Below are 57,671 nucleotides of genomic sequence, written 5' to 3'. Positions count from 1 at the left end.
CAGGACTGGGTCACCCGCCCCGACGACACCGAAATCCTCAAGACCACGATCACCGAATTCGACCGGCGCGGCTGGGGGCCGGGCGGTGAGGACCTGAACTGGTACTGCACCGGCGACCCGGCAGCCCACGTCGGCGCCCGGCAGGTCTGGCAGAGTCTGGCGCCCGAACTGACCGAGCTGCTGGGCGCCAAGGCCTATGCGGAATTGGCGGCGATCTGCGAGCGGCGCAACGAACTCGGCCTGGTGGCCATTCACCCCGCCACCCGGGAGGCGCGGCGCACCTGACCGGAGCATCGTGCACTTGGGTGGCCGCAAATTCATGACTCCGATAGCCGCAGGTCAGCCGGCACTTTGCCGCCGGCGCGGCGCAACGGCCACCGCGGGCTGACAGCGGGATCGGCCGGGTAACGCGACGGCTTCCGGTGGTCGGGGTCACGGCCGAACGATTTTCGGCAGGCGACCGGCGCCGGTATGATCGGCCCATAGCGCCGCGTAGCGCACCAACTTCGCGGAGTGCGTACTGAATTGAGAAACGCGCCCAACGCGGGCATGATCGCCTATATTACGACGCCCGCCGGAGATTCATGATCAGGACCGAGATGCATACCGTGGATATGGAGCTCAACCGGAACGGACACACGCCGCCGGTCGTTCTGAGACCTCCTGTGGTCCTTGAAGCGCGCAAACTCAACAAACAGTTCGGTGAGGGTGATACCGCCACGCCGATTTTGCGCAACATCGATATCCAGATAACCCGCGGCGAATTCGTCGCGATGGTCGGCCCCTCCGGTTCGGGCAAGTCCACCCTGCTGAGCATTCTCGGCTTGTTGGACATGCCGACCAGTGGCGATGTCCTCATCAACGGCCAGAGTGTCTCGCAGCTCTCACGCAAGCAGTTGGCTACCGTGCGATGCCAGACGCTCGGTTACGTCTTCCAAGCCTTCAACCTTCTGGCGGGCCTCTCGGTGGTCGAGAATGTGATGCTCCCGGGCCTGCTGGCCGGCAAATCCGGCCGCGCCCAGCACGCCCACGCGATGAGCCTGCTCGACCAGGTCGGGCTGGCCGCCAAGTCCAAGCGTGTTCCCTCGGAATTGTCCGGCGGCGAACAGCAGCGCGTGGCCGTGGCCCGGGCGCTTTTCATGAAGCCCGACGTGATTCTCGCCGATGAGCCGACCGGAAACCTGGACACCGTAAATGGCCAGCGAGTTATCGATGCGCTGTATAACTTGAATGCCGCGGGCCAGACAATTGTTTTGGTGACCCACGACCGGAAAATAGCTGACGACGCTCCTCGTCTGATTTCATTGCTCGACGGTGAAGTTGAGACAGACAGCGGAATGGCTCACGCGGCAAATAATGTGACATGGCTCGCGGAACATTAGCCGCGACATTCGGCCTGCTGCGGATAATCAACTTCCGAGCCGTCCGTAAACACGCATTCCGGGCCGCACTGGCCGCATTCTCGCTCGGCGGCGGTGTCGCAGTCGTCGTAGCCGTCATGATCGAGGTCACCAGCGTCTCCAAAGCCGTCGAAGACGTCGGCTACCAGATCGCCGGTCCCGCACCACTGCGCGTGGTCGGGGCGGCCACCCGTGGCGGCATCAGCCCCGCCGTCGTCGACGACTCCCGGGCGGTGCCCGGGGTGGCAGCCGTGGTACCGGTCATCCGCGGGGTGACCATGATCCACAACGACGGCAAGGAGAGCTTCGCGCTGGGTCTGGGCGTGGACTGTTCCGCACAGTGGATCGTCGACCCGAAGGTCTGCCAGGCCGGGCAGGCCGAACCCCCACCGGCGACCTCGAAGTCGCTGGGCGACTCCCTGGACTCCTCGGCGACCCTGGTCACCGATGTCGGGCAGCTGTCGGTGGAGAAATTCCAGCGGGTGGCTGACCTCGACGACGTCAACAACGGCCTGGTCGCGGTGCTGCCGCTGAGCATGGCCAAAGTGCAGTTCGCCCGCGGCGACCGGGTGGACATGCTGTACGTGACCCTGGACCCGGGCGCCGACGCCAATGAGGTCCAGCAGCGGTTGAAGACCACGCTCGGTCCCACCTACAGCGTGCAGCCCCGCAGCGAGCCGGCGAAGGGCTACAACGTCAACGACGTGCTGCTGCCCCTGCTGGGCATCTTCGCCCTGATCTCGATCGGTGTCGGGGTCATCCTGATCACCCAGATCACCCGACTTTCGGTGGAGGAGCGTCGACGCGAGATCGCGATCGCCTCCGCATTGGGAGCCTCGCCCGCGTCGATCATGACCGGATTCCTCAGCGAGGCCGCGCTGTTGGGTGCGGTGGGCTCGGCGATGGGTGTGCTGACCGGCATTGTGATCTCCGAACCCATCGTGGCCAGCGCCAGCGAGCTGACCGAACGCTTCGTCGGTGTCACCGTCCCGGTGATCCTCAAGCCGGCGATCCTGGTGGTCGGCATCCTCGCCGGCATCGTGCTGGCGGTGGGGGCCGCGATCGGCCCCGCCCTCTCGGCATCCAACACGCCCATCGCGGCCGAGCTGTCGGGGCGAGCGGCGCAGGAACAGACCACCCAGCGCAAGATCTGGTTCAGGGCCCTGCTGCTGCTGGCGATCGGACTGACCGGGGTGGTCGCGGCACGGCTGGCCACGCTGTCCGGCGCGCTGGTAGCCTGGCAGGCCATCATCGCCGACGCCGGGGCGGTCGTCGCCCTCATCGGCCTCCTGCTGGCCACGGCGTACCTCAGCGCGCAGGCGATAACCAGCCTGCGCCCGCGGCCGGACAAGTCGAGCGGGGCGACGCTGACCATCGCGCTCAACGCGCTGCGCTCGGACCGATCACGCACCGCCGCCATCTCGGGCGCCATCGCGGTGCCCGTCGTGGTCGCCATCCTGCTGTCCGGATTCCTGGTGGCGATCCACATCGGCGCCACCAAGGTCGCCGAATCCCAGGCGGACGGTCGCATTGCCATCACCACGACACAGTTCGCCGATTACGGACCGATTGATGCCCGATTCGCCCCGCAGACGGTCAACAAACTGAACTCGGTGGCCGGGGTGGAAAAGACCGAGCGGATGGCTGAAATCGAGATCAGCCTCAAAGACGGGTCGTTAGCGCATATTCAGGCGCAGGACCGGCCGACATTTCCGTTCGGATTACTCGCGGGGCAATCCCCGGAGGCAAGCCAGAATGCCAATCAGGTCGTCATCGGCAGCGTCCTGGCGCGCGAGAAGAATCTCCACATCGGTGACACTCTTGTATTTGGAAGTGGACTCGACGCGCAGGCGATGAGCATCGGCACCATTGTCGCCACGCCCGAATACGGCGGCCGTCGGATCTACATGCCCTACGCGGTCGCCGAGCAGATCTACGGCCCCCAGCCCGCCGGCCTGATCTTCGCCACCCCGGAGTCCGGCTCCACCGCCGGTCAGGTCATCGAGAACATCAAGGCCGCGCAGTTCGACCAGCCGGTGACCGCGGTGGACACCGACGGCTACGCCGCTGACATCGCGACCTCCATCGGCCGTTATCTCACGCCGCTGAACACCCTGAAGTACGGCCTGCTCGCGATCGCCTTCATCTCGGTGCTGTCGACGCTGCTGCTGGTCGGTATCCGCCGCCGGCGCGAGGTGGCCCTGATCCAGGCGCTGGGCGCCACCCGGGTCCGGGTATTCAGCATCACCACCATCGAGGCGGTCGTCGCTGGCGCCGCCGGCGGACTGTTCGGCGCGGTGCTCTCGATCGCCATCTCAGAGGCCGTGCGGCGGGCAGCCGTCGTCAACGTCGGCCTGATCACCCCACTGGTGTTCCCCTGGACCGACGCGGTGGTCTACGCCGTACTGGCCACCGTCGCCGCGGTCTTCGCGGCCATCATTCCCGCCTGGAAGAGCACTCGGTCCACTCCGGCGACCGAACTGCGCGACGAGTGAGCTCGCCGCGCTGACCCGTTAAGGATGCGATGACAGCCACCACCCCTACCGTTCCGGGCTTTACCGGCGACGCAGTCTCCCCGGGCGATGCCCGCTACGACGAGGTGCGCCAGGTCTTCAACGGTCTGATCGACAAGCGGCCGCGGGTGGTCCTGCAGTGCCGCTCGCAGGACGACATCGTCGCCGCTGTGCGCTATGCCGTGGACTCCGGTGCCCAGATCGCGGTGCGCAGCGGCGGTCACAGTGTCGCCGGCCATTCGGCCACCGAGGGCGGCATCGTCATCGACCTGACGCAGATGCGCGGGGTGCGGGTCGACGCGCAGGAGCGGATCGCCTACGTCGAGGCCGGCGCCACCTGGGGCGATGTTGACCCGGTCACCAGCAAGCACGGCCTGGCCTGCCCGGGCGGGGTGGTCTCGACGACCGGCGTCGGCGGATTCTCGCTCGGCGGCGGCATCGGATGGCTCTCCCGCGCCCACGGCATGACCTGCGACAACCTGATCGGCGCAACGCTGGTGACCGCATCCGGTGAGGTGCTGACGGTCAGCGAGACCGAGAACGCCGACGTGCTGTGGGGCCTGCGCGGCGGGGGCGGCAACTTCGGCGTGGTGGCCCAGTTCGTGCTGCGCCTACACCCGATCTCCGGGGTGGTGGCCGGCGTGCAGTCCTATCCCGACGTCGACGCCGAGGCAGCCCTGCGGCACTTCCGCGCCCAGATGGACAACGCACCGGATCACCTGGCATCCATCCTGGACTTCTCTTCCGACTTCACCACGGGCCAGTCGCTGGTCAACGTGCTGGCCTGTTCGACGCGCACCGATGCGATCAGCAGCGACGACGTCAGCGCGCTGCTCAACGTTCGCGGCGTGGCGGCCAAGCCGGTGGTGGCGGTGCAGCACAAGCTGGACTACTCGACCTGGCAGCAGGCACTGGACTACACGGCGCCGTATGGCTGGCTGAACTACTGGAAGTCGCTGTTCGTCACCGAACTCACCGACGAGGCGATCCGGCGCATCGCCCTGCTGGGGCGGTCGCGGCCCTCGGCGCAGACCCGGCTGCACCTGATCCGGCTCGGCGGGTACGCCAGCCGGGTTCCGGCGGAGTCGACGGCCATCGTCGCCCGCGATCACCCGTACATCATCCATTTGATGGCGACGTGGACCGACCCCGCCGAGAGCGCACGCTGCACGGCGTGGGCCCGGCAGGCCTTCGAGATACTGCGGCCACTGGGCCCGGACAGCGCCTACCTGAACTTCGTCGGCGACGAAGGGCAAGACCGCATTCGCGCGACATTCGGTGACGCCGGATATCAACGCCTCGCCGACCTCAAAGCACGCCTGGATCCGGGCAACCGATTCACCCTCAACCACAACATCGAGCCTGCGACGGGGAGCTGAGCGCTCTGCAGTTCTCAGTGTGTCGCCAACGCCGACACACTTTTACGCCAATGCACGGTGGGTATTGTTGTCCGCGGGGGAAAGGACGCAATGATGTCTGCCGCGCACGACGATGAGTTGGCCTTCGCCGGCGTCGCGCGCTTAGCGCAGTTGGTGCGCGCGCGTGAGGTGTCGCCGCGCGAACTGGTGACCCTGTATCTGGATCGGATCGCCCGCCTTGACCCGGTTTTGAACGTCTTTCGCACCGTGATGGGCGACCGGGCGATGGCCGAGGCGGCACATGTCGAACAGCGACTGGCCGCCGGAGAAGCACTGCCGTTAGCCGGTGTGCCGATCGCGGTCAAGGACGACACCGACGTTGCCGGCGTTTCCTCGATGTGTGGCACCGGAATTGACGCCGGCCCCGCAAGCGCCGACAGCGCCGCCGTGCGACGGCTCCGGGCTGCCGGCGCGGTGATCATCGGCAAGACCCATCTTTCAGAGTTCGGCGCCTACCCGGTGAGCGAATCGGCGACCTGGGGCGTGACCCGCAACCCGTGGGATCTCTACCGAACCCCGGGCGGTTCCAGCGGCGGGTCGGCCGCTGCCGTCGCCGCCGCAATGGTGCCCGGTGCCACCGGTAGTGACAGCGGTGGCTCGGTCCGCATTCCGGCCGCCTGCTGCGGACTGGTCGGGCTGAAGGGCCAGCGTGGCCGGATCAGCACCAAGGAGTCGCCGGAACGGGCCTACCGGTTCCACGGGCTCAACCACATCGGGCCGTTGGCTCGCAGCGTCATCGATGCGGCGCTGCTGCACGACGCGATGACCGGGCCCGAACCCGACGACGAGATTCCCTCGCCCCCGCCGGCACCGCCGCTGATGGAGGCACTGCTGGCGCATCCAAGGCGGCTGCGGATCGCGATGTCGTTCAAGCCCGTTGTGCCGGTACACGTCAGCGATGACGTGCGCCGCCCGGTGCTGGAGACCGCCGAGTTGCTGCGCTCGATGGGCCACGAGGTGGTCGAGCGCAACCCGGTCTATCCGGTGATGGGTATCGCCGCGGTGCTCGCACTGTTCATGAACGGATTCGCCCACGAGATCGAGCGGCTCCCGAAAACCGAACTGTTGGAACGGCGTATGCAGGCCGAGGCCCGAACCAGCCGGCTGGTCCCGGACTGGCTGGCCAGCCGGGCGGTCGCCGCCGAGCCGCGGATCACCGCACGCTCGCAGCGCAGGATCGCCGACTTCGACATTCTGATGACCCCGGTGCTGGCCATTCCGCCGGTACGGGTGGGCTACTTCGAGGGACTCGGGCCGACCCGGGCGATGCTGAAGATGCTCAAGTTCATCCCGTTCACCTTCCCCCAGTGCTACAGCGGTCAGCCGGCCATCTCGGTCCCGACCGGGATCGCCGCCGACGGCGTGCCCGAGGCGGTACACCTGGTGGCGCGGGCCAACGACGAGGCCACCCTGGTCTCACTGGCGGCGCAGATCGAGTCGGTGCAGCCCTGGACGCAGCGTCGTCCGCCGACCGAAGCTCTGCTTTCGCAGGTGGGTTAGCCGTCAGCCATCCGGCACCGGCTGGGGCCGACACTGACAGACCCGCCGTGATGACGTGAAAAGCCCTGTGCTGCAGTTGGTTACGTAAACCAGCTATGGCGTGTACCCCTTACCCGTCGGCCCCGGGAGTCCCGCGAGTGCCATCCCTGCCGCCATTGCTGCCGTTGCCGCCGGAGGTGCCGTCGCTACCGCCTGAGCCGCCGTCGCCGCCTTCGCCGTAACCATTGGGTCCCTGATTGCCACCGGTACCGCCGTCGCCGCCCCGGCCGTCACCCTTCGGTCCGACGGTGCCGCCATTGCCGCCTCGACCACCGATACCGCCCGAGCGGTCCTCGCCGATTCCCTGGCCGCCGTCGCCGCCGGAACCGCCGTCGCCGCCGGAACCGTCCTCCGAGCCCGCGCCGCCACGACCGCCAATTCCGCCGGAGGCGCCAACCGCACCATCGACAGAATTCGCCCCGCCATTACCGCCGTCACCTCCCGTGCCGCCATTGTTGCCGGTCGAACCGCTACCGCCGGATCCTCCGTCCCCGCCGAGGCCGCTGTTGCCATTGGCACCGTTACCGGGGCCGCCTCCGCCGCCGTACAGACCGTCGCCGCCGTCGCCACCGTTGCCGCCGTTGCCGCCGGGCACACCCCAGGCCGATGGCCCGCCCCCTCCACCGGCACCGCCGTAGCCGCCGGTCCCGTTCACGGCGTCGCCCCCGTCGCCACCGTTACCCCCGGCGCCGCCAATTCCCTTGTAGCCGGTGCCACCGCCGCCCGCGTGGCCACCGTCGCCTGCGTACAACCCCGAACTGCCCGCGTCGCCGCCCCTACCGCCGTTGCCACCGACATACCCGTCGGCCGTCCCGGCCGCTCCGTAGCCACCGTTGCCGCCGCGGCCACCATTTCCGGCCGGTCCGGCAGATTGCCCGGCGTCGCCGCTGGCTGCATTGGTGCGGTCACCGTTGTTGCCGCCGAGGCCGCCGGCACCCGCGGCGCCGTTCTCGCCACCGTCGCCGCCGTTGCCGCCGTCGCCGCCGGCGCGGTCACCGAGTTCTGCGGGACCGCCGCTACCCCAGGCCCCGTCACCGCCACGGCCTCCGTCGGCGGCCGACCCGGCCGCGCCGCCGTTGCCACCGACTCCGCCGGTCCCGTTGACACCGCTCCAGAAGTTCTGTGCCAGACCGGCGTCACCGCCCCGGCCGCCGGCGCCACCGTTTCCTCCGGAACCGCCATTACCCGCGGCGCCACCGATGCCGTTGCCGCCCTCGGCAAACGTGCCCGCCGCGCCGTTGGCGCCAGATCCACCGGACCCGCCGTCGCCTCCGACGCCCCCGGCCCCACCGCTGCCGCCGTTGCCGATCAGGAATGCCCCACGGCCACCGCTACCGCCGTTGCCGCCGCCGGCACCAGCAGATCCGGTTTCACCGGTGCCATCGGATCCAGTCAGTCCGACACCACCGTTGCCCCCCACACCGCCATTGCCGCCGTTGCCGGTGTGAACGCCGGCATTGCCACCGTCCCCGCCGTTGCCGCCGAGGGTGGCCTGCTGATCATCGGTGGCATCAAGACCCTGACCACCGGCACCGCCGTTGCCGCCGTTGCCGATGCCGAACCAGGTCCGCGCGTCACCGCCGTTGCCACCGGAACCCGCGGCGAACACGGTGCCTTCGGTATCGATCCGGGCGGCCGCACCGGCGCCACCGGCACCGCCGTGGCCCATCAGCAATCCGCCGATGCCGCCCTCACCACCGTTGCCGCTACCGGCCTCGCCGTCGATCAATGCGGTGCTGCCGGCCCCGCCGGCGCCGCCGTCTCCGAAGATCCCGGCTGCGCCACCGTCGGAGCCGTCAATGCCGTTGCCGCCGTTGCCAAACAGCCAGCCACCGTCCTGCGCCCCGACCAAATCGCCGCTGTCGGTATCGATGTAGGCGTCGGCGCCGTTGCACGCGATGCCGCAAGAATCACCAACGGCGAACAGTCCGTTCAACGGATCCAGCCACCAGGAATTGGACTGGTTGTCGATGATTGCCTGAACCGGGTCATAGATGGCGCTGTACAGCTGCTCATCGAATGCCGTCCAGGCAGACGTCAACCAGTTGCCCGCCTCGGCACTGCCCATCGCCAGCAGCTCGGACACGCCGTCGGTTTCCTGGCCAAAAGACAATCCCGCGTCGCCGCTGTCCGCACCGAACCAGGACAACGGATCCCACAGATCGAAGTCCGCCTGCGCGGGACTCACCACGACCGGCGTCATCCCGAACGCCAGAAACGCCCCCACCGACGCCGCGGCACCCACCACCCGGCGACCACGACGCACTCCTCCGTTGCAGCGACGCTCCGACACTCCGGCCTCCTCTAGCTGAGATACGGCACACCGAACATCCAAACGCCCACCTGAGCCGCAACTTGGAATTGAGCAACACGGAGGTTAGCACTGCTGCCATCGACCACTGTCCGCATTCGACGATTATTCGCCGGATTTCTACAAAGCCGGGTTGCCAACGGGCCCACCCGAATTGAGGCGATCAAGTGAACGCCGGTTCGGCAAACCCCCGCTCCGGCCGGCCGGCTAATCCAGGTAGCCGTTGTCGCGATACCACTCGTAGCCGGAACGCAGCGCGGTCGCGAACGGCGTGAACGGCACACCCAACTCCGCGCGAGACTTGCTGGCATCGGCGAAGATCTCGGCCGTCGACAGCCGCATCTGGCGGGCGTCGATCGGTAGCCGCGGTCCCACCACGACACGTGCCACGCTCACCCCAGCTGCGGCTACCGGAATGAACCAGCGCGGCAACATAACAGAGGGTGGGCGCCGACCGAAGAGTCCGTTGGCGACTGCGAATGCCTCACGGAAAAGCAGATTCTCGCCACCCAGGATGTAGCGCTCCCCGATCCGACCCCGCTCGGCAGCGGCGATGTGGCCGGCCACCACGTCGTCGACCGAGACGAAGTTGGTGCCGCCGGGGGCGGCGAACCACAGCCGGCCCTGCTTGGCTTCGACCAGCATCGCGCTGGCAATGCGGTTGACGTCGCGAGGCCCGATGACCGCCGACGGGTTGACGATCACCACCGGCAGACCGGCCGCGGCGGCTTTCTGCAGTTCAGCCTCGGCGAGGTGTTTGCTGTGCGCGTAGGGGAACTGCCGAGGCCGGATGTTGAAGTCATCGGTCTCGACCAACTCATGTCCGCGCTCTGGAACACCCAGGGCGGCAAGCGAACTGGTGTAGACGAACCGCTTGACCCCGGCCCGCTGGGCGGCGGCGGCCATATCACGGGTGCCGTCCACGTTGGTGCGGTAGAGCCGGGTCTGCGTCCGGTAGCGCCAGTAGTCCGAGATCGCCGCGGTGTGAAACACCCAGTCGCAGTCGGCCATTGCTTCTGCCAGTGCGTCGACGCCATCGTTGACGTCGCCGATCCGGGTCTCGCAGTCCAAACCTTCCAGTGCGGCCATCGGCGAGGTCGAGCGGCGCAGGACCCGCACCTGTATTCCTCGCTCGAGCAGTGCGGCGACCAGGTTCGAGCCGACGAATCCGGTTCCCCCGGTGACGAATGCGCGCATGCCGATCAGAACCGGTAGGTAGTGCAGCCGACCTCGACACCCGAGCCGACCGCCATGATCAGCGCGACGTCGCCCGGTTTGACCAGGCCGCGCCGGCGGGCGTCGGCGATCTGGTAGGGCAGCGTCGAGGTGAACGGGTCACTGGTCTGGCCCTGCGCCTCGAGGTCGACGAACCGCGACCGGTCCACACCGATGTGCGCGGCCAGCTCATCGAGAGCGGCACCGGGCAGGTACGGCGGGAACACCAGCGCGATGTCCTCGGGCGCCAGCTGCTCCAGCGTCAGCAACTCCTTGACCGACGACGGCAAACAGCTCACGTAGATCGCGGCCAGGTTCGGGTCGCGGTCGATCCGCAGCCACATCCGGCCGTCGCGCTCCTGGGTGTAGGTGGCCAACGCGCCCCGGTACTCCGGGTGGTGACCGAAGACGAACCGGCCGAAGCCTTCTGGCCCATGGCTGGGGCTCAGCATGATCGCCGACCCGGTCTCGAAAATACCGTTGCGCGGGTAGCCGCTCTCCGGGGTGTTGTTCTCCACTTCGGAGGCCAGCACCATGGCATGTCCGGTCCGTCCGGCACCGATCATGCCGGCGGCGACATGGCAGCCGTTGAGGAAACCGACCGCCCCGTTGAGAACGTCGAACGCGAAGGTCTTGGGGGCGTCCGCGGACTCCGGCTCGGCGTTGATCCCGACCTCGCCGGCCACCAAGGTGGCGACCGCCGGCTCGCTCAGGAAATCGTCGCGGTAGATGCCGGCGTGAATCACCAGCCCGACGTCGGTCCTCTCGACTGCACTGTCGGCCAGGCAGGCAGTGGCGGCGTCGACGGCGAACTGGATGGAGCTGGGCGGCGTCTGACCCTCTGGCATGGCCATGCCGATGCCCTCGATGCGCACCCGCGGTGTCGCCGGGAGTTCCCGACGGACCCCGCCGGAGCGGACACCGCGCGTGCCGTGGCCGGCCTGGCCGCCCTCGGCTCGGCGCATCCGATCAGGCAGGTCGTCGAACGTATAGAGACCGGTGCCGATGGTCTGCCCGGAGCCGGTGATGGACAGCACCACGTTGTCGCCGGAATTGATCCGACCCGCGTTGATGTAGTCATACAACGCGACGAAATGCGTTGTGGTGGCGGTGTTCCCGCGCTCGGCGAGGTTGCAGATGGTGTTGGCCCGGCTCGCGGCACCGGCACCGAAGACCCGGTTGATGGTCAAGATGGCATCGTTGATGGACGCTTCTGAGGTCTGGTGCATCAGCAGCTGATCGGCCGTCTCGGGCCGCCAGCCGTGCCGCTGCATGACCGCTGCCACATAGGGAACCGAGTGCTTCACCGCGATCGCGGTCTGGGTGACCGAGTCGGTGACCATGATGGCGCCGCCGTGCGGGCCTTCGGTCGCCTTGGCGATGCACAGCTTGGCGAATTCGCTGAACGTGGCCAGATCCAGGTCGTGGAAGCCGACCCGGTCGTTAGGCCCGAGCTCGAGCACTGCCGCCGCGCCGGCGTCGCCGACGGTCAGGCAGGCCAGCCGCGGGTCCATCGCACTTTCGATCTCCTGCTGCGCGGTTTCGGTGATGTGGCTGATGTATTCGCCACTGACCACCAGCGCGTTACGCACCAGGCCGGTCTTGAGGAAGTCCTGGGCCACGCTGACGCCGGTGAACATGCCCGCGCAGGCGTTGTTGATGTCGAAGCAGACGGCGCCCGTCAGCCCCAGCTGATCACGGAACTGCGAGGCGGTGCTCGGCTCGAAGGTGAACATGTGCTCCGGGCCGTCGCAGCGCGAGATGTTGCACGCGATCACCAGATCGATCTCTTCGGGGGCGTAGCTCGACCGCGACAAGCAGTCCGCGATCGCCTTGCGGCCCAAGTCGATCGAGAACTCGTCTTGGCCGGCCATCCGCCGGTTCTTGATACCGGTGAGACGCTCCAGCGGGATCTTCACCTCGTTGACGCAGTCGGCCAGCACTTGCTCGGTGGAGACCGCCCGCGGTGGCAGGTACACGCCGAGGCTCTCGATTACGACGTTGCGCGCCGGACCGCTCTGCACGGGTTTGATCACCGACGCCGGGGCAGGCGTGGCCGCGCGAACCGGCTGCGGCGCGACCACCACGGGCTCGGGCTGCGCCGCAGGCTTGTCCGCTGCCGGCTCGGCCGCGGCGGCCCCGCCGATCGGGCCGAATTCGGCGGCCAGCTCGGCGATGGTGCCGTAGACGAACAGCGACTCCGGTCGCAGTTCCAGTCCCAGCTCTCCCACGCGCACTGCAACTTCCAGCGCCTGGGTGGAGGCGCCGCCGAGGGCGAAGAAGTCGTCGGTGACGCCGACCCGGTCCACGTCGAGCACCTCGCGCCAGATCTCGGCCAGCACCTCTTCGGTGTGGTCGCGGGGCGCGACGAACTCCGCCGGTGCGGCGTCGAGGTCCTTGCCGAGGGCGAGCAACGCCCGGCGATCCACCTTGCCGCTGGCCGACAAAGGCAGCAGGTCGGTGGTGTGGAACACCGCGGGAATCATCGCCGCCGGCACCAGGTCCAGCAGGAAGCGGCGCAGCTCGGCCGTGCCGGGCATTGCCGCGACGGGGACTACATGTGCGATCAGCTGGGTGTTACCCGAGGCGTCTTTGCGTGCCACGACGGCGTTCTCGGCGATACCGGGATGCTGGGCCAGCGCGGCCTCCACCTCACCGAGCTCAATGCGGAAACCGTTGATCTTCACCTGGTCGTCGCGGCGGCCCAGGTATTCGATGTTGCCGTCGGGTCGGTAACGGGCCAGGTCGCCGGTGCGGTACAGCAGGGCACCTGGAACGGAACTGAACGGGTCGTCGAGGAACGCTGCCGCGGTGGCCTCGGGTCGGTTCAGGTAGCCGCGGCCCACGCCAACGCCGCCGATGTGCAGCTCGCCGGGCACCCCGATCGGCACCGGGTTGCCCGTCGCGTCCAGCAAGTGGATCGCGATGTTGGCGATCGGCCGTCCGATCGGGATGATGGGATCGGTTGTCCCACGCTCACAATGGAAATGGGTGACGTCGATAGCGGCTTCGGTCGGGCCGTACAGGTTGTACAGCTCGGCGGGCAGCGCGGCGAAGAAGCTATCGCGCAGGTCCGCCGTGAGCGCTTCACCGCTGCAGAACACCTTGCGCAAGCCGGTACACGAGGCCGCCTGAGACTCCGCAAGGAAGCGGCGCAGCATCGACGGAACGAAATGCATTGTGGTGACGCGCTGTTCGACAATGGTACGCGCCAGGTACGCGGCGTCTTTGTGTCCCTCGGGCTTGGCGATCACCACCCGGGCACCAACCGTCAACGGCCAGAAGATCTCCCAGACGAACGGGTCGAAGTTGATCGGGGTCTTGTGCAGCACCCGGTCATCGGCGGTCAGCTGGTAGGCGTCCTGCATCCACAACAGCCGGTTGCGAATGCCGGCGTGGCTGTTCAGCGCGCCCTTCGGAGCCCCGGTGGAACCCGAGGTGTACATCAGATAGGCCAGATCCGCTGGCGTAGTGCCCGTCTCGGGGGCTGCGGCTTCCTCGACGGGCGCCGTGGAGGGCTGGTCCAGGCACAGCCGGGCTCCGGTGAAACCTGTTGGAACGCAGCCCAAATGCTCACGATGCGTGACACAGACTGGAGCCTCGGGGACGTCGGCGAGCATCGCCTCCATCCGGCCGGTGGGCTGCGCGGGATCCAGCGGCAGGAACACGCCGCCGGCCTTGAGCACGCCGAGCAGCGCGATCACCAGGTCCTCGGAGCGCTCGAGCAGCACCGGAACCACGGCGGGTCCCGGGCCGGTGCCAACACCGAACTGGCGCAACCGGTGTGCCAGGCCGTTGGCCCGCCGGTCCAGTTCGCCGTAGCTGATGTCGCGGCCGTCGTAGCTGACCGCGACGGCGTCCGGTGTGCGCGCGGCGCTGGCGGCGACCATCTCGTGCAAGGTCCCAGGGGCCGCCGAAGAAACCGGGTAGTCGACCGCGGTGTCGTTCCAGGCGGCTAGCGCGGCGCGCTCGGCGTCGGTGAGCAGGGTCAGCTGCGAGACCGGGGCGTCGGCCGCCCCGGGCTGGGCCAGCCCGGTCAGCAGCAACGTGAAGTGCTGCGCAAGGGCCTCGATGGTCGCGGCATCGAACAGGTCGGTGTTGTACTGCAGGGCGAGCTGAAGCTCGTCATCCTGCTCGCCGACCTGCATGGTGATGTCGAAGGGTGAGCCGCCCTGGCCGATGTAGAGGGTTTCCAGGTGCAGGATGCCGTCCCCACCCGACGCGTTGTCCTCGAATAGCCGGACCTGCTGCCAGGCGAACGACACCTGGAACAGCGGGGTGCGCGCGGCGTCACGCACCGGCCGCAGCCGCTCGACGAGCAGCGGCAGCGGGTATTCCTGGTGGCCGATCGCGCCCAGCACGGTGTCTTTGACCTGACCGAGCAGCGCAGCAAAGCTCGGGTCGTCACTCACATCGACGCGTAGCGGCAACGGGTTGGTGACGTAACCGACCATGCCCATCAGCCCGGCCCGGTCGCGGCAGGCGAACGGCGAACCGATGACCAGGTCGTCCTGCCCGCTGTAGCGGTGCAGCAGCACCGCATAGGCCGCCAGCAGGGTCATGTAAGGCGTCGCCCCGACGGTCCGCGCGACCTGCTTGATCCCGGCCGTGACCTGGGCGTCGACGCTGAACCGGTGCAGCGCACCGTCGTAGGTCTGGATCGCCGGCCGCGGCCGATCGGTGGGCAGCGCCAGGGTCGGCAGTTCGCCGCCCAGTGTCTGGTGCCAAAACTCCCAAAGCCGCTCGCCCTCGGGCCCGGCCAGCATCCGGGACTGCTGCGCGGCGTAGTCGACGTAGCGGTCGGCGGGTGGCCCCGGTGGGGCGGAAGGATCAGCGCCGTGTTCGGCGGCGTAGAGCGCCCGCAGCTCGTCGAGGATGATGTCGATGGACCAGAAGTCGACGGCGATGTGGTGCACCGTCAGCAGCAGCACGTGGTCGTCGGGCCGCGCCAGCAATGTCAGCCGCAGCACCGGGCCGGTGCGCAGGTCGAAGGGCCGGTCGATCTCGGCCTGGACCCATTGATCGAGTTCAGCTGCGTCCGCACTGATGCGCTGCGTGGCGATACGCAGCGGCCAGTGCGCGTGGACCAGCGCGACGGGCTGGCCGTCCCGTTCGGTGTAGGTGGTTCGCAGCATCGGGTGCCGGTTCACCAACGCCTGCGCGGCCCGCTCCAGGGCCGGCACATCCAGGCCGCCGTCGATGCGTCCGGCGTAGGCGACGGTGTAGGCCGCACTGTCGGGCGCGAGCCGGTGCATGAACCACATCGAGCGCTGCCCGTAGGACAGCTCGTGTTCGGATGCCGCGTCCTGCGCCTTGGCCCTCAGTAGCTGGGCAAGAAGCTCACGCTTTTTCTCCGGCGACAGGCTGGAGATGTCAGTGGGCACGTCCGGACGATCCGTCACGCGCTGCCCCCATCTTCGGCCATCATCTTCGCCAGCAGCGCATCCACCGCTTCGTCCGACAGCTCGGTGACCTGTGCCAACAGCTCCATCTCCTGCGAGGGGGCCGCCTCCGCGACATCCGGCGCCGCCGACCCTTCGTCAGCCACAACCCGGTCCGTCCCGGCGGCCAGCTGCTCACCAAGCCAGCTGCAAAGGCTGACAACGCTCGGCCCGTCCAGCAGCCGGGCAACGGGAACCACGATACCGAGTTCGCGCTCGACCTGGATGCGAAGTTCCAGGGTGATCAGCGAATCCACCCCTAGGCTGCTCAGCGGTGCGTGCACGTCCAGGCTGGCCGGAGCCAGGCCCAGCTTGCCGGCAACCAAGTCACGCAGGTAGGTCTCCAGCAGCCGCTGGCTCTCCTGGGCATCGGCGGCCTGCACCGCCTCGAACAGACCGCTGCCCGATGCCCCGCCGCCCTGGCCGTCGGTGGCCGTGACCTGCAGGTCGCGCAACAGCGGGGACTGTGCACTCGGGCGCCAGCGCGCCCAGTCGATGTCGAGCACCATCGCTTCGGTCGCGCCATCGGCCATCAGCACCGCCAGCGCCGCCAAGTAGTCCTCGGCCGGCAACCCTTCGACGCCGTAGTGCGAGAAATGCCGGTGCAGCTCGGAGTTGGTGAACATACCCAGTCCGGCCCAGGGCCCGAAGTTGACGCTCAGCGCCGGCCGGCCCGCCGCCCGGCGATGCCAGGCCAGCGCGTCCAGGAAAGCGTTCGCGGCGCCGTAGTTGGCGGCGCCGGGTGAACCCAGCACCGAGGCCGCCGAGGAGAACAGCACGAAGAAGTCCAGCTCCGCGTCGGCGGTCAGGGTGTGCAGGTTCCAGGCACCTTGCACCTTGGGCGCCATCACCGCACGCAGCTGCGCCGCGTCCAGGCGCGCCAGAATCGCGTCGTCGACGGTGCCGGCCGCGTGCACCACGCCGCGCAGCGGCGGCATGGACGCATCGATGGTGGCCAGTGCCGCAGCAACGTCGGCGGATTTGGTGACATCGCCTTGTGCGACGGTCACCTGCGCGCCGGCGGCGCGCAGCTGATCCAGCGTCGCCTGCGCCGCGTCCGAGGGCGCGCTGCGGCCCATCAGGACCAGGTGGCGGGCACCGCGCTCGACCAGCCAGCCGGCCACCTTGCCGCCGACCGCCCCCAGGCCGCCGGTGACCAGGTAAGTGGCTTGCTCGTGGATGTCACTGCCGCGCAGCTCGCCCGCCGCCTCCGACGGAGCCGTATAGGGCTCCAGCCGGGCGACATAGCGGCGATGGCCGCGCAGGGCCACGTCCGTCTCGGGGTTGTCCGACCAGATCTCGCTGAACAGGCCGCGCAGTTCTTCGGGCCCGCCGTCGGCGGCCAGGTCGACGCCGGTGGCGTGCAGCTCGGGGTATTCGTGATCGAGGGAACGGCCCAGCCCCCAGACCGGAGCCTGGCCGACCGACAGGGCCCCGAGGCCGGCTTCGTCCCCGGCCGGCTGCGCCCCGCGCGTCACCAGCCACAGCCGCGGCGATTCCGGCCAACCGGCCAGGGTCAGCGCCTGGATCAGGTGGACCACGCTCAGCGATCCGACGTCGGCGGCCGTCGCCAGCGACTCTTCGGTGGTGTCGGCCGGCGCGGCGGCCAGCAGGTTCCACAGGTGCACCACTCCGCGGCAGGGCGGCCGGTCGCCGCCGAACGCTGCGCGCAGCAACTCGGCGAAGTGTTCCGGACGGGCTGGATCGACCCGGTAGCTGTCGGCGCTCACCCGCTCGATCTCGGCAAGCCCAACGACCGGTTCCACCAGCACGCAGGACTGCGACTGCGCCTCGAGGTGATCCCGCAGCGTGTCGGCGACCGGGCCGTCGGACAGGATCAGCCAGCTGCCGGGGTCGGCGGGCCGGCCCTCGCTGTCGGTCGCCAAAGAGGCCGGCTGCCAACGCATCCGGTAGCTCCGGTCCCGCGGGTCCACGGCCGCGGTGACGACGGTCGGCGCGTGCGACTGCTCGGCAGACAGGGTGCCGGTGGCCAGCAGCGACCAGTTGGCACCGGCGCTGCCATAGCAATCGAATGCGTCGCCGGTCAGGGCGAACTGCACGGTGCGTGCCTGGTCCAGACCGTCACGCAGGCTCAGCTCGGCGACCGACCGAGTGCCGGGCCCGAACGCGACCTCGGCCGCGGCCAGAGCCAACTCGGCCAGCTGCTCGGCCGACAGCGACGCAGTGGTCACGTCGATCTCGGCCAGCACCGTTGCAGGCTGCGCGGCCGACCGGATCGGCCCGCGCCAGCCACCGCCGTTGCCGCCGACGCCGCCTCGCCGCGGCGCCGCGATCGATCCGGCGTTGAGCCAGGAGTGCACCCGCTGCCAGGGGTAGGTCGGAGCCGGAACGCAGCGGCTGCCTTGGGGGTAGATCTGCTCCCAGGCCACCCGGTGCCCCAGGGTGTAGAGGGTGCCCAGCGAGCCCAGCATGGTCGCGCGGCCACTGAAAACCCCGTCGTCGCGGCGCATCGAGGGCAGCAGGGTGGCGCTGCGGTGCACATGCTCGGCGTCCTCGCGGGCTCCGGTCAGCAGGATGGGATGCGGGCTGAGTTCGACGAAGGTGTTGTGCCCGGTCTCGAGCAGCCGACGCAGCGCCGGCGAGAACCGCACCGGCGAGCACAGGTTCGCCACCCAGTAGTCGGCGTCCAGCAGCTTGTTGCCCACCAGTTCCCCGGTGACCGTCGAATACATCGGCACTGTCGGCACGGTCGGCTTCAGCTTCACCAGGCTGCCGCGCAGGCCGGCGCCGAGCGCCTCCATCTGCGGGCTGTGCGAGGCGACGTCGACGTCGATCCAGCGGCAGAACCGGTCCCGCTGCTGCAGTTTGGCCATCAGCGCTTCGAGCACCTTGCGCTCGCCGGCGAGCACCGTCGATCGGTAACTGTTGCTCGCGGCGACGGCCACCTCGCGCTCGTGGCCGGCGATGAGCTCCTGCGCTTCGGCCATGGTGGTCTCGGTGACCATCATCGCCCCACGGCCACGGACGCCACGCAGCATCCGGGCGCGGGCGCAGATCACCCGGGCGGCGTCATCGAGACTCAGCGCGCCCGCGACGTGGGCGGCCGCGGCCTCACCGAGGCTGTGCCCGACGACGGCGGCCGGCTCGACACCCCAGGACCGCCACAGTGCCGCCAGCGCCACCTGAATCGCGAAGATCGTCGGCTGCAGGATTCCGATGTCTTTGAGCTTGGAGCGCTCCTCGGGACCGTCCTGCGCGGCCAGCTCCTTGAGGATCGAGTGCCCCAGATGCGGGAACAGCGCGTTGTCGCAGGCGGCCAGGGCGTCGGCGAACACCGGCTCGTCGGCCTGCAGTCCTTGCGCCATGCCGTGCCACTGCGAGCCCTGGCCGGAGAACACGAACGTGACACCCGGGCCGGGCCGGCTCGGCGCACAGTGGCCCACCGACAATCCGGGCCGTGACTCGCCCTGCCGGTACGCCGAGAGCGACTCGAACATCGCCGCCGGGGTGTCACCGACCACCGAGAGCCGGTAGTCGTGGTGGCCGCGGCGGGCACCGGCGGTGTAGCACAGGTCGGTCAGCGCGGCGCCGCCCATCAAACCGCCCGAGAACAAAGCCATCTCGTACTCGCCGACCAACGCGGTCAGCGCCTCCGGCGATCGTGCGGACAGCGCGAGCAGTTCGGCGCGCGGTGCCGCGGTGTCGTCGTAGTAGCTGCTGCGGGCCTGTGGAGCCTCGGTGAGCACGACGTGGGCGTTGGTGCCGCCGAAGCCGAACGAGCTGACCCCGGCGATCGCCCGGCTGCCCGACGGCCACGGGGTCAGCTTCTGGACCACCTCCAGCGGCAGGCGGTCGAATCCGATGTGCGGGTTGGGCTCGGTGTAGTTCAGGCTGGCCGGGATCTCCCGGTGCTGCAACGACAGCGCCACCTTGATCAGGCCGGCGATACCGGCCGCCGCCTCCAGGTGGCCGATGTTGGTCTTGACCGAGCCGACCAGGCAGCGACTGCCCTCCGGTCGGCCTTCGGCCAGTGCGGCGCCCAAGGCGTTGGCCTCGATGGCGTCGCCGATCGATGTGCCGGTGCCGTGCGCCTCGACGTACTGGACCGCGCCAACGGGCAGGCCCGCCCGTCGGAACGACTCGGCGACCACGCCCTCCTGCGCCCGACCACTGGGAGCGATCAGGCCGTTGGTCCGGCCGTCGGAGTTGGTGGCACTGCCGCGGATCACCGCGTACACCGGGTCGTTGTCCTCCAGCGCCTTGCGCAGCGGCTTGAGCACGACCACGCCGGCGCCCTCACCGCGGACATAGCCGTCGGCGTCGGCGTCGAACGTCTTGCAACGGCCGTCGGGCGCCATCACCCGGGCCTTGCTGAAATTGATCGCCAGCGCCGGCGACAAGATCACGTTCACCCCGGCGGCCAGCGCCATGTTGCATTCGCCGTCGCGCAGGCTGCGGCACGCCAAGTCGACGGCGACCAGCGACGACGAGCAGGCGGTGTCGATCGACATGCTCGGCCCGTGGAAGTCGAACGTGTACGACAGCCGGTTGGCGGCGATGCTCAGCGCGTTGCCGGTGCCGGTGTAGGCGTCGACGAGCTGCGGCTGACCCAGCCGCAGGAAGCCGTAGTCATTGGTGGAGATGCCGACGAAGACGCCGGTGCGACTGCCGGCCAGCTCGCCTGGCACCTGGCCGGCGTCTTCCAGCGCCTCCCACGCCACCTCGAGCAACAATCGCTGCTGCGGGTCCATCTGCGCCGACTCGCGCGGCGAGATCCCGAAGAACTGGAAATCGAACTGGTCGACCTGGCCCAGGAAGCCGCCGCGGCGGGTGACCGCGGTGCCCGGAACCGACGGGTCGGGGTTGTAGAAGGCGTCGACGTCCCACCGGTCGGCCGGGACGTCACTGGTGGCGTCCATCCCGCCGGACAGCAGCCGCCAGAAACCCTCGGGCCCATCAGCGCCCGGGAAGCGGCAGCCGATACCGACGATCGCGATGGGCTCGTCGGCGGCGGGCCGCTCGGTGCGCTCGGCAGCAGCGCCGGCGCTCGGAGCCGCCGGCGTCTTCGCAGCGACCCGGGCCAGATGCGCCGACAGGATGTCGATCGACGGGTATTCGTAGGCGATCGTGGGGGCCAGTTCGAAGCCCAGCCACGTCTCGAGGGCGCTGGAGAGCCGGACCGCGTGGATGGAGTCCAGTCCGTAGAACGCGAACGGCTTGGCCGGATCGATCTCGGCCAGCGGCAGCTCGAGGTCTTGCGACAGCCGCTCGATGAGCCAAGTACTGATCTCGGACGCACTGTGGGCGCCTGATTCGGTCCGCTCCGCCACCGGGGCCGGCTCGGCCTGGGCTTGCGGCTGCGCGGTGGCGGCCGCCGACGGCCACTGGGCCACCACCGGCAGCTCGCCGTCGAGGTACTGCTGCTTGCACGCGCTGCGCTGGATCTTGCCGCTGGAGGTGGTGGGCAGCTGCAACGGCTGGACCAGCACGACGGCGTGCGTGCGGACCGAATGGTTCTGCGTGACCTCGGTGCGGATGACCTGCATGGCCTCGTCAGCCTGCTCGCCTGCCAGGCGGCTCGGGTCCACTTCTTGGACCACGACCAGTTGCTCGGCCGCGCCCGGTTCCGGGGCGATCGAGAACACCGCACCGCGGCCGCGCAGCAGCGCCGGATTGGTGTTCTGAACGGTCAGCTCGATGTCGTTGGGGTAGTGGTTGGTGCCCCGGATGATGATCAGGTCTTTGCGACGACCGGTGACGAACAATTCCCCGGAATGCAGGAATCCCAGGTCGCCGGTGCGCAGGAACGGGCCCTCACCGGTGTCGGCCAACGTCGCGGCGAACGTCTCCGCGGACAGTTCCGGGGCGCCCCAGTAGCCGTGCGCGACGCTGCCGCCGGACACCCAGATCTCGCCGACCTGGTCTCCGGCGCACTCCAACCGGGTCTCGGGGTCGACGATGATCACCCGCTGGCCGCCGCGGGGCTTGCCACAGCCGACCATGGTCGCCACGTTCGGATCGTCGGCGGCGACATCGATCACCCGGTTGTCGCCCAGTGCGACCCGGTCTACGTGCTGCACCATCGGCACCGGCAGGTCCGACCCGCCGGATACCAGCAAGGTGCCCTCAGCCAGTCCGTAGACCGGGTAGAACGACTGGGGCCGGAAGCCCGACGGTGCGAACAACTCGACGAACCCGTCCAGGGTGGCCGTGCGCACCGGTTCGGCACCACACAGCGCCACCGACCAGTTGGACAGGTCCAGCGCAGCGCGCTCCTGCGGAGTGCTCAGCTCGACGCACAGGTCGAAGGCGAAGTTCGGTGCGGCGGTGATCATCGCGCGGTGCCGCGAGATGGCCTCCAGCCACCGCATCGGGCGCTTGATGAACGCCGTCGGCGGCATCAGGATCGAATGCCCGCCGACGTACATGGTGCCCAACAACCCGCCGATCAGACCCATGTCGTGGTACGGCGGCAGCCAGAACACGCCGGTCACGTACGGCATGTTGGGATTCGCGCCCCAGGCCTCGGCGATGGTCGCCATGTTGTGCACCAGGTTGCCGTGAGTCAGCACGACTCCCTTGGGTGCGCTGGTCGACCCGGAGGTGTACTGCAGCATTGCGATGCTGTCGCCGTCGATCTGCGGCGCCGCCCAGGCCGCCGCACTGCCCGTGACGTCGACGTCGGTGATGGTCCAACGCAGCGCCTGGCCGCCGGGCAGGGCGTCGATCGCAGGCTTGATCTTGGGTTCGATCTCGCTGGTGGTCAGCGCGAAGCCGGGCTGGACGTCGGCGATGATCGATTCGACGCGCGGCAGCAGGTGTTCGCGCATCGGCGGATGCACCGGGATCGCGATGGCTCCGGCGTACAGACAGCCGAAGAAGCTGGCGATGAAGTCCAGCCCCGGGGGACACAACACCAGCACCCGTTGCCCGGACGCTCCCTGCCCCTGCAGGTCAGCGGCGATCTGGCGGGCGCGCCGGTCCAGCTCGCCGTAGGTCGCCTGGCTGATTTCGTGCTCATCACCGTCACGCGAGAAGGTGAAAGCCAAGTTCTCGCCGTACTGCGCCGCACGCTGCGTCAGCAGATCAACCAGCGTGCGCAAGGTGTGCGCCGTGTCGTCCGGCCCGCTCATCGATCGCGTCTCCCGTGTAACTGACGAAGTGTGGATTGGGCCCAAGGATTCCCACAGGCAACCTTGATTAAGGTTACCTTAAGAAGTCGGACGTCCAATTCGCGTAATTTTCGGCGACGACGACCCCGCCGAGCAAGTTAGGAGACCCCACCAAGGGGCTACCGGGGGGCGCAGAGGGCGCAAGAAGGTTTAGCCCTCCAGCTTGTACCCGAGTCCACGCACGGTAACCAGGTGCACCGGATTGGCAGGATCGGACTCGATCTTGGACCGAAGTCGTTTGACGTGGACATCCAATGTCTTGGTGTCGCCGACGTAATCCGCACCCCAGACCCGGTCGATCAACTGGCCGCGGGTCAGCACGCGGCCGGTGTTGCGCATCAGGTACTCGAGCAGGTCGAACTCCTTGAGCGGCAAGGTAATCTGCTCGCCGTTCACCATGACGACGTGCCGTTCGACGTCCATGCGCACCGGGCCGGACTCCAGCACACCCTCACCGACGCCGCCTTCGTCGTCACCGCCGCGGCGCAGCACCGCCCGAATCCGGGCGATCAGCTCGCGGGCCGAATACGGCTTGGTCACGTAGTCGTCGGCACCCAATTCCAGGCCGACGACCTTGTCGATCTCGCTGTCGCGGGCAGTGACCATAATCACCGGAACGCTGGAACGCGCACGCAGTTGCTTACAGACGTCGGTGCCCGACATCCCCGGCAGCATCAGATCCAGCAGCACGATGTCGGCGCCGGCCCGGTCGAATTCGGCCAGGGCGGCGGTTCCATCGCCCACCACGGTGGCCTCGAAACCCTCTTTACGCAGCAGAAATGCCAACGGGTCGGCCAGTGATTCCTCGTCCTCAACGATCAAGACATGTGTCATCGACGCTGTCCCTCCGCGTAGCCACCCTCTGCGTCATCGACAGTGGGTCTCATCACTGCTCCTCCTTCTCTGGGTCCACACTGCCTTGGTATGCGGGAATCGCCAAGGTAAACGTCGAACCGGTGCCCGGCTGGCTCCACAACGTGATGGTGCCGTTGTGGTTGGCCGCCACGTGCTTGACGATCGCCAACCCCAGCCCGGTGCCCCCGGTGGCCCGCGAGCGGGCCTTGTCGCTGCGGAAGAACCGTTCGAACACGCGCTGCTGATCCTTGGGCGCGATGCCGATGCCACGGTCGGTCACGGCGATCTCGATGACCCCCTCCCGGCGACGCCGGCTGATCGACACCGGCGAACCGTGCGGCGAGTAGGCGATCGCATTGGACACCAGGTTGGCCAGCGCGGTGACCAGCAGTGGTTCGTCGCCGAGCACGCGCAACCCGCTCGGGGCATCGGTGGTGATCGTGATCTCGGCGTTGTCGGCGGCCACCTTGTGCCGGGAGATCGCCTCGTTGACCACCGCGTCGACGTCGACGACGCCCAGGTCCGGCAGCGGGTCGGCGCCCTGCAGCCGGGACAGTTCGATCAACTCGCCGATCATGCTGGCGAGCCGGTTGGCCTCCACCAGCACTCGCTCGGCGAACGGCCGCACCGCCTCGGGGTCATCGGCCGACGCCAGCAGTGCCTCGGCGAGCAGCCCCATCGCCCCCACCGGGGTTTTGAGTTCATGGCTGACGTTGGCCACGAAGTCGCGGCGGCTGGCCTCCATGCGGGCCTGCTCGGACTGATCGTCGACGATCACCACCGCGAACCGGCGATCCTCTTCCGACAGCATGCTGGCATAGCCGCGCACCGCGGACAGATCCGACCGGGTGGCCCCGGGAGCGCGCTTGGCCACCGTCAGGTCGAAGACGACTTCCTCGTCGCCGGCCAGTGCGCGTTGTGCGGCCGCCCACGCCTCGTCGTCGAGCAACCGGCCGTGCACCAGCCCCAACTCGGTTGCGCGCTCATTGAGGTAGACGACGTCGCGGTGGGAGTCGACGACCGCGATCCCCAGCGAGGCGTGCGAAACGATCTGCTGCAGCATCTCCGCGACGGTGATCCCGGACCGTTCGGTGGCCGCCTTGCGGCGCCGCTCGGCCAGTCGCGGCGACAGCCAAACGCCGGCCGCCACGCCCGCCGCCAGGGCAGGAATCGCCGACGCTGCAGCAAGCGTCAGCGCCGAGGTCGCAGCCACGGCAAAATCGTACGCAGTCCGGCACCGTGAGCTGACCAGCGTTCGACGGTGACGTGCGCCGAATGTGAATTCAACGCGAAGATTTCACCCGGGCTCCACCCTGTATTCACACTGGGCGGGCCTAAAACCGCTACTTGGCGCCCTGGCTCGCCACCGCTGCAGCCCCGGCGGCGGCCGCCTCCGGGTCCAGATAGACGCCGCCGGCAACCTTCGGGCGCAGGTCGGCATCCAAGTCGTAGCGCAACGGGATGCCCGTCGGAATGTTCAGCCCGACCACGTCCTCATCCGACATCTGATCGAGGTACTTCACCAGCGCCCGCAACGAGTTGCCGTGCGCCGCGATCAGCACCGTCTTGCCGCACCGCAGGTCTGGGATGACGACGTCGGTGAAGTACGGCAGGAAGCGCGCCACCACGTCGGCCAGGCATTCGGTCAGGGGGCCGCCACCGATGTCGGCATAACGGGCATCGGTGTCCTGGCTGTAGCGGCTGCCTGCCTCGATCGGTGGCGGCGGGGTGTCGTAGCTGCGCCGCCATGTCATGAACTGGTCGTCGCCGTAGCGCGCCTTGGTGGCGGCCTTGTCCAGGCCCTGTAGGGCGCCGTAGTGGCGCTCGTTGAGCCGCCAGGTGCGGTGCACCGGGATCCAGTGCCGGTCAGCGGCGTCCAGCGCCAGGTTCGCGGTGGTGATCGCCCGGCGCAGCAGCGAGGTGTAGACCACATCCGGCGCCAGACCGTGCTCGACCAGCAGCGAGCCGGCGCGGACCGCTTCGGTGCGGCCCTTGTCGGTCAGGTTGACGTCCATCCAGCCGGTGAACTGGTTGCTGGCGTTCCATTCGCTTTCGCCGTGGCGCAGCAGCACCAGGGTGGCAGTGTCAGACATGGGCGTCAGTGTCTCACGGGCACCAATGCGGGTTACCGTCGTAGGAAGGTCCGGCGACCGGGATCGGGGGTGTGGCGGTGAAGCTTCCTCGCTTGCGGCCGGTCCCCCACCTCCTCGCCGCCGCACTGCTGACGACCTCGGCGGTGCCGCTGACCGTGGCAGCTCCGGACGCGGCCGCCAAGCCGTGCGCCGACGTCGAGCTGGTCTTCGCCCGTGGTAGCGACGAGCCGCCCGGCGTCGGCAAGGTCGGGCAGGCATTCGTCGACGCCCTGCGCTCCAAGCTCACCGACCGGTCGATGGTGGTGTATCCGGTCAACTACGCCGCCGCCAGCGGCTTGTCCAGCGGTCTCGATTTCGACCGAAGCGTGATCGCCGGGATCCGCGACGAGGTCAGCCACATCGAGTGGACGGCGCTGGACTGTCCGGATACCCAGATCGTGCTGGGCGGCTACTCCCAAGGCGCGGCCGTCACCGGTTATGCGACGGCGCAGTCGGTGCCGGCCGGGTTGCCGGACGAGCTGGTGCCGGATCTACCGCGACCGATGCCCGACGTGGTGGCCGACCACGTTGCGGCGGTGATCCTGTTCGGGAAGCCCTCGGCCACGTTCATCCGGCGTTACGACGCGCCGCCGGTCAGGGTCGGCCCGCTCTACGCGGCCAATACCCGCGAGTACTGCGCGCACAATGACGCCGTCTGCGACGGCACCGACGGTCTCCCGCTCGGGCATATGGATTACCCGACTAACGGCATGCCGGCCGAAGCCGCGGCGTTCGCCGCCCGCCGTATCGAAGCCGACGCGAATCGCGACGTCACCCTGCACTGATCGGTGGCCGGCTGGCTACGACGTCGCGACGTCACCATCCTTGTCGATCAGGTGCTCGAACGCCTGCAGGTTCTTCAGCGACTGCCCGGTGGACACCCGCCACTCCCATTCCTTCTGGATCGAAGTGGCAAATCCCAACTCCAGCAACGTATTGAAGTCGAAGTCGACGGCTTCGAGCACCTGCCCGAGCACCCGGTCGATCTCCTCGGCGGTCACCGACGTCAGCGCCATCCGGCCGACCAGGTAGATGTCGCCGACGTTGTCCAAGGTGTAGGCCACCCCGTAGAGCCGGCGGTTGCGCTTGAGCAGGTACCGGTAGACCTCGGCGTGGTTCTCGTCGGGCTGACGACAGACGAACGCCTCCACGCGCACCGAGTGCTCGCCGATGCTGAGGATGGTGTTGGTCTTGAGCTTGCGCTCGCCGGGCAGTTCCACGATCAGCCCCGGCAGCCCGCCGTGGGAGCCCGGCGTCGGCGAGTAGGTCAGCTCGGCCGCCTGCAGCGTCCTCTCGATGAGCTCCTGGACGTCGCCGCGGTTCACTCCCACCACTGCCTCCTGCGAGCGTCGAGTGTGCGGTTTACTCGGCAACACACCGGCGCTGGCGTCGGAAACCGCACACTCGGCGCCGACGGGGCGCCCGGTGTCGCCATCCGAGTCACGCGCGCGCCCCGCGCCGCGTCGGCCAGCGGCGGGGCCGGCGCGTCGCTCCGAGCACCCGCATCCGCCCACCCCGGGCCGAGCCGAAGTCTTCGATCGCCTGGGTGTAGCTGGCCAGCTGGGAGTCCACGGTGCGCTCCCAGGAGAACTGCGTCGCATGGCTGACCGCGGCCCGGCGCATCGCCCAACCGCGGGGCCCGGAACTCAGCCGCAGCAGCTCGTCGAGGGCGCTCGCCCACGCCTCGATCCCGTGCCCGTCGACCAGTCGCCCGGTGACCCCGTCGCGCACCGCCACCGGCAATCCACCGACGGCCGCGGCGACCACCGGCGTCCCGCACGCCTGCGCCTCCAGCGCGACCAGACCGAAAGATTCGGAGTAACTGGGCACCGCCACCAGGTCGGCGGCCTGGAACAGCGTCGCCAGATCCTCGCGGGACTGCGGCGGCAGGAACGTCACCCGGTCACTGATACCCAGTTCGGCCGCCAGCCGAACCAGGCCGCCCGGAGCCGCCAGCCCGCTGCTGCCCGACGGGCCGCCGGCCACCACCACGCGCACCCCGGGCAGTTTCGCGACCGCCCGCAGCAGGACGTCGGGCGCCTTGAGGGGCTGGATGCGGCCAACGAACGCCACGATCGGTTCGGTCGGCGACAACTCCAACGCCTCCCGGGCCACCAGCTTGTCGCCGGGCCGGAACACCTGCAGGTCGACGCCCGGGTGCGCCACGTCGATCCGGCGCGGGTCCGCCTCGTGCAGTGCGATGAGTTGCTGCGCCTCGTCGTCGGTGTTGACGATCAGCCGGTCCGCGGCATCGACGACCTGCTGCTCACCGACCGTGCGCAGCGGCGGTTCCGGGGTGTCCCCGGCGGCCAGGGCGGCGTTCTTCACCCCGGCCAGGGTGTGTGCGGTGTGCACCAGCGGCACCGCCCACCGGTCCGCAGCCAACCAGCCGACCTGACCCGACAGCCAGTAGTGCGAATGCACGACGTCGTAGTAGCCAGGCTCGTGGGCCGCCTCGGCGCGCAGCACCCCGGCGGCGAACGCGCACAGCTGAGTGGGCAGGTCGTTCTTGTCCAGACCCTCGAACGGTCCGGCCACCACGTTGCGCACCAACACGCCGGGCGCGACGTGGGCCACCGGCGGATCGGCCGACGACGTGGCGCGGGTGAAGACCTCCACGGCCACCCCGCGGCGCGCCAGATGTAGTGCGCTCTGCAGGACGTAGACGTTCATTCCGCCGGCATCGCCGGTGCCGGGTTGAGCCAGCGGCGAAGTGTGTACCGACAGCAGCGCTACCCGGTGCACGTCGGATCGGATGCCTCCGCCCCCTCCGATGCCATAGCCCACCCCGCCATCTTTACAGGTCCGATCAGGCGGACACGTCCGGGACCACGCGGGCGACCGGACCGCGGGAGCGGCGCATCGCGCCGACCGGATCGGCGTAGAGCCCGCCCAGTGACACCGTTCCGGCACCGGCTTCCTGGACCCGGTTGCCGAACGCGGTCACCCGGAGGCTGCGTCCCGACAGCACCGAACGCTGCGTGAACGCCCGCTCCACCTCGGCCATGCCCTCCGGGTATTCGGTGAATCCCTGCCCGCCGACCACCAGGTCATCGGGGTTGAGTACGTCACGCAACAGCGCCACCGCTTCGCCCAGCGCGCGGGCGCGCTCGGTCAGCAGTGCCACCGCCCGCTCGTCGCCGCCGCGCGCCTCGCGCACCAGAGTGGTTACCGCCGCCGACACCGCCCCGCTGCCCTCCGGCAGGAGCCGTAGCCGACGAGCCGCGGCCAGCACCGCCTCATCGCTGACGGTGGATTCCAGATGCCCGGTGCCCCCGAGCAGCTCCGAGTACACGGGCAGGCCGGCGATGGTGCCGGGACCGCTGGCCGGGCTGTGCACCCGTCCGCCGATCACCAAGGCGTAGCCGACCGTTTCCCGGGCGTAGACGTAGAGGCTGGTGGTGCTGTTGGCCGTCGGCCGCCGTACACCGAACAGCAGTTCCGCCCCGGCCATCGCGTCCACGTGGGAGGCAACCGACACCGGCAGGCCCAGCTCCTCGGCCAGCACCGGCCCGACCGGCGCGGCCGTCCAGCCCAGCCGCGGGTGGTCGACGTGACCGGTGGCCCCGTCCACCGCGCCACCGATCGCCACCCCGACCCACAGCGGCCGGCGCTTTTGCCAGCGGGTCAGATACCGGCTGGCGCTGGCGGCCAGCGACGCCAGCGCCGGCGTCGCCCCATTGTTCGGGGTCGGAGTCTCGACGACGTCCAGGGTGCGGCCGAGCAGGTCGGTGGCCACGATGCTGGTGGTCTTGGCGCCGATGTGCAGGCCCAGGGTGAGGAACGGTTCGTGGTTGACCACCACCGGCCGACGCGGCCGCCCGATCGCCCCGGAAGTGGCCAGGTCGGCGCGTTCCAGCAGCAATCCGGCTTCCAGCAGGGCACTGACCTGGCGGTTGACGGTGGCGACGCTCAGCGAGGTAGCGCCGGCGATGGCCTCACGGGCGACGGGGCCGTGCTGGCGTACCGCGGCGAACACTTCGGCACCGGCGCTGTCTGCCAGTTGCAGGGCCGGGGCTACCACGCGCGGGTGGGAGCGGAGCCGGCCGTTCCGGTGGCTGGCCAGGTGAGCGGTGAGAGAGGTAGTACGCACGCGATGTCCTTGTCTGGAGAAAAATCCCAATGCGGGCCGTTTACGCCTACGACCCGGCGGATTCTCCTAAGGAGCGCTACTCGCAGCAGGTCAGGCGCAGCAACATGCGCGACAACACGCGCCGTGGGCGACCAGACAGACCGCTGTCAGAAAGCGGGCACTGCGAGACATAGCTGAGAATCTATCACGATCACTAAGGTTGTGGCGATGACGACATCTGCGCGCGATCAGCGCATTGCCGTGGTCACCGGAGCCAGCTCAGGCATCGGCGAGGCGACCGCGAGAACTCTTGCCGGACAAGGTTTTCACGTCATCGTGGTGGCTCGTCGCGCCGATCGGCTCGCCGCACTGGCCAAGGAGATCGGCGGTACCGCGGTAGTGACGGATATCACTGACCCGGTCGCCGTCGGTGCACTGGCCGAGGCATGCGACCAGGTTGCCGGTTCGATCAATGTGCTGGTCAACAATGCCGGCGGCGCCAAAGGCCTGGCATCGGTGGAAGCGGCCGACCTTGAGCACTGGCGCTGGATGTGGGAGACCAACGTGCTGGGCACGCTGCACGTGACACGCGCGCTGCTGCCCAAACTGGTCGCCTCCGGTGACGGCCTGGTGATCACGGTGACCTCGATCGCGGCGTTCGAGATCTATGACGGGGGCGCCGGCTACACCTCGGCCAAACACGCCCAGAGCGCACTGCACCGGACGCTGCGCGGCGAACTGCTGGGAAAGCCGGTGCGGCTCACCGAGATCGCCCCCGGGATGGTGGACACCGAGTTCTCCCTGGTGCGTTTCGGCGGGGACCGGGAGCGGGCCGACGCCGTCTATTCCGGGCTGACCCCGCTCACGGCGGCCGACATCGCCGAGGTGATCGGGTTCGTGGCCTCCCGGCCGCCACACGTCGACCTCGACCAGATCGTCATCCGTCCCCGCGACCAGGCTTCTGCGACCCGGGCTAACCGCCGGGTGGCGGACTCGGATTCGGACTCGGACTCGTCGTAGTCGTGGGCGTGCCCGACAGTGTTGGCGCGTCGGTGGGAGTTGCCGGCGCGGTGCGGGGCAGCGAGGTCCGGGGTGGTTCGGAACTCGACAACGCCGACATCGAGACCCAGGTGTCCCAGTCCACCGCCCAGTCCCAGATATCCCCGTCGGCGTAGGACAGCTCGATCGAGCTGCCGGTCACTTCGACGGGGTCGCCGTAGATCGCGCTGTGGAAGTACTGCTCAGCGTCGTCTGTCGACAAGTTGATGCAGCCGTTGGTGACATTGGTGTTGCCCTGAGCGCCCGCACTGGCCGGGTTGGCGTGGATGAACTCGCCGTTGTTGGAGATGCGGACCGCCCAGCGCTCATGGATGTTGCTGTAGCCGGCGGCCGGGTTGGACATGTAGAAGTCCGCGTACTTCTCGCTCACCACGTGGATGCCGTTGCGGGTGACGTTGCGCGGCTTGTCGGCTTCCCCGTAACTGCAGGGGAAGTCCATGATCACGCCCTCGTCGCGGATCACCTGTATGCGGTGCGAAGAGACTTCGGCCCGCACCAGCTGACGCCGTCCGATAGAGAAGTCCAGCGACATGTCCTGTGCCCCGTAGGCGCCGTCGCCGAACGCCAGGCCGTACAGCTTGGCGCTGACATGGACAGTGGTTCCCGCCGGGAAATAGTCGCGGCTGCGCCAGTGCACCCGAGCGCCCTGCACTTCGTCGGGCAACCAAGCCCAACTGCCCTCCACTGGCGGCTCGGTGACGATGGTCAGCGCCCGCTCGACGGCAGCCTTGTCGGCGATCGGTCCGTCGAACTGCAGGATCACCGGCGCGGCGACCCCCACCGTCTGGCCATCGGCCAGCTGAAAGCCGCCGTCGATGACGGCGCGGGGGGCGACCGTGGCGATAGTGCCGCTGACCGGCATCGCGTTGCCGTCGTGGCCCACCACCGACCCGCTCCAGGTGTAGACGGAGTCATAGCCCAGCGGCTCGGCGACGGTGTAGCGCGTGCGCTCCCGGTTGAAGGTTCCGGTGAGCACCTTTCCCGCCGGGCTGGTCAGCGCCACCCGCTGAAACCAGCCGTCGCGAACCGTGACGGCGACGGCGGCGGTGGGCAGCACGTCGGCCACGGCTCCCTGTTTCAGGGCGGGCTCGAAGGTGAGGGCAGGCGCAGACGGAGGCACCTTCTCGGCGCCCTGCCCAGACCGGCCGAAGCATCCCGCCAGCGTGGTCGGCGCCACCACCCCGGCAGCCAGCGCCGCCAACGCACGTCGCCGGTTCAGGGTCACGGCATTCCAAGATACCGGCCGGGGTTCCTGACCACCTGCGACGTTGATTACACCGGATCTACAACGCACACCCGACGAGCACCGGCTCGGGATGCAAGGTGATGCCGAATGCCTCGTGCACCCCGTCCCGCACGACGCGAGCCAAGCCCACGATGTCGGCCGATGTGGCGCCGCCCCGATTGGTCAACGCCAACGCATGTTTCGTGGACAGTCGGGCCGTCGCCCCATCACCCGGATAGCCCTTGCCGAAACCGGACCGCTCCACCAGCCAACCGGCCGCCAATTTCACTCCGCCGGGGGCGTCCCAGTGCGGCACCGAGCCGCTCTCCCGATCAGCCAGGATACGGTAGATATCTTGCGGCACAACCGGATTGGTAAAGAACGAGCCCACACTCCAGGTATCGTGATCGCTCGCGTCGAGCACCATGCCCTTTGCCGCCCGTAGCGCGAGCACCGCGGCGCGGACCGCAGCCGGGTCGGCCCGCTCGCCGTCGGCGGCCTGCAGCGCAGCGGTCAGCTCGCCGTACCGCAACGGCGCGCTGCGCCCGCCCGCATCCAGTTCGAATTCCACCTCCAGCACCACCGCCGCTTCCGAGTGCTTGAGCACACTGGTGCGATAGCCCAGCCCCAACTCGGCCGCCGGTGTCCAGCGCACCTCGCCGGTGCGCCGATCCAGCAGCAAAACCCGGGTCAGGCGGTCGGCGACTTCCACACCGTAGGCCCCGACGTTCTGCACCGGAGTGGCGCCGGCCGAACCGGGAATGCCCGACAGGCACTCCAGCCCGCCCAGGTTCGCAGCGACCGCGTACGCGACGACGTCGTCCCAGACCGCGCCCGCTTCGACGCGCAGAAGATTGCCGTCGATGGTGATGCCGGCATTGGCCAGCACCACGGCGGTCAGGTCCTCGAGGTCGTCGGCGATCAGCACGTTGGAGCCGCCCGCCAGCAGCAGCGGGCGGTCACCGGCCGCACTGAGTTCGCCCAGCGTTGCCACGATCTGCTCGGTATCGGTGCACGTGATGACGCGTCGGGCGACCGGCCCCACCCGCAGGGTGGTCAACGGCGCCAGCGGCACCGCCTCAGCGACACGCGCGCCCGCGAACTCGGAACCCGCCACGGCCGGTAACGGTAGCGTGACCAGCTATGCCGCGTACATTCACGCTCTCCGAGCACTACTCGGCAACCGTCGAGCAGGTGTACGCCGTCTTCGCCGACGAGCACTACTGGCGGGCCCGGCTGGCCGACTCAGGAGCCGACGTCGTGGCGTTGGATTCGATGACCGTCGGCCCCGATGGCAGCGTCGACGTCGCCACCACGCAGGGCATTCACCGGGAGAAGTTGCCCGCGCTGGCGGCCCAGTTCCATCCCGGCAACCTGGACGTGGCACGGCACGAGACGTGGCGTCCGGTGCGCGACGGGAAGGCACGCGCCCAGGTGACCGGCAAGGTCGTCGGCGCACCTGCGAAGCTGTCCGGCGACGCGGTGCTGGCGCCGGCGGCCGGGGGTTGTGAGTTGCGACTGACCGCGACGGTACAGGTCGATATCCCGCTGGTGGGCGGCAAGATCGAAAGCTTCATCGGCGGGCAGCTGGCCGAATTGATGACCACCGAGCAGCGGTTCACCGCGACGTGGCTGGGCCAGGGCGGCGCAACACCGACGGAATAGGCTGGATCCATGCGGATTGCGTGTGCGCAGATACTCAGCGGCGCCGACCCTGCCGCGAATCTGCGACTGGTGACCGATTACACCCAGCGGGCCGCCGAGCAGGGGGCGTCGCTGGTGGTTTTCCCGGAGGCGGCGATGTGCCGTTTCGGGGTGCCGCTTGGACCGGTTGCCGAACGGCTCGACGGGCCATGGGCCACGCAGGTCCGCGAGGTCGCCGCGCGGGCTCAGATCACCGTGGTCGCGGGCATGTTCACCCCGGCCGATGATGGACGCGTCACCAACACGTTGTTGGCCGTCGGACCGGGAACCGACACGCACTATCACAAGATCCACCTGTACGACGCCTTCGGTTTCACCGAATCACGCACGGTGGCACCGGGATTCGAGCCGGTAGTGATCGATGTCGACGGAGTCGGCGTCGGACTAACGACCTGCTATGACATCCGGTTCCCGGCGCTGTACACCGAGCTGGCCGACCGCGGCGCGGAGCTGATCGTGGTCGGCGCCTCGTGGGGTGCCGGTCCGGGGAAACTGTCCCAGTGGGAGCTGTTGACCCGGGCCCGGGCGTTGGATTCGACCAGCTACGTCGTCGCGGTCGGGCAGGCCGACCCGGGCGGTCCGGCGGATTTCTCCGGCGCCCCGACCGGAGTGGGCCACAGCATGATCACCTCACCGTGGGGTGAGGTGATCGCCGAAGCCGGTGCCGCGCCGCAGCTATTGGTCAGCGATGTCGACCTCGACGCGGTCTCCGCCGCCCGCCGGACGCTGGCCGTGTTGGGCAATCGTGCGGCCTTCCTTCAGGTCGGTAGGGCAGAATCGCGCGGGTGAGCAATCCGCCCGGACCTCCCCAAGACGAGTCACCCTGGGCTCGCCCCACCGGCCAGCCCGAACCCCAAGGCGGCGCTACGCCGCCCCGTCCGCCGGAACCGTCCGCCTCGCCCACCCAGCAGATGCCGGCGGGCGGGCGTGAAGAGCCGACCACCCGGATTCCCGCGGCACCTGTACAACCTCCGGTGCCGCCGCAGGCCCCGGCCCCCGCGCAAGGCGCCGTGCCGCCGCCCACCGACCCGGTGCCGCAGCCGGCTCCGGCACCTGCCGGCGAGGCGCCCACCACCGTGATCGAAGCCCCGGCCGCCCCGTCGCGGTCGGCTTCGGTACTGCGTGACCCGCTGGCCCTGGTCCTGATTTTGGTGACAGTGATCGCGCTGGCGCTGGCCGGGTTGATCGGCGCCGAGCTGATCGCTCGCCGTATCGGCGACAGCAAGGTGGCCAAGGCAACCGAGTGCGTGGTGAACGACAAGGCGAGTGCCTCGTTCGGCGTGACACCGCCGTTCCTGTGGCAGCACATCACCGGCAACTACACCAACATCTCCATCCACACCGCGGGCAATCAGGTCAAAGACGCCAAGCAGATGACGGCCGACTTGAGCATCTCCGATGTCGATCTGCACGGCAGCGGCGACTCGCGGGGCACCATCGGTTCCCTGCAGGCGACGTTGACCTGGCCGTCGGCCGGCATCAAAGAGACCGTCCAGAACATGGTGCCGATCCTGGGCAACCTGGTCTCGGACCTCAAGACCAACGCGGCCGACGGCACCGTGGAGCTGCGGGGTGCATTCGGTCTGGCCACCGTTGTGGTCAAACCCGAAGTCGTCAACGGGGGCCTGTCCCTGCAGGTGCAGAAGCTGACCGGGCTGGGCGCCCTGACCCTGCCCCGCGAGTCGCTGCAGCCCGAGTTGGACAGGTTCGCCACGGAGCTGACGAAGCGTTATCCACTCGGTCTACGCGCCGACGGCATTGAGGTCACCGACACCGGCGTGGTGGCGCGGTTCTCCACTCGCAACGCCTCGATTCCGCGGACGGATGACCCCTGCTTCGCGCATCTGTAACCTTGCACAATGAGCGCACCCGGACCCACACATCGGTTTTCCGGCCTGCCGGCGATCATGCTGGCCTTGACCGCGGTGCTCGCAATAGCACTGGTAGGAATGCTCGGCGGTGAGCTTTACGCCCGCCACCGCGCGAACACCTTGGTGGCCGACGCCGTCCAATGCGAAGCGCAGGACAGCGCCACCGTGTCCTTCGGGACCACTCCCCCAGTGCTGGCCCAGTACTTCAACGGCGAGTACTCCCACATCTCGGTCAAGACCGCAGGCAACCAGATCCGGCAGGCCAAGGGCATGCAGCTCGACCTGGACATCCGCAACGTCAAGCTGAACAAGGGCGCGGGCGCATCAGACTCCAAGGGCACCATCGGGTCACTGGACGGCACCATCACCTGGCCGGCCGACGGCATCAAGCAGTCGATTCAAGACGTGGTCCCGATGATCGGCAGCATCGTCACCGGCAGTGTCACCGCCGATCCGGGTGCCGGCACCGTCCAACTCAAGGGCCTGCTCAACAAGGCGACCGTCAAGCCACAGCTGGTGAACAACGGGCTGTCGCTACAGGTGGTCGACCTGGAGGCGCTGGGCCATGATCTGGACACCGACACCGTGCAGCGCCGCCTCGATGAACTCACCGCGAAAGTGACGAATGATCTTCCGCTGGGCATCCACCTCGACAGCGTGCAAGTCACCGATTCCGGTGTGGTGGTGAAATTCTCGACCCAGAATGCCGCCATCGAGCAGGGGTCGTCGTCGAGTCAGTGCTTCGACTCGCTCTAAGTACCGCCGATCCGGCGTAACAGGCCGACTGCCCCGCGGGCCGCGGAGGCGAACGCGTCAGGATCGTTGCGGGCGCGGGCAAGGACATAGCCGCCCTCCACGACGGCCACAACCATCGCACCGAGGTCCTTGGCATCGATGTCGGCCGGAACATCTCCGTCGGATTGCCCCTGGGCGATGACCTGCGTAAGTCGGGCACACATCCACCGAAACATCTCATCGACTTCGGCCCGCAACGCCGGCGACTCGATCACATGCGGATCTTGCGCAATCCTGCCGAATCGGCATCCTTTCAACACATCCCGACACTTGAGCAGATAGCGCTCGATACGGTCTACCGCCGTCCCGGGGATCGTCACGTCCGCCTCAATCAGGGCTCGCAACTCGGCACCGTTGACCCGAATGGCCTCGATGGCCAACGCCTCCTTGCCTTCGAAGTGGTGATACATGCTGCCCTGACCCACGCCGGCAGCGGTCAGGATGGCCTTAGGGCTGGTGGCGGTATAGCCGCGGGCCCAGAGCAACTCCCTAGTCGCCTCGACCAACTTTTCGCGGGTGTCCATGCCATGTATTGTACATACCAGTAGTTACAGTCTGCGGGAATCGAGGCAGCCATGCGTGTGCGCGAAGCGGTGACGGGACGACGTTCGGTGCGCGCATTCCTGCCCCGCCCCGTGTCGCTGCACCTTGTGGACGAGGTACTCGACGCCGCTAAGGCGGCACCATCGAACGCGAATTTTCAGCCTCAGTATGTCGACGTACTCAGCGGCCCGGCGCTTCAGCAGTTCACCGCAGCCATGACGCGGCGCTTTCATGCCCGCACCGAGACAGACGATGTCGAATACGACATCTTCCCCAGACACGGCGCGTGGCCAGATCGACGTTTTGCACTGGGCGCCAAAGTCTATGGCGCATGGGGCGTCGAACGCGGTGACACCGGGGGCCGGCGTCGATTCCTCGAGAAGAACCTGCGGTTCTTCGACGCACCGATCGGCCTCATCTTGTCGCTAGATCGTGAGAGCGGCCCCTTTCAGTGGGCTGATCTGGGTATATACCTGCAAACGATCATGCTGCTACTGCGTGACGCGGGCCTCGACAGTTGCGCGCAAGCTAATTGGGCCGAATACGCGCCCACCGTCGCAGCACTGTTGGACTGGCCCGGCAACCGAAGCCTGTACTGCGGGGTATCGGTCGGGTACGCCGATGCCGGGCATCCGGTGAACAAGTTCCCTCGAAGCAGAGAGCCCGTCTCTGGCTATGTCCGATTCCACGGAGTCACTCGACCACTGATAGAGCAACGACAGCCATAGGAGGCACGCCGTGCGCACGACACCACTCACCACGATGTTCGGAATCGATCACCCCGTCGTGTTGGCCCCCATGTCGGGTGCCGCCGGCGGCGAGTTGGCCAAGGCCGTTTCACAAGCCGGCGGCCTGGGCATTGTGACCGCGGGCTACGGCGGGATTGATGGGTTACAACGAGAACTGGCTCTCACCAACGGCGCTTCAGTGGGAATCGGCTTCATCACGTGGACACTGCGGTCCGATGCGGCGTTGCTGGACGCAGCGCTGGCACACCGGCCCGCGGCGGTGTGGCTTTCCTATGCCGACCCCGTTCCGTTCATAGCTACGATTCACGCGGCGCAGACTCCGGCCATCTGCCAGGTGCAGACACTGCGTCAGGCGCGCGACGCACTCGAGGCCGGTGCCGACGTCCTGGTTGCTCAGGGCACCGAGGCCGGCGGCCACGGCGGTAACCGCCGCTCTACCTTCACGCTGGTTCCCGAAGTGGTCGACCTCGCCGCCGGCAGCGGCGTGCCCGTGCTCGCAGCGGGCGGAGTGGCCGACGGGCGGGGGTTGGCCGCCGCCCTGGCATTGGGTGCCGATGGGGTAGTCGTCGGCAGCCGGTTCGTCGCCAGTAGAGAGTCCCTCGTCTCCGATGCGGCACGCGAACTCGTCCTAGCCACCGATGGCGACCACACGGTCCGCACACGGGTGTACGACGTGGCGCGAGAACTCGCGTGGCCGACCGAGTACACCGGTCGACTCGTCCGCAATGGTTTCATCGATACCTGGCACGGCAAGGAGGACTCCCTTGCCGCTGAAATGCCGGAACTGCGCGACAGCTTCAAAGATGCAGTGGCAGAAGACGATTTCAGTATCGCCAGTGTGCACATCGGAGAATCCGTAGGCCTGATCCACAGCGTACGTACGGCCGGGGAAATCGTGCTCGGCATCGTCACCGAGGCCGAGCAGATATTGAGCCGGGGGGCAGGAACATGCCGCTGATTCGATTCGATCTTCTCCAGGGCCGCAGTGATCAAGAGATCTCGGCACTGCTCGACGCCGCTCACCGCGCCGTGGTCTCGGCCTTCGAGGTACCCGAGCGTGATCGCTATCAGATCGTGCAAGAACACCAGCCCGGGCGACTCATCGTGCAGGACACCGGCCTCGGAATCGACCGCACCGACAAGGTCGTCGTCGTCACTGTCGTCAGCCGTCCGCGCAGCCAAGTGGCAAAGCTGGCGTTCTATGCGGATTTGGTTCGAGAGCTGCATGAACATGCCGGCGTCGATCCGGCGGACGTCGTGGTATCGATCGTGGAGAACTCCGACGCGGACTGGAGCTTCGGGTATGGACGCGCGCAGTTCGTCACCGCAGAGTTGTGAATGCGGTCCAGCAGCTAGGAGCAGAGCAATGAACGACAACGCCGACACTCTTTACGATCGGCTCGGCGGCCGCGACGGAATCGCCGCGCTATCCAGGGACATACTGCGTCTGCATCACGCAAACCCCGTTCTGAATCGGCGCTACAGCCATGCCAAGAGAAGCGACGCTGAGTTGGAGCGTCTTCTGACGGAACTCCTGTGCTCGGCGGCCGGGGGCCGTGAGGTCTATACCGGCATGTCGATGGCCGAGGCTCATCGGGGTATGAACATTCATCCTGACGAGTTCATGGAAGCCCTCGACGACATCCTCACTGCGTTGGAAGAAAACGGCGTCAGTCGCCGGGACAGGGACACCCTCCTGGGAATCGGCTATGCGCTGAAGCCCGACATCATCGGGATCTGACTGGCGTTCTGGTAGCCGCGGACTCAGATGCGCGTGAGGCGGAAATACCCGTAGAGATGGGCGTCAGTGCCTGTTGCGGCCGTCACCGGGGTGCGGTTGAATCCCGCGACCAGGATCAGGTCGTCGTTGAACCAACGCCGAAGCCCGCCGTTGTGTCCGTACACGCTGTATTCGATGGCGAAGTCGGTAGAGAAACCGTCCGCCGTCAGCGCGTAGCCGGACGGCGCGAGGTCCGGCCCGACGAAGTGCCGCAACGCATCCCACACGAGTGGGCCCCCGGAAGCGAGAAACCGTTCGTCGGCCACCCGGTAGCCGGGCGATATGCCGTCGGCGAATTCGCGCAACTGCTTCTCGGCGCCGACGTGATCGGGCACCGATGTGACGGGAATGTCGGCGCTCTGGGCGTACACCCGAATGTCACCCAGCGCGGGGGGCGCAGCACTTCGGTACTGCCAGAAGGCATATCCGGCAAGGACCGTGACGGCTCCCACGACCACCGCTGCGCTTATCACCATCGCCCTTGCCTTCATCCGAGTGAACCGATGTTGACGCCCGACATCGGGTGCGTACCGAGGGGTCCGGGCAGCCCGGACCCGATCAGGTCGCCGAGCCGGACGGTGACCAGCGCATCGGGGGTGTCGATCGGCGTGCCGATATTGGTTTCCCACGGGTTCCGCAGCGTCACCATGGCGTCGCTGCCCGTACCGCTGATGCCTTCGACCACATACACATGGCTCTGTGCCAGCGGTGCTCCCTCGGGCGTCGTCGAGATCGTGACGGGCTGATGATCGGCCAATGCCCCGGAAATCGCTTGGTCGATATGCTGATTGGTGAACCAGACGGCCTCCGGATTGATGACGGTGCCGCGGTTGCCGGTCAGCGCCTCCAACGCATCCTTGGCATAGCCGCCCTGCCCGATCCCCACGTCGTTGCCGAGGGCGTCGGCGAGATCCCGGTCCGGATATTTGAGTTTCGCGTACGCCGACTCCAACACAGTTGGCCACAGCGCCGCGTCGGGCCGGCCGTTGTCGAGCCAGCTTGCACCGTTGTGTTTGATGTCGGTGTCGATATCGGCCTGCATGACGCCGATGTGCTTCCACTCCTGCCCATCCCAGAGGGTGACGTCGAAAGTCCCCGTCTGGTCGTCGAATTGAATGCGGTCTTTGATCCACTGCGGGTTGGCGTTAGCAATGGCGCCCATGGTGGCGTCCAGATAGCAGTCCCCGACGCTGTCCTGCTTCACGTCCGCGGCGCTCGGGTCATGAGGGTAGAGATCTTTGTCGGTCCACCGGTGTTGGCCGCCGAGCGTATCGATCGGGGGCCCAAGGGGCGGAGCGTCGCCCATCGGATACCGCAGCGACTGCAGCATCGCTGTCCTGCGCGTGCTGTCGACGGAAACCTCGTCCACCACCCGGTGGATCTGCCTGGCCTTGGTTGCCAGGAAGGCCTGGAACTGCCGAGCACCCGCGGGGGTGTCCAAGCCCAGTACGCCTTGTCGGGCCAGGACGTCGCTGATCTCGACCTCAATGGCGTCCAGGCGCCGGCGCCCCCACGCCGCCTTTCGGCAGGCTCCACCCAGCGCCTCGGCGAAAGTCCGATCCACCTCGGCCGCGGTGGCGAGCCGCTGCACCAGATCCTGCTCGCGCACACGCGCGGCGTCGGCGAACGCACCACGCACATCGGGCATAGCCGCAAAGGCTATCGGCGGTCTGCCTGCTTGGGTAGTCACCCAGGCGCACTACCCCAGGCCGTCGAGCACCGCCCGCGTGCCGGACAACCCCAGCCGAGTCGCCCCGGCATCGATCATGGCCAGCGCGTCCGCCGCTGTGCGGATACCGCCGCTGGCCTTGACCCCCAACCGGCCGCCGACCGTGTCGGCCATCAGCGACACCGCGTGCACGCTTGCCCCGCCGGACGGATGGAATCCGGTGGAGGTCTTCACGAAATCCGCTCCGGCGTCTTCGGCGGCCCGGCAGGCAGCGATCAGAGCCACGTCGCCGGCGAATTCCAGCAGCGCGGCGGATTCGACGATCACCTTGAGCACCGCCTGGGGCACCGCGGCGCGCACGGTCGCGATGTCGGCGCCCACCGCGGCAAAATCACCTGCCAGTGCCGCACCGACGTCGATGACCATGTCGATCTCGGCCGCCCCGTCCGCGGCGGCCAGTGCCGCCTCCTGGGCTTTGACCACCGGCAGATGCTTGCCGGACGGGAAGCCGGCAACCGCGGCGATCGGGACGCCGGAGGGGTTGGCCCCAGCCGCTATGGCCACCGTCGATGGCGATACGCAGACCGCCGCGACACCGAGTTCGGCGGCTTCGGCGACGACGGCCGCGACCTGGGCCGCGGTGGCTTCGGGTTTGAGCAGGGTGTGGTCGACCAGTTTGGCTACCTGGTTGCGGTCCCATCGGGTGGTGGGCATCAGAAAGCCTCCTCGGCGGCACCCGGATTGCATCCGGATTCGAGCATGGTCGCGCCGTCGACGACAGGGCGCCACGGCTCTAGATTCCAGCTGGTCTTGCCGGGTCGGGCGAACTCGGCATAGCTGAAGTGGCAGAGGAATTGGTCGCGCATGCCGGGGGTATCGGCATCGGGAGCGCTGGCGAGCACCTCTCGCCAAGCCTGTTCACCCGCGGCGTCGGTGTCGAGCCGCAGCGCCGCCGCCCGCGCAGCGGGGGTCGGGTACACCCGCAGGCTCGACTGGCCGTCGTAGCTGACCCACTCGGTGTGGTCGACATAGCCGAACATCCCGGTCTCGGCGGTTGCCGGCACCGCACTCAGCACCGCGGCCGCGGCACCCAAGGCGGCAAGGACGAACGCACGCGGCATGGGGCTAGTGGGACTTGCCTTGGACCTCAAGGAGTCGGGGCCGCACGTCCACCAGGTAGACCCCGGCCGCGCAGGCCGCGATCGCCATCCCCATCACCTGCAACACCAATGCCAGCAGCCCGCACACCCCGAGGATCACCAGCCAGACCGGCTTGGTGAGCTTGTCGGCGGCGGTATAAGCGTCGGAACGTTGCATCGCCGCGTGGACGAAGGCGTACACCGACGTCGCGAAGACGGCGATCTGCAAAACGCCAAGGACGGTACCCACCAGGTTCGCAGCGATCACGCTGCAAGCCTAGGCGGGCACCGTCCCGGGCGTCGAACTGCGACTACTTCTGGGTGACCTTCTTGGCCGGAGCCTTCTTGGCAGCCGGAGCCTTCTTAGCCGGAGCCTTCTTAGCCGGGGCCTTCTTGGCGGCCGGAGCCTTCTTGGCCGGGGCGGGCGCGGGTTCGTCCTTCTTGGGCAGCTCGATGCCGACCAGCTTGGCGGCGCGCTCGCCGACCTCGCGGGTCTGCGACGCGACGTTGCCCAGCACCTCCTGGGTCAGCTCGACGGCCTGGTCGACGTAGCCCTCCACCTGCGCCGAGGCGTCGTCCAGACCGGACTGGCTGCGCAGCCGCACCAGGGCGGCCTCACCGCGCGCCACCAGGTCGTTGTACCGGTCGCTGGCAGCCTCCACGTAGCCCTCGGCGGCCTTGCGCAGCTCGTCGGCGGTGAAGCGCTCCCGCAGCTCGGCGAGCTGCTCGGGCAGCTCTTCCTGCAGCTTGTTCAGGCGAGCGCGGCTCTCCTCGACCCGGGTGCTGGCGTCTTCGCGGGCTTCGCCGGCGCGATCGCGCAGGTTGGCGACGAGGTCGTTCACGGTGGCCAGCGCCAGGTCGGCGGCGCCGAGCGCGGCGAGCAGGGGGGCCTTCAGTTCTTCGATGGTCGGGTTCTCGGCCATGTCGGGTTCCTTTCGGGTTGAAATCGTGCGTAGGTAATTCGGTCAGGAGAACGACAGAGGATCAGTCAGCTGGCGTCTCCTCACCGTCGGCTTCGTTCTGCTGGACGAAGGAGGTGTAGATGTCGAGCAGAACCTGCTTTTGCCGTTCCGTGATCGCTGCATCGCCAATGACGGCGTCACGGACCTCGCTCTTCTCGCTCGGCTCCAAAATTCCCGCCCGGACGTAGAGCACCTCGGCGGAAACCCTTAGGGCCTTGGCGATCTGGTTGAGGACGTCAGCGGAAGGCTTGCGCAGTCCACGTTCGATCTGGCTCAGATACGGGTTGCTGACGCCGGCCTTGTCGGCCAGCTGGCGCATGGACACCTGCGCGGCTTCGCGCTGGGACCGGATGAAACTACCGATATCCGCCGCAGCCGTGGAGACCACTGCGGTGAGCTTGTCATCCTGCGACACCGGTGACCCCTTTCGTGGACTGGCGACTGCTGACACGTGCCACGATACGGCCCAGTGCTAACTTTTGCAAGCACTTGCTAGCGCAGGTCAGAACATAAGTTGAGCTATGGCGTAGATCGCCAGGCCGGCCAACGCGCCGACCACGGTCCCGTTGATCCGGATGAACTGCAAGTCCCGCCCCACGTGCAGTTCGATGCGCCGGCTCGCCTCGGCGGCATCCCAGCGCTCGATGGTCTCGGTGATGATCGCGGTGATCTCCACCCCGTAATGGCCCACCAGGTGTTGCGCCGCCCGCACGATCCAATTGTCGACCTTGTCGCGCAGTTCGGCCTTGTCGCGCAACGACTCTCCGACCTGAACCACCGTCGAGGCCACCCGGGTCCGCAGCGCGCTGGACGGATCGTCGACACCCTCGAGCACCAGCCGCTTGAGCGTCCGCCAGGCCGTCGCCGCGGCATTGGCGACCTCCTCGCGGGCCATCAACTGCTCCTTGACCGCATCGGCCTTCGCGATGGTCGCCTGGTCGTGCTGCAGATCGTCGGCGAACTCGAACAGAAACCGGGTCGCACTGCGCCGCAATTCGTGATCAGGATTACGGCGCACCTTGTCGGTGAAGTCCATCAATTCACGGTGGATGCGGTCCCCGACGAGGTGGTCGACGAACCGCGGCGACCAGGTCGGCGAGTCGCGCTCCACCACCCGCTGGATGACTTCACCGGCGTTGAGCGACCACTGGAAGGCCCGGTCGGCCAGCAGCTGGATCAGCGCCTCCTGCCGGTTCTCCGCCAGTAGGGAGCCCAGCACCCGGCCGACCGGCGGACCCCAGTGCGGCTCGGCGATGCGCTGCACGATCATCCGGTCGATCACCTCCTGGACGTCGTCGTCGCGCAGCATCTCGATCAGGACCCGCAGCACGGTCGCGGTCTCGGCGGCCACCCGCTCGGCATGCGCCGGCTCCGAGAGCCACTTACCCACCCGGCCGGCGACCTGCGCGTCACGCAGCTTGGTCTCGATCACCGGCGGCGACAGGAAGTTTTCCCGCACGAAGGTGCCCAACCCCTCCCCGAGCTGGTCCTTCTTGCGCTTGATGATCGCGGTGTGCGGGATAGGTATACCCAGCGGGTGCTTGAACAGTGCGGTGACCGCGAACCAGTCCGCCAGCGCACCCACCATGCCGGCCTCGGCGGCGGCGCCGACGTAGCCCACCCACGCGGGAGCCAGCCCGTCCGCCTGCGCCCACCGGCACAGGAGGAAGACCACAGTGGCGCCGAGCAGGAAGCTCAGCGCCACCACTTTCATCCGGCGCAGATCACGCAACCGAACCGCGTCCGCGCCCGGATCGGCGCCGGCGAACGACTCCGCCAACGACTGCACGGTTTGCGCGGCACCCGGCCAACTCGACTGGTTCTCTGGATGCACCACCCCACCATCATCCACTGTCGAGACCCCCGGTAACTGTTACCAGTCCACAAAGTTTGCTGTACGGGCCCGTATTATCTATAGCGTCTAGCGAATGGGAATCGGCAATGGTGGCAAATCAGCTCCGGACCGGTGCCGCCAAGACCGACGGTCGTAAGCGGCGTTGGCACCAGCACAAGGTCGAGCGCCGGAACGACCTGATCGACGGAACGATCGAGGCGATCCGGCGCCGCGGCCAGTACGTGAGCATGGATGAGATCGCCGCGGAGATCGGCGTGTCCAAGACGGTCTTGTACCGGTATTTCGTCGACAAGAACGACCTCACCACCGCGGTGATGATGCGCTTCACGCAGACCACGCTGATCCCGAATATGACCAAGGCACTCTCGTCGAATCTGGACGGCTTCGACCTGACCCGCGAAATCATCCGGGTGTATGTCGACACCGTCGCCTCCGAGCCCGAGCCGTACCGGTTCGTGATGGCCAACAGCTCCGCGGCGAAGAGCAAGGTGATCGCCGACTCCGAGCGGATCATCGCCCGGATGCTCGCGGTGATGCTGCGGATCCGGATGAACCAGGCCGGGATGGACACCGGCGGTGTCGAGCCGTGGTCCTACATGATCGTCGGCGCTGTGCAGCTGGCCACCCACTCCTGGCTGCTGGGCCCGCGGATGACCGCTGACGAGTTGATCGACTACCTGACCATGTTCGCCTGGAGCGCGTTGTACGGCATCGTCGAGGTAGGCGGGTCACTGGAGAAGTTCAACGCCGGCCCGCACCCGTCGCCCGTGCTGCCCTGGCGACGAACGGCCGAGGCGTAGGCGCGGTCTGCCCGCTGACCTTGCCTCGCCATGAGGCACCGTCAATTACCAGGGAAATCCCTGTATCTCTCCGGGACCGAAGCTCCTACCGTCGCAAGCGGGTCGTCTGAACCGACCAGTTGTGACGCGATGCCCTATGCGGAAGGCAGGTGCCTCACCATGGCCACAACGGACTACCGACTGGCCGCCAGGGCGGTCTTGTCGGCACTGATCGCTGCCGGAGCATTCATCAGCTGTCCGCCCCTGGCCAGCGCGGACGACCCGGAACAGCCGCCCGGGCAAGGGCAGGATGCCTGCGCCAGCGGCGACCAGGGCCAACAACCGCAGGACCCGCAGGCGTGCGGCCCCGGTATCGCCAATCGGGCCATCGGCGAGGCCCAGAACGCCGCCGACCAGGCAGCCCGCGCCGCCGGCCAGAACGGTCAGAACAACCCGCCCGGTGACCGGCCACCACAGGACCTGATCACCAACTCGGCCTGCGTCATCTTCAACGGGGTTCCCACGCTCATACCGCCGAGCGGCTTGACCCGCACCGCGTCGCCGTTCGACTCACCCATGGAGGGCAAGCCCTGCTGGTTCGCGTTCGGCGTGAGCCCCACGCACTAACGGATCAGTAGGTGTAGAAGCCCCGGCCGGACTTCTTGCCCAGCTGGCCGGCCTCGACCATGCGCAGCAGCAGCGGCGGCGCGGCGTAGAGCGGCTCCTTGAACTCCTCGTACATCTTGTCCGCGATCAGCTTCAGCGTGTCCAGGCCGACCAGGTCGGACAGCCGCAGCGGTCCCATCGGGTGCGACAGGCCGGCGACGATGGCCTTGTCGATGTCCTCGACGGTGGCGAATCCGGACTCGAGCATGCGGACCGCCGACAGCAGGTAGGGCACCAGCAGGGCGTTCACCACGAAGCCGGACCGGTCCGAGCAGCGCACCACCTGCTTGCCCAGCACCGCGCTGGCGAACTCCTCGGTGCGGTCGGCGGCGGCGGGGTCGGTGACCAGCGTGCTGACCAGCTCGACCAGCGGCAGCACCGGAACCGGGTTGAAGAAGTGCAGACCCAGCACCCGCTGCGGGTTCGCCGTGGCGGCGGCGATCTTCATGATCGGGATGGACGAGGTGTTCGACGCGAGCACGGCGTCCGGGTCGGTGATCACCCGGTCCAGCTCGGCGAAGATCTTCGACTTGACGGTGTCGTCTTCGATGACGGCCTCGATGACCAGCTGGCGATCCGCCAGGTCGCCCAGGTCGGTGGTGAAGGTCAGGTTCGCGAGCGCGTCGTCGCGCTCGCGTTCGGTGATCTTGCCCGCGCTCACGCCGCGCTCCAGCGACTTGACGATCCGGTTTCTGCCCGCGGTGACCAGTGCGTCAGTGGTCTCGAAGACCTTCACCCCAACGCCGGCACGCGCAGACACTTCGGCGATTCCGGCGCCCATCTGCCCGGCTCCGATGACACCTACTCGTTGGATCGACACGGTCTCCCTTTCAGTCAACGGCAGCAACAGGCCCCGCCCAGGCTGGCTGGGCGGGGCCTGTGCTGTCAACTCCCCCGCGGCGCAATCCGACTTCCACCGCGGGAAACCTCTTCCCTGGCTTCCTTGGCGCGAGCGTGCGTGTCTGTACGTCGACACGCCGTGTCAGGGCGTACAACTGCGCACGCTCGCGGCAAGGTCAGTGGCCTAGTGGAACTGGCCCTCTTCGGTCGAGCCGGCCAGTGCCGTGGTCGACGAGGTCGGGTCCACGGTGGTGGCGATCCGGTCGAAGTAGCCGGCACCGACCTCGCGCTGGTGCTTGGTGGCGGTGTAGCCCCGCTCCTCGGCGGCGAACTCGCGCTCCTGCAGCTCGACATAGGCGCTCATCTGCTTGCGGGCGTAGCCGTGGGCCAGATCGAACATCGAGTAGTTCAGGGCGTGGAAGCCGGCCAGGGTGATGAACTGGAACTTGAAGCCCATGGCGCCCAGCTCGTTCTGGAACTTGGCGATGGTCGCGTCGTCCAGGTGCTGCTTCCAGTTGAACGACGGCGAGCAGTTGTAGGCCAGCATCTGGTCCGGGAACTCAGACTTGACGCCCTCGGCGAACTTGCGGGCCAGCTCCAGGTCCGGAGTACCGGTCTCCATCCAGATCAGGTCGGCGTACGGGGCGTAGGCCTTGGCGCGGGCGATGCAGGGCTCCAGGCCGTTCTTGGTGTAGAAGAAGCCTTCCTTCGTGCGCTCGCCGGTGATGAACGGCTGGTCCCGCTCGTCCACGTCGGAGGTGATCAGGGTGGCGGCCTCGGCGTCGGTCCGGGCGATCACCACGGTGGGCACGTCGGCGACGTCAGCGGCCAGACGGGCCGAGGTCAGGGTGCGGATGTGCTGCTGGGTGGGGATCAGCACCTTGCCGCCCAGGTGGCCACACTTCTTCTCCGAGGCCAACTGGTCCTCCCAGTGCGAACCCGCGACACCGGCGGCGATCATCGCCTTCTGCAGCTCGTAGACGTTGAGCGCGCCACCGAAGCCGGCCTCGCCGTCGGCCACGATCGGGGCCAGCCAGTTGTCCACCGAGGTGTCGCCCTCGACCTTGGCGATCTCGTCGGCGCGCAGCAGCGCGTTGTTGATCCGGCGCACCACCTGCGGCACCGAGTTGGCCGGGTAGAGGCTCTGGTCGGGGTAGGTGTGGCCGGACAGGTTGGCGTCACCGGCGACCTGCCACCCGGACAGGTAGATGGCCTTCAGGCCGGCCCGAACCTGCTGGACGGCCATGTTGCCGGTCAGCGCACCCAGGGCGTTGATGTAGTCCAAGTCGTGCAGCTGCTCCCACAGCACCTCGGCGCCACGACGGGCCAGGGTGTGCTCCTCGACGACGTGGCCCTGGAGCGCGACGACATCCTCGGCGGTGTAGGTGCGGCTGACACCCTTCCAACGCGGGTTGTGGTCCCAGTCGTGCTGGATCTGCTCCGGGCTCTTCGGCGTACCAACGGTCGACATGGCGGCTCCTTCGTGTTCGCGCGATCGCCGGGCCGCTTATCGGACTTGCCAACACCCCGACGGATTCACTGGTGTGTTAACAAGACATTGACACACCACATCAGCCCAGGTCCACCGGATTTCATTGCCAAGTTTGGCCAAACAGTACGAACGTTATGCGAAGTTTGCGAAGAATAGCGAGGAGGCCCTGTCGCGACACCGGCCGAAAAAGCTACCGGCCGGTAACATATCCACACAGGTCAACGCATGTTTCAGCAGTACGCCCGTACTGACTAGAACGTGTTACAGCGGGAAGATCGCGACGAGGGCTTTGACCTCTTCGCCCACCAGGTATGTGAGCGTTCTAACAGTGCGATCGACCAAGTCGGGCCCGAACCTGTCGGTCGATCCAGCCGGGTGAACGTGGGAGACGATCTCTAGTTTGTCGCCCAGCGCGATGGCCGCGTCGTGTTCCAGCGTGACCCGCAGCGGCGCCGCGAGCAGCTCGGGATAACTCGACAGGTAGTCCTCGACCACGCTCCAGTACACCGAGTTGTTCATGTGGTCGAACAGGTCGATGTCGGTGACCCGGATCGGGTACTCGTGGATCTCGTCCGCGTCCTCACGGCCACCGGCCTTCAAGTAGGCCTTCCAGCGCAGCCGGTCGACGGTGGTGGTGCGCATCAGCGCGGCCAGGAAATCGTCCGACATCCGCGCCGGCCCCTGGGTCTCCCGGTTGATGTTGATCCAGAACGATTCGGCCTCGACCAAGCCACCCTTGCGTTTCCCGTCGATCCGCACGCGCATCTCACACCAGCGGTTGGAGGCGCCCGAGCACCAGCGGCGCACCCGCAATAGGTCCTGGAACTCGATAGGGCGGATCAGGTCCATCATGGTGCGCCGGACGATCCACAGGGGGTGGGTGGCCTCATATCCCATCTGGCGCAACTGGTCTTGGCCGATGTCCTGGATATGCCGGGCGGCCGCGTCCATCCGCAGGCGGCCCAGCCGGTCGATGTCGGCGACCCGCAGCGGCCACTGCCGGTCGAACACGTCGGGATGTGGGTCGGGCACCGGCATCAAAACCTTGGCCAGGCCGGTCGGCTGTGTTCTCGGTTCGCCTGTCATGGTCCGCGCTCCCTGTCGTCCACCCAGCGAAATCATGCCAAATGGCGGCCACCATCCGGACCGGAGTCCGGATGGTGGCCGCCGTTGTGGGCGCTACGGATTGTTCTGGCCGTTACCCCCCGTGGTTCCGGGGGTGCCGTCGGGCTGGCCGGCGGTGCCGTCGTCAGCGTCCCCGCCGGTCGCACCATTGGTGCCGGTGCCGCCGGTGCCACCGGTGCCACCGGATCCGTCACCGTTCGGGCCTACCACGCCACCGGCGCCGCCCGCACCGCCGGTGCCACCGACGCCGATCGAGACGGGGCCGGTGCCGACGCCCACCCCGATACCACCGGCGCCACCGGTTCCGCCAGCACCGCCGATCACGCCGGCACCATCGGCATCACCACCGGCACCGCCGGAACCGCCGGCGCCGCCGTGGCCGAAGACGATGGTGGTATCCGGGTTCCCCTGGTGGTTGCCGGCACCGCCACCGCCGCCACCGCCGCCACCACCACCGTGGCCGCCGTTGGTACCGGTGCCACCGGCACCGCCAGATCCGCCGGTGCCGCCGATGCCGGTGGAGTAGGTGCCGCCACCGCCGCCGTTACCGCCGTCGCCGCCGGCGCCATTGACGCCGCCGAGGCCGCCGTCACCACCGGCGCCACCATTGCCCAGGTTGCTGTCCACGCTATTGCCGGCGGCGTTGGTGCCGCCGCCGGCGCCGCCGTTGCCGCCGTCGCCGCCGTTACCGCCCTCGCCGGCCCCGTTGCCGCCGACCCCGCCGACCCCGCCGTCTCGGCCGGCGACGATACCGTTGCTGTTCCCCGACATGCTGCCGCCCGCGCCGCCGTCGCCGCCGGAACCGCCGTCGCCGAGCGTGGTGGCATTGCCGCCGACACCGCCGGCACCGCCGACCTGCGAGATGGACACAATCGTGTAGACGATCTGCCCATCAACACGTCGGGCAGTGACCCGCGCGAACGCACCGTCGCCGCCCTTGCCGCCGTCGCCGCCGTTGGCCCGGTCACTGCCGGCCGCACCGGCCTGGCCGTCGGCGGCCTCCTGGCCTCCTTCGCCGGTGCCGCCGTGCCCGGCGGTGCCGGCCGCGCCGCCGTGCTGGCCGGCGGCGCCACCGTTACCGCCGTTGCCGGCCGGACCGTCGATCGTATTGGTGAGCGTAGGCCCGCCGGCGCCGTTGCCGCCGGTGCCGCCGTTGCCCGCGTCGCCACCGTTTCCGGCGTTGCCGCCGAGGCCGCCGGCTCCGTGGACGGCGTTGCCGCCGTTACCACCGACTCCGCCGGCACCGCCGTTACCGCCGGCACCGCCGTCCTGGCCGTTGCCGTTGGAACCTGCCGCCGCACTGGCCCCGGTACCGCCGTTGACGGTGCCGCCGTCGCCACCGTTACCGCCGTTACCGGCGTCACCCGATTCGGTGCCACCGGCCCCACCGCTACCACCGTTGCCGCCGATACCGCCGTCGACACCGTCGCCGCCGTTTCCGGATGCACCCTTACCGCCGTTGCCGCCATTGCCGCCGGTACCGATCCGACCGGCGTTGCCGCCGTCACCGCCGACACCACCGGCCTGCGCGGTCACGCTGCCATCGGGATTGGTGATGAGCTGACCGTCCAGACCCGCACCGCCGGCACCACCGTCGCCGCCGTCGCTGGCGTCCTTGCCGGTGCTGCCGTTGCCGGCGTGGCTGCCATCTCCGTTGGTGCCGCCCTGGCCGCCGCCCCCGGTGTCGCCGCGATCACCGCCGTCACCGCCCGTGCCACCGGAGACACTGCCGGTGCCACCGACGCCACCGTCACCGGCATTACCGCCGGTGCCGCCGGCCCCACCGGTGCCACCGTCACCGTTCGGGTCGGTGGCATCACCACCGGTGCCGCCGGTCCCGCCGTTTCCACCGTCACCGGCGTCGCCGCCGGCACCTCCGGTGCCGTTCGTCGCAGTACCGCCCGTACCGCCGCCACCGGCTGTCCCGCCACTGCCACCGGTACCGCCGAAGCCACCGTTGGGACCGTCAGAGCCCGCCCCGCCATTACCGCCGTCACCGGAGTCGCCGCCGTGCCCGCCGGCACCGCCGTTGCCCGACGTGGTCCCGCCGGCACCACCGGTGCCACCCGCACCACCGGCTCCGCCGTCGGTGCCCGCGGTGCCGTTGCCGTCACCGTCGGTGCCACCGTCAGCCCCATCAGCACCCGTACCACCGTTACCACCGGTGCCGCCGTCACCGACCGACCCGGCGTCACCGCCCTGCCCGCCGGCACCGCCGGCCTGTCCGCCCTCGCCGGTCTGGCCGACCCCTTCGCCGCCGTTACCACCAGCGCCGCCGTCGCCGCCGGATCCGTTGTTGCCGGCCGCACCGTCGCTGCCCGGACCGTCGCTGCCCTTACCGCCGCCACCGGCACTACCGGCGTGGCCGATCTCACCACCGGTGCCACCGTCACCGCCGGCGCCGGCGGTGACGCCGTCACCGCCGCCGGCACCATCGCCACCGTTGCCCGCAGTGCCGGTGTTGCCGCCGTCCCCGGCGCCGCCGCCGATACCGCCGTTGCCGTTCGTCGAGGAGCCGCCGGTGCCGCCGGACCCACCGGATCCACCGGATCCGGCGTTGCCACCGTTGCCACCATCGGCGCCGGAGCCGTCGGCGGCGTCCTGGCCGTTACCGCCGTCACCGCCGCCGCCTCCAGTGCCGCCGTGCCCGCCGACGCCACCGTTGCCGTCGGTCGAGGCACCACCGGAACCGCCGCTACCACCGCTGCCGCCGTTGGTGCCGGTCGTTCCGTTGCCCTCGGGGTCGGTGACACCATCGGTGCCTTCCGCGCCGGAACCGCCGTCGCCGCCGACACCACCGTTACCGGTGGTCGCGGTTCCACCCGCACCGCCCGCGCCACCGTTCTGCGCCAGCGGCTCACCACCACCGCCGTCGATCACCTGCCCGTTGCCGCCGTTACCGCCGGCGCCACCGTCACTGCCCGCACCATCGGCACCCGTGCCGCCGGACTCACCCTTACCGGTCCCGCCGGCGCCACCACTGCCTGCCGAGCCCGCCGCGCCACCATCGGCTCCGGCACCGCCGGTGCCGCCGGAACCCGCGGTGTCCTCGGAGCCACCTCCGGCGCCGTCACCACCGGCACCGGCGTTGCCCGCGTTACCGCCGTCGCCGGCGTCACCGCCGGTACCACCGGTGCCGTCGGTGGAGGCACCGCCGCTACCGCCGGCACCGCCGTGGCCACCGGCACCGGCCCCGCCACCGTTGCCGCCGCTGTCGCCGCTGCCCGCGGTCGCGTCCTCGCCGGCACCACCGTCACCGCCGGTACCCCCGGTGCCGCCGTGACCACCGACGCCGCCGTTGCCGGTGGTGGCCGTACCCCCGGTACCGCCGGCACCACCGTTGCCGGCCACCGTGCCCGTCGTGCCGTCGCCCGTCTCCGGGTCGGTCACACCGTCGACACCGTTGGCGCCGGCACCGCCATCGCCGCCGACGCCGCCGTTGGCGCCGCCACCGGCTGCACCGCCCTCACCGCCGGCACCACCGTTCTGCGACAGCGGCACACCGTCGCCGTCGATCACCTGACCGCTGCCACCGTTCCCGCCGGCACCACCGTCGCTGTCGGCACCCACAGCACCCACACCACCGTCGGCGCCGTCGTTGCCACCGCCTCCGCCGGTACCCCCGGATCCGGCCGTACCGGCCGGACCGCCGACCGCGCCGACACCACCCTGGCCGCCGGATCCGGCGGTGTCTCCGGTCCCACCGCCAGCACCGTCGCCACCGGAGCCGGCCACACCGCCCGCACCCCCGGCGCCCGCGTCACCACCGGCGCCGCCATCGCCGTGTGTTGCCGAGCCGCCGGTGCCGCCGGCGGCGCCGGCGCCGCCCGCGCCGGCCGCACCGCCATTGCCGCCGTTGCCGCCGCTGCCCTCTTCGGCATCCGCTCCGGCACCACCGTTACCGCCGGCACCACCGGTGCCTGACGCCCCACCGGCGCCGCCGTTGCCCGAGACCGCCCCGCCCTTGCCGCCCGCACCACCACTGCCCGCGTCACCGCCGGCGCCACCCGCCGTGCCGTTGCCGTCGGGGTCGGTGCCACCGTCGGAGCCCTGGGCGCCGTTGCCTCCAGCACCGCCGACACCACCATTGCCGTGCGAACCACCGTCGCCGCCCGCACCGCCCTTGCCACCCGATCCGCCGGTGCCGGTCTCCAGCGTCCCGACGCCCTGACCACCCGCCCCGCCGGCACCACCATTGCCGGTCGCACCCGACGGCGCCGCGCCGTCGGCACCGGGCTGTGCGGCATTGCCCCAGACCGAGGCCATGAACTTGTCGCCACCGGCGCCACCGCTGCCGGCCACCCCGATGTCACCGCCCTTGCCGCCGGCGCCACCGTCGCCACCGAACAGACCGTCGCCGCCCAGGCCACCGGCACCACCATCACCGGCCGCACCCGCAGCACCGCCCACACCACCGTTGCCGCCGGCCCCGAAATGCCCGCCGGCCCCGCCGACACCGGCGTTGCCGCCGACACCACCATTGCCGCCGATACCACCGGCAGCACCGTCACCGCCGATGCCCTCGGGGTCATCCGCGCCATTACCACCCAGGCCACCGACACCGCCCGCACCGCCGGCACCGCCCGCGCCACCGACACCACCGATACCGACCACGAACCCGGCCCGGCCACCGGCACCACCGTTGCCGCCCTGTCCACCGTTGCCGCCGGCCATGCCGGCAGTGCCGCCCGCCCCGGCGGTGGCACCGTTGTCACCGCTACCACCGGCCGCGCCCTGTGCACCGGCACCACCGGCGCCGCCGACCCCACCGAAGCCGAACAGCATCCCAGCCGCCCCACCGACGCCACCGTTGCCGCCGGCGACCGCCAGATCCGTCGAAGCCCCACCGGCGCCACCGGTTCCGCCATCACCGAACAGCCAGCCACCGGTTCCACCGGCGCCGCCATCGGCACCGGCAAACCCAACACCACCGGTGCCGCCGTTGCCGAACCAACCCGCATCCCCACCGACACCACCAACGCCGGCGTTGACGTCGGCCGAACCGGCCGCACCGGTGCCGCCGTCACCGAATAGGAACCCGCCGTCGCCGGCATCGCCGAACAGCCCCGACGAACCCAAGATCGAGTCATTGGTCCCGATGAAGCCGTCGACGCCGTTGCCGATCAGATCCCGGCCGAACAACTCCACGAACGGCGTATTGATCAGCTCAAGCAACTGCGCGTTCTGCGTGATGAAGTCCTGCCCCATGTCATACAGCGGCAGATAGAAATTGTCGTGGTAGAAGCTCGCCACCGCCAGGTCGAACTGCTCGAACATGTCGGTCAGCGAGCCGCCGTCCGCGCCGCCCGGCACGTCCGCGAAGTCACTCCAGAAGCCCGGGTCCAGCAGATCGAAGCTGTCGGCGTGCGCTACCGGCCCGGTCGTCAGCGGCGTCATCCCCAAGGCCAGGAAGGCCGTCAACGCACTTCCGGCGCCGGTCACACGGCAGAAGCGAGTTCCTCGCCCAGCCTTCTGCGATCCTGTCCGGCGGTAACCCTGACGACGACTCATGGCTGGCGTCTCCTCACGATTCTGTGAATTTTTCACGATCCTATTTAGTAACACTGATCAGATACACGGTTTCTGAAAATCCTTTATTACTGTGAACCACAGCTCTTATCGGATCACCGCTCGCTAATTTTGCGAACACCCTCTTCACAGCAGGTAGGCTCGTTGGGTGGCCAAGACGTATGTCGGTGCCCGGGTGCGCCAGCTGCGCAGCGAACGCGGGTTCAGCCAGGCTGCACTGGCCCAGATGCTGGAGATCTCGCCGAGCTACCTCAACCAGATCGAACACGACGTTCGTCCGCTGACCGTCGCGGTGCTGCTGCGCATCGCCGAGGTCTTCGGCGTGGACGCCAGCTTCTTCGCCTCCCAGGACGACACCCGGCTGGTCGCCGAATTGCGCGAGGTCGCCATGGACCGCGATCTCGACATGGACGTCGACCTGGCCGAGGTGGCCGAATTGGTCAGTGCCCACCCCAAATTGGCCCACGCAATGGTCAACCTGCACCGCCGCTACCGCATCACCACGGCCCAACTCGCCGCAGCCACCGAGGAACGCTTCTCCGACGGCAGTGGCACCGGCGCAATCACCATGCCGCACGAAGAGGTCCGGGACTACTTCTATCAGCGGCAGAACTATCTGCACGAACTCGACACCGCCGCCGAGGAACTGGCCACCCGGATGCGCAGACACCAGGGCGAATTGGCCGTCGAGCTGGCCAATCGACTCACCGAGGTGCACGGCGTGCACATCAACCGCCGGATCGACCTAGGCGAGACAGTGCTGCACCGCTATGACGCGGAAACCCGGACGCTGGACATCTCCAACCACCTGTCCTGGGGGCAGCGGGTGTTCAAGATGGCCGCCGAACTGGCCTATCTGGAGTTCGACGACCAGATCTCGACCATGGTCGAAGAGGGAAAGTTCACCTCGAAGGATTCCCGCACCCTGGCCCGGCTCGGGCTGGCCAACTACTTCGCGGCGGCGATTGTGTTGCCCTACGGGCAGTTTCACGACAGCGCCGAGACGTTCCGCTACGACATCGAACGACTCTCGGCCTTCTACCGCGTCAGCTACGAGACCATCGCCCACCGGCTGTCCACCCTGCAGCGGCCGTCGATGCGGGGTGTGCCGTTCTCCTTCGTCCGGGTCGATCGGGCCGGCAACATGTCAAAACGACAATCCGCCACCGGCTTTCACTTCTCCTCGAGCGGCGGCACCTGCCCGCTGTGGAACGTCTACGAGTCGTTCGGCAACCCGGGAAAGATCCTGGTGCAGATCGCCGAGATGCCCGACGGTCGCAAGTACATGTGGGTGGCGCGCACCGTCGAACGCCGCGCCTCCCGCTGGGGCCAGCCAGACAAGACCTTCGCGATCGGGCTCGGTTGCGAGCTACGCCACGCCCACCGGCTGGTCTACTCCGAAGGCCTGGATCTGGCGACCGGCCACGACGTCCCGGCCACCGCGATCGGGGTGGGCTGTCGAGTCTGCGACCACGACAACTGCCCACAGCGGGCCTTCCCCGCGCTCGGCCGTGACCTGGATCTCAACGAACATCGCAGCACTGTCTCGCCGTATCTGGTAAAGCAACAGCGGTGACTGTTCGTATCCCCGATTCCCCCGGCCTACGCGACCTCGGCGTCGCCAACTGGCTGGTCTGCAAGGTCATCGCCCTGCGCCAGCATGTACCCCGCGCGCACCTGTTCACCACACTCGGCCAGCACAAGCGATTGATGTGGTCCTGGCTGCCGTTCGGCGGGGTGCTTATGCGGGGCGGCAAGCTGCCGAACCGCGACACCGAGTTGGTGATCCTGCGGGTCGGACACCTGCGCGACAGCCAATACGAACTGCAGCACCATCGCCGGATGGGCCGGGCCGTCGGC

General features: G+C 68.6%; 44 protein-coding genes (2 of these 44 cut by a window edge). 19 read left to right on the top strand and 25 right to left on the bottom strand.

All coding sequences use genetic code 11. From position 1 onward, the window contains the following. The 5 genes from ACKY0W_RS02650 to ACKY0W_RS02630 all read left to right on the top strand — a co-directional run. A protein-coding gene (locus tag ACKY0W_RS02650) for a hypothetical protein (protein ID WP_409436283.1) crosses the window boundary here: on the top strand, window positions 1-285 show its final stretch. Its footprint begins 510 nt before the window's first position; only the last 285 of its 795 coding nucleotides appear in the window; its start codon lies off the left edge, out of view; it ends in the stop codon at window positions 283-285. Between the two features lie 299 nt (window positions 286-584). Beyond that, on the top strand, window positions 585-1,382 hold the full coding sequence (locus tag ACKY0W_RS02645) for an ABC transporter ATP-binding protein (RefSeq protein WP_233428654.1): 798 nt from the start codon (window positions 585-587) through the stop codon (window positions 1,380-1,382). Then, a complete protein-coding gene (locus tag ACKY0W_RS02640; RefSeq protein ID WP_409436282.1) occupies window positions 1,364-3,895 on the top strand; it encodes an FtsX-like permease family protein in 2,532 nt (843 codons plus the stop codon). Before ACKY0W_RS02645 ends, ACKY0W_RS02640 begins: the two co-directional genes overlap by 19 nt. A gap of 29 nt (window positions 3,896-3,924) precedes the next feature. Further along, a complete protein-coding gene (locus ACKY0W_RS02635) occupies window positions 3,925-5,292 on the top strand; it encodes an FAD-binding oxidoreductase (RefSeq protein WP_409436281.1) in 1,368 nt (455 codons plus the stop codon). Window positions 5,293-5,385: 93 nt separating this feature from the next. Next, entirely contained in the window at window positions 5,386-6,831 is a 1,446-nt protein-coding gene (locus tag ACKY0W_RS02630; RefSeq protein ID WP_409436280.1) for an amidase family protein, read from the top strand. Between the two features lie 109 nt (window positions 6,832-6,940). Here ACKY0W_RS02630 and ACKY0W_RS02625 read toward each other — a convergent pair whose 3' ends face one another. From ACKY0W_RS02625 to ACKY0W_RS02595, 7 genes are all read right to left on the bottom strand, one after another. Then, window positions 6,941-9,163 carry a PE family protein gene (locus ACKY0W_RS02625; RefSeq protein WP_409436279.1) on the bottom strand — a complete coding sequence of 741 codons (2,223 nt, stop codon included), beginning with the start codon at window positions 9,161-9,163 and terminating at the stop codon, window positions 6,941-6,943. Window positions 9,164-9,388: 225 nt separating this feature from the next. After that, entirely contained in the window at window positions 9,389-10,378 is a 990-nt protein-coding gene (locus tag ACKY0W_RS02620) for an NAD-dependent epimerase/dehydratase family protein (RefSeq protein ID WP_409436278.1), read from the bottom strand. A gap of 5 nt (window positions 10,379-10,383) precedes the next feature. Next, window positions 10,384-15,798 carry an amino acid adenylation domain-containing protein gene (locus tag ACKY0W_RS02615; protein ID WP_409436277.1) on the bottom strand — a complete coding sequence of 1,805 codons (5,415 nt, stop codon included), beginning with the start codon at window positions 15,796-15,798 and terminating at the stop codon, window positions 10,384-10,386. After that, entirely contained in the window at window positions 15,795-22,931 is a 7,137-nt protein-coding gene (locus ACKY0W_RS02610; protein ID WP_409436276.1) for an SDR family NAD(P)-dependent oxidoreductase, read from the bottom strand. The genes ACKY0W_RS02615 and ACKY0W_RS02610 overlap by 4 nt, the downstream gene beginning before the upstream one ends. 189 nt (window positions 22,932-23,120) lie before the next feature. Beyond that, window positions 23,121-23,804, bottom strand: coding sequence for a winged helix-turn-helix domain-containing protein (locus ACKY0W_RS02605; RefSeq protein WP_406756447.1), 684 nt, complete (start codon window positions 23,802-23,804; stop codon window positions 23,121-23,123). A gap of 52 nt (window positions 23,805-23,856) precedes the next feature. Beyond that, on the bottom strand, window positions 23,857-25,038 hold the full coding sequence (locus ACKY0W_RS02600) for a sensor histidine kinase (protein WP_409436275.1): 1,182 nt from the start codon (window positions 25,036-25,038) through the stop codon (window positions 23,857-23,859). A gap of 130 nt (window positions 25,039-25,168) precedes the next feature. Beyond that, window positions 25,169-25,918, bottom strand: a complete 750-nt coding sequence (locus ACKY0W_RS02595) for a phosphoglyceromutase (RefSeq protein WP_409436274.1) — start codon at window positions 25,916-25,918, stop codon at window positions 25,169-25,171. Between the two features lie 77 nt (window positions 25,919-25,995). On the opposite strand from ACKY0W_RS02595, the gene ACKY0W_RS02590 reads away from it, so the two are divergent. Next, window positions 25,996-26,742: a cutinase family protein gene (locus tag ACKY0W_RS02590; RefSeq protein ID WP_409436273.1), complete on the top strand. Its 747-nt coding sequence runs from the start codon at window positions 25,996-25,998 to the stop codon at window positions 26,740-26,742. 15 nt (window positions 26,743-26,757) lie between these two features. Here ACKY0W_RS02590 and ACKY0W_RS02585 read toward each other — a convergent pair whose 3' ends face one another. From ACKY0W_RS02585 to ACKY0W_RS02575, 3 genes are all read right to left on the bottom strand, one after another. Further along, on the bottom strand, window positions 26,758-27,282 hold the full coding sequence (locus ACKY0W_RS02585; protein ID WP_409437622.1) for a YbjN domain-containing protein: 525 nt from the start codon (window positions 27,280-27,282) through the stop codon (window positions 26,758-26,760). 115 nt (window positions 27,283-27,397) lie between these two features. After that, on the bottom strand, window positions 27,398-28,744 hold the full coding sequence (mshA, locus tag ACKY0W_RS02580; RefSeq protein ID WP_409436272.1) for a D-inositol-3-phosphate glycosyltransferase: 1,347 nt from the start codon (window positions 28,742-28,744) through the stop codon (window positions 27,398-27,400). A gap of 22 nt (window positions 28,745-28,766) precedes the next feature. Beyond that, complete coding sequence (locus ACKY0W_RS02575; RefSeq protein ID WP_409436271.1) at window positions 28,767-30,050, bottom strand: ROK family protein; 1,284 nt, start codon at window positions 30,048-30,050, stop codon at window positions 28,767-28,769. A gap of 207 nt (window positions 30,051-30,257) precedes the next feature. On the opposite strand from ACKY0W_RS02575, the gene ACKY0W_RS02570 reads away from it, so the two are divergent. Then, the gene (locus ACKY0W_RS02570; protein ID WP_409436270.1) at window positions 30,258-31,049 is read left to right on the top strand and encodes an SDR family NAD(P)-dependent oxidoreductase; all 792 of its coding nucleotides are present in this window, start codon (window positions 30,258-30,260) and stop codon (window positions 31,047-31,049) included. Here the strand turns inward: ACKY0W_RS02570 and ACKY0W_RS02565 are convergent. Continuing rightward, window positions 31,003-32,313, bottom strand: coding sequence for an Ig-like domain-containing protein (locus ACKY0W_RS02565; protein WP_409436269.1), 1,311 nt, complete (start codon window positions 32,311-32,313; stop codon window positions 31,003-31,005). The two genes, ACKY0W_RS02570 and ACKY0W_RS02565, sit on opposite strands and share 47 nt — an antisense overlap. Window positions 32,314-32,371: 58 nt before the next feature. Continuing rightward, on the bottom strand, window positions 32,372-33,430 hold the full coding sequence (locus ACKY0W_RS02560; protein ID WP_409436268.1) for a UDP-N-acetylmuramate dehydrogenase: 1,059 nt from the start codon (window positions 33,428-33,430) through the stop codon (window positions 32,372-32,374). A gap of 26 nt (window positions 33,431-33,456) precedes the next feature. Here ACKY0W_RS02560 and ACKY0W_RS02555 point away from each other — a divergent pair, with 26 nt between their 5' ends. The 4 genes from ACKY0W_RS02555 to ACKY0W_RS02540 all read left to right on the top strand — a co-directional run bounded on the left by ACKY0W_RS02555 (window position 33,457) and on the right by ACKY0W_RS02540 (window position 36,644). Beyond that, entirely contained in the window at window positions 33,457-33,978 is a 522-nt protein-coding gene (locus ACKY0W_RS02555) for a DUF2505 domain-containing protein (protein WP_409436267.1), read from the top strand. A gap of 9 nt (window positions 33,979-33,987) precedes the next feature. Then, window positions 33,988-34,806 (top strand): carbon-nitrogen hydrolase family protein, encoded by an 819-nt coding sequence (locus tag ACKY0W_RS02550; protein WP_409436266.1) that lies wholly within the window; start codon window positions 33,988-33,990, stop codon window positions 34,804-34,806. A 122-nt stretch (window positions 34,807-34,928) separates the two neighbouring features. Next, entirely contained in the window at window positions 34,929-35,867 is a 939-nt protein-coding gene (locus ACKY0W_RS02545; RefSeq protein ID WP_409437621.1) for a DUF2993 domain-containing protein, read from the top strand. A gap of 9 nt (window positions 35,868-35,876) precedes the next feature. Continuing rightward, window positions 35,877-36,644 carry a DUF2993 domain-containing protein gene (locus ACKY0W_RS02540; protein ID WP_409436265.1) on the top strand — a complete coding sequence of 256 codons (768 nt, stop codon included), beginning with the start codon at window positions 35,877-35,879 and terminating at the stop codon, window positions 36,642-36,644. Here the strand turns inward: ACKY0W_RS02540 and ACKY0W_RS02535 are convergent. Next, window positions 36,641-37,207 (bottom strand): TetR/AcrR family transcriptional regulator, encoded by a 567-nt coding sequence (locus ACKY0W_RS02535; protein WP_409436264.1) that lies wholly within the window; start codon window positions 37,205-37,207, stop codon window positions 36,641-36,643. The two genes, ACKY0W_RS02540 and ACKY0W_RS02535, sit on opposite strands and share 4 nt — an antisense overlap. A 51-nt stretch (window positions 37,208-37,258) precedes the next feature. Between ACKY0W_RS02535 and ACKY0W_RS02530 the strand changes: the two genes are divergently transcribed. The 4 genes from ACKY0W_RS02530 to ACKY0W_RS02515 are packed head-to-tail and all read left to right on the top strand — an operon-like array spanning window position 37,259 to window position 39,716. Continuing rightward, window positions 37,259-37,954, top strand: coding sequence for a nitroreductase (locus tag ACKY0W_RS02530; protein WP_409436263.1), 696 nt, complete (start codon window positions 37,259-37,261; stop codon window positions 37,952-37,954). A gap of 10 nt (window positions 37,955-37,964) precedes the next feature. Continuing rightward, window positions 37,965-38,933 (top strand): NAD(P)H-dependent flavin oxidoreductase, encoded by a 969-nt coding sequence (locus ACKY0W_RS02525; RefSeq protein WP_409436262.1) that lies wholly within the window; start codon window positions 37,965-37,967, stop codon window positions 38,931-38,933. Then, window positions 38,924-39,313 (top strand): tautomerase family protein, encoded by a 390-nt coding sequence (locus tag ACKY0W_RS02520; protein WP_409436261.1) that lies wholly within the window; start codon window positions 38,924-38,926, stop codon window positions 39,311-39,313. Before ACKY0W_RS02525 ends, ACKY0W_RS02520 begins: the two co-directional genes overlap by 10 nt. 28 nt (window positions 39,314-39,341) lie before the next feature. Continuing rightward, entirely contained in the window at window positions 39,342-39,716 is a 375-nt protein-coding gene (locus tag ACKY0W_RS02515) for a group I truncated hemoglobin (RefSeq protein ID WP_409436260.1), read from the top strand. Between the two features lie 23 nt (window positions 39,717-39,739). On the opposite strand, the gene ACKY0W_RS02510 is transcribed toward ACKY0W_RS02515, so the two are convergent. The 8 genes from ACKY0W_RS02510 to ACKY0W_RS02475 form a co-directional block, all read right to left on the bottom strand. Continuing rightward, window positions 39,740-40,231 carry a hypothetical protein gene (locus ACKY0W_RS02510; protein WP_409436259.1) on the bottom strand — a complete coding sequence of 164 codons (492 nt, stop codon included), beginning with the start codon at window positions 40,229-40,231 and terminating at the stop codon, window positions 39,740-39,742. 11 nt (window positions 40,232-40,242) lie between these two features. Continuing rightward, window positions 40,243-41,403 (bottom strand): DUF4226 domain-containing protein, encoded by a 1,161-nt coding sequence (locus ACKY0W_RS02505; RefSeq protein ID WP_409436258.1) that lies wholly within the window; start codon window positions 41,401-41,403, stop codon window positions 40,243-40,245. A 51-nt stretch (window positions 41,404-41,454) separates the two neighbouring features. Further along, entirely contained in the window at window positions 41,455-42,138 is a 684-nt protein-coding gene (gene deoC, locus ACKY0W_RS02500; protein WP_409436257.1) for a deoxyribose-phosphate aldolase, read from the bottom strand. After that, the gene (locus ACKY0W_RS02495; protein ID WP_409436256.1) at window positions 42,138-42,545 is read right to left on the bottom strand and encodes a DUF2599 domain-containing protein; all 408 of its coding nucleotides are present in this window, start codon (window positions 42,543-42,545) and stop codon (window positions 42,138-42,140) included. The genes deoC and ACKY0W_RS02495 overlap by 1 nt, the downstream gene beginning before the upstream one ends. A 4-nt stretch (window positions 42,546-42,549) precedes the next feature. Then, window positions 42,550-42,831, bottom strand: a complete 282-nt coding sequence (locus ACKY0W_RS02490; protein ID WP_067966687.1) for a DUF2516 family protein — start codon at window positions 42,829-42,831, stop codon at window positions 42,550-42,552. Window positions 42,832-42,874: 43 nt separating this feature from the next. Beyond that, window positions 42,875-43,486: a heparin-binding hemagglutinin gene (locus ACKY0W_RS02485; protein ID WP_406756463.1), complete on the bottom strand. Its 612-nt coding sequence runs from the start codon at window positions 43,484-43,486 to the stop codon at window positions 42,875-42,877. A gap of 61 nt (window positions 43,487-43,547) precedes the next feature. Continuing rightward, window positions 43,548-43,940: a helix-turn-helix domain-containing protein gene (locus ACKY0W_RS02480; RefSeq protein WP_409436255.1), complete on the bottom strand. Its 393-nt coding sequence runs from the start codon at window positions 43,938-43,940 to the stop codon at window positions 43,548-43,550. Between the two features lie 87 nt (window positions 43,941-44,027). Beyond that, the gene (locus ACKY0W_RS02475) at window positions 44,028-45,362 is read right to left on the bottom strand and encodes a DUF445 domain-containing protein (protein ID WP_409436254.1); all 1,335 of its coding nucleotides are present in this window, start codon (window positions 45,360-45,362) and stop codon (window positions 44,028-44,030) included. Window positions 45,363-45,466: 104 nt separating this feature from the next. On the opposite strand from ACKY0W_RS02475, the gene ACKY0W_RS02470 reads away from it, so the two are divergent. Both ACKY0W_RS02470 and ACKY0W_RS02465 read left to right on the top strand, forming a co-directional pair. After that, the gene (locus tag ACKY0W_RS02470; RefSeq protein WP_409436253.1) at window positions 45,467-46,180 is read left to right on the top strand and encodes a TetR/AcrR family transcriptional regulator; all 714 of its coding nucleotides are present in this window, start codon (window positions 45,467-45,469) and stop codon (window positions 46,178-46,180) included. A 159-nt stretch (window positions 46,181-46,339) separates the two neighbouring features. Continuing rightward, window positions 46,340-46,786: a hypothetical protein gene (locus ACKY0W_RS02465; protein ID WP_409436252.1), complete on the top strand. Its 447-nt coding sequence runs from the start codon at window positions 46,340-46,342 to the stop codon at window positions 46,784-46,786. A gap of 4 nt (window positions 46,787-46,790) precedes the next feature. On the opposite strand, the gene ACKY0W_RS02460 is transcribed toward ACKY0W_RS02465, so the two are convergent. The 4 genes from ACKY0W_RS02460 to ACKY0W_RS02445 form a co-directional block, all read right to left on the bottom strand. Further along, a complete protein-coding gene (locus ACKY0W_RS02460; protein ID WP_082105670.1) occupies window positions 46,791-47,645 on the bottom strand; it encodes a 3-hydroxybutyryl-CoA dehydrogenase in 855 nt (284 codons plus the stop codon). 204 nt (window positions 47,646-47,849) lie between these two features. Further along, window positions 47,850-49,136, bottom strand: a complete 1,287-nt coding sequence (gene aceA, locus ACKY0W_RS02455; protein WP_409436251.1) for an isocitrate lyase — start codon at window positions 49,134-49,136, stop codon at window positions 47,850-47,852. Window positions 49,137-49,418: 282 nt separating this feature from the next. After that, on the bottom strand, window positions 49,419-50,243 hold the full coding sequence (locus ACKY0W_RS02450; protein ID WP_409436250.1) for an acyl-ACP thioesterase domain-containing protein: 825 nt from the start codon (window positions 50,241-50,243) through the stop codon (window positions 49,419-49,421). Between the two features lie 93 nt (window positions 50,244-50,336). Next, a complete protein-coding gene (locus ACKY0W_RS02445) occupies window positions 50,337-55,724 on the bottom strand; it encodes a PGRS repeat-containing protein (protein ID WP_409436249.1) in 5,388 nt (1,795 codons plus the stop codon). A 235-nt stretch (window positions 55,725-55,959) separates the two neighbouring features. On the opposite strand from ACKY0W_RS02445, the gene ramB reads away from it, so the two are divergent. Together ramB and ACKY0W_RS02435 are read left to right on the top strand one after the other, a co-directional pair. Further along, window positions 55,960-57,387, top strand: coding sequence for an acetate metabolism transcriptional regulator RamB (gene ramB / locus ACKY0W_RS02440; RefSeq protein WP_409436248.1), 1,428 nt, complete (start codon window positions 55,960-55,962; stop codon window positions 57,385-57,387). Next, window positions 57,384-57,671, top strand: the 5' portion of a protein-coding gene (locus tag ACKY0W_RS02435) for a carboxymuconolactone decarboxylase family protein (RefSeq protein ID WP_409436247.1). It continues 252 nt past the right edge of the window; 288 of the gene's 540 nt are visible here — the first part of the coding sequence; its start codon is at window positions 57,384-57,386; its stop codon lies off the right edge, out of view. The genes ramB and ACKY0W_RS02435 overlap by 4 nt, the downstream gene beginning before the upstream one ends.

The organism is Mycobacterium sp. SMC-14 (assembly GCF_046250075.1).
Lineage (GTDB): Bacteria > Actinomycetota > Actinomycetes > Mycobacteriales > Mycobacteriaceae > Mycobacterium.
This window is presented reverse-complemented; position numbering and strand designations above follow the sequence as displayed.

Bases quoted from the DNA above. Each gene is read 5' to 3' on its own strand.
- deoC (WP_409436257.1), bottom strand. From the start codon at position 42,138: ATGCCCACCACCCGATGGGACCGCAACCAGGTAGCCAAACTGGTCGAC.
- ACKY0W_RS02520 (WP_409436261.1), top strand. From the start codon at position 38,924: ATGCCGCTGATTCGATTCGATCTTCTCCAGGGCCGCAGTGATCAAGAG.
- ACKY0W_RS02515 (WP_409436260.1), top strand. From the start codon at position 39,342: ATGAACGACAACGCCGACACTCTTTACGATCGGCTCGGCGGCCGCGAC.
- ACKY0W_RS02465 (WP_409436252.1), top strand. From the start codon at position 46,340: ATGGCCACAACGGACTACCGACTGGCCGCCAGGGCGGTCTTGTCGGCA.
- ACKY0W_RS02505 (WP_409436258.1), bottom strand. From the start codon at position 41,403: ATGCCCGATGTGCGTGGTGCGTTCGCCGACGCCGCGCGTGTGCGCGAG.
- ACKY0W_RS02570 (WP_409436270.1), top strand. From the start codon at position 30,258: ATGACGACATCTGCGCGCGATCAGCGCATTGCCGTGGTCACCGGAGCC.
- ACKY0W_RS02485 (WP_406756463.1), bottom strand. From the start codon at position 43,486: ATGGCCGAGAACCCGACCATCGAAGAACTGAAGGCCCCCCTGCTCGCC.
- ACKY0W_RS02510 (WP_409436259.1), bottom strand. From the start codon at position 40,231: ATGGTGATAAGCGCAGCGGTGGTCGTGGGAGCCGTCACGGTCCTTGCC.
- ACKY0W_RS02635 (WP_409436281.1), top strand. From the start codon at position 3,925: ATGACAGCCACCACCCCTACCGTTCCGGGCTTTACCGGCGACGCAGTC.
- ACKY0W_RS02645 (WP_233428654.1), top strand. From the start codon at position 585: ATGATCAGGACCGAGATGCATACCGTGGATATGGAGCTCAACCGGAAC.
- ACKY0W_RS02545 (WP_409437621.1), top strand. From the start codon at position 34,929: ATGCCGGCGGGCGGGCGTGAAGAGCCGACCACCCGGATTCCCGCGGCA.
- ACKY0W_RS02450 (WP_409436250.1), bottom strand. From the start codon at position 50,243: ATGACAGGCGAACCGAGAACACAGCCGACCGGCCTGGCCAAGGTTTTG.
- ACKY0W_RS02605 (WP_406756447.1), bottom strand. From the start codon at position 23,804: ATGACACATGTCTTGATCGTTGAGGACGAGGAATCACTGGCCGACCCG.
- ACKY0W_RS02535 (WP_409436264.1), bottom strand. From the start codon at position 37,207: ATGGACACCCGCGAAAAGTTGGTCGAGGCGACTAGGGAGTTGCTCTGG.
- ACKY0W_RS02555 (WP_409436267.1), top strand. From the start codon at position 33,457: ATGCCGCGTACATTCACGCTCTCCGAGCACTACTCGGCAACCGTCGAG.
- ACKY0W_RS02595 (WP_409436274.1), bottom strand. From the start codon at position 25,918: ATGTCTGACACTGCCACCCTGGTGCTGCTGCGCCACGGCGAAAGCGAA.
- aceA (WP_409436251.1), bottom strand. From the start codon at position 49,136: ATGTCGACCGTTGGTACGCCGAAGAGCCCGGAGCAGATCCAGCACGAC.
- ACKY0W_RS02540 (WP_409436265.1), top strand. From the start codon at position 35,877: ATGAGCGCACCCGGACCCACACATCGGTTTTCCGGCCTGCCGGCGATC.
- ACKY0W_RS02640 (WP_409436282.1), top strand. From the start codon at position 1,364: ATGGCTCGCGGAACATTAGCCGCGACATTCGGCCTGCTGCGGATAATC.
- ACKY0W_RS02470 (WP_409436253.1), top strand. From the start codon at position 45,467: ATGGTGGCAAATCAGCTCCGGACCGGTGCCGCCAAGACCGACGGTCGT.
- ACKY0W_RS02610 (WP_409436276.1), bottom strand. From the start codon at position 22,931: ATGAGCGGGCCGGACGACACGGCGCACACCTTGCGCACGCTGGTTGAT.
- ACKY0W_RS02620 (WP_409436278.1), bottom strand. From the start codon at position 10,378: ATGCGCGCATTCGTCACCGGGGGAACCGGATTCGTCGGCTCGAACCTG.
- ACKY0W_RS02495 (WP_409436256.1), bottom strand. From the start codon at position 42,545: ATGCCGCGTGCGTTCGTCCTTGCCGCCTTGGGTGCCGCGGCCGCGGTG.
- ACKY0W_RS02550 (WP_409436266.1), top strand. From the start codon at position 33,988: ATGCGGATTGCGTGTGCGCAGATACTCAGCGGCGCCGACCCTGCCGCG.
- ACKY0W_RS02530 (WP_409436263.1), top strand. From the start codon at position 37,259: ATGCGTGTGCGCGAAGCGGTGACGGGACGACGTTCGGTGCGCGCATTC.
- ACKY0W_RS02630 (WP_409436280.1), top strand. From the start codon at position 5,386: ATGTCTGCCGCGCACGACGATGAGTTGGCCTTCGCCGGCGTCGCGCGC.